Genomic DNA, 57,671 nt, shown 5'->3' on the forward strand with positions numbered 1-57,671 from the left:
GAAGGAGGCCCGGTACATGAGTGCCGGGGGCACAAACCAGGGGGTGGCGACTGTTTATTAAAAACACAGGGCTCTGCGAAGTCGCAAGACGACGTATAGGGTCTGACGCCTGCCCGGTGCCTGAAGGTTAAAAGGAGGGGTGCAAGCTCTGAATTGAAGCCCAGGTAAACGGCGGCCGTAACTATAACGGTCCTAAGGTAGCGAAATTCCTTGTCGGGTAAGTTCCGACCTGCACGAATGGCGTAACGACTTCCCCGCTGTCTCCAACATCGACTCAGCGAAATTGAATTGCCTGTCAAGATGCAGGCTTCCCGCGGTTAGACGGAAAGACCCCGTGCACCTTCACTACAGCTTCGCACTGGCATCAGGCACAACATGTGCAGGATAGGTGGTAGACTTTGAAACCAGGACGCCAGTCCTGGTGGAGTCATCCTTGAGATACCACCCTTGTTCTGCTTGATGTCTAACCGCGACCCGTTATCCGGGTCCGGGACCCTGCGTGGTGGGTAGTTTGACTGGGGCGGTCGCCTCCTAAAGCGTAACGGAGGCGCGCGAAGGTTGGCTCAGAGCGGTCGGAAATCGCTCGTTGAGTGCAATGGCAGAAGCCAGCCTGACTGCAAGACTGACAAGTCGAGCAGAGACGAAAGTCGGCCATAGTGATCCGGTGGTCCCAAGTGGGAGGGCCATCGCTCAACGGATAAAAGGTACGCCGGGGATAACAGGCTGATACTGCCCAAGAGTCCATATCGACGGCAGTGTTTGGCACCTCGATGTCGGCTCATCTCATCCTGGGGCTGGAGCAGGTCCCAAGGGTATGGCTGTTCGCCATTTAAAGAGGTACGTGAGCTGGGTTTAGAACGTCGTGAGACAGTTCGGTCCCTATCTGCCGTGGGTGTAGGATACTTGAGAGGAGTTGCCCCTAGTACGAGAGGACCGGGGTGAACGATCCACTGGTGGACCAGTTGTCGTGCCAACGGCAGTGCTGGGTAGCTATGATCGGAAAGGATAACCGCTGAAGGCATCTAAGCGGGAAGCCCCCCTCAAAACAAGGTATCCCTGAGGGCCGTGGAAGACCACCACGTCGATAGGCCGGAGATGTAAGTGCAGCAATGCATTCAGTTGACCGGTACTAATGGCCCGATAGGCTTGATTTGATCCAGTAACAGCAAGGTTCATTACCCAATGTTACGGACAACAAGCATACACTTCCAAAGTGTAACTTGGACAAACGCCGCAAAAAAAATGCGGGTTGATTGTCACGATGTTTAGACAAACATCGTGGTTGGTTTTTACTCGGTTTGGTGGTCATAGCGTGAGCAAAACACCCGGCTCCATTCCGAACCCGGCCGTTAAGTGCCACCGCGCCAATGGTACTGCGTCTCAAGACGTGGGAGAGTAGGTCACCGCCAAACCTAGCAAAAACCAACAAATCTATATTCGATGATCAGTAACGTAAAAGCCGCCGCAAGGCGGCTTTTGTCGTTTTTGCCCGCAAGTCGGTTCCCGAAAAGGCAGAAATGCTGCCCGCCGGTTAACACACGTCCGGTGTCTCAGTCTGCGGTTTCGTGGAAATGCAGCAGACCGAACAGATGCGTGACACGTTCACCACCTTCGGCCAGAGGCAGGAGCAGGCGCTCGACATTGACCGGCTGATCCGACAGGTTCAGGACGCGGGCGCTGGCGTAGTGCGCGGTGCCGCGCTGGCAGCGCCGATATATCTGGGCCATGGGGCCGATCAGCCGCTCATGCGCATCCGTCATGACGGCACCGGTGGCGTCGTCACTGCCAAGCTGTGCCTCAAGGGCCGAGCCCGCCCAGACGAAACGGAATTGATGTTTCCCTGTCTCTGGATTGAGGTCGCAGGAGATCAGGCAGGCATTCCGGGGCATCTGAATCTGCAGGTCGTTCACCAGCGATCCATCGGGGAGATAGCGCCCGAGCCGTGCCTTTTCATGCCAGATGTCGAAAACCTTGCGGAACTCGGGGGAGGGCAGGCGTTCGCGTATCCGCTGAGACTGGCGCAGTGAATGCTCGGTCAGGGATGCCCCTGGCAGACGGTCGAGCTGGTCTAGCATCGTGGTCGCCAGGCCGTGTTCGGAGATCGGTTTGTTCAGATGTACCGGTGTTTCCGGCGTCGACGCGGCCGAGGAAATCCGGATGCACTTGGCACCGGGTATATATTCGCAGAGCGTTTCCAGCACCGAAGGCGCCACATCTGCCACGTGATCGAGATCGACGACGAGCAGGTCGTAAATCAGTTCGTCGCTCACCAGTTCCCGTGCCTCCACGATGTCGCTGGCAAGGGCTGTTTCGTAGCCAAGGCCGTTCAGCAGGTTCTGCAGGCCGGGCCCCAGATTCTCCGGATTGGCCAGGATAAGTACGCGGGCATCGCCATGCAGCGTCCGGTCCTCGATGCCGCCCTCGGGGCCGATGACCTCGCCCCGCAGTTCGGCGCGGGCCATGTAGATGCGGATTTCCGTGCCCGCGCCGGGCGTGCTGTCGATCTCCAGCTTGCCGCCGCAGCGGCGCGCAAGGTCATACGCGGACCGGATGCCGATGCCGGTGCCCTTGCCCTTCGGTTTGGTGGTGAAGAACGGTTCGCCCATGCGGTTGAGGACCTCCGGCGACATGCCGGCGCCGGTGTCGATGATCGACAGGCAGACGTAGTCGCGGGCAAAGACACCCTCGGGGCATTCCGCACGAGGGACGTTCCGCAGCGCCACGGTCACCGTGCCGGGCCGTCCGCTTTCCGTGATGGCGTCATGCGCGTTCGAGACGATGTTGAAGATGACCGCAGCGAAGCGGCCCGGTTCGCAGAAGATCTGCCAGCGTTCTTCTGGCAGGTCCATGCGCAGGGCAGAGCGGCCGATCAGCTGCTGGATCAGACCCTTGTCGCGGTCCAGCATCGCCGCCGGGTCCGACAGCTCGGCATGCAGATCGTCGGTGCGGGAAAAATCGAGCAACTGCCGCAAGAGCGACTGGCCGCGATCAATGGAGGCGTCCACTTCGGTGAACAGATCGGCTTCCACGCTGTCCTTCAGCTTGCGTGTGACAATGCGCTGCGCCGACTTCATCACCGAAAGGACGTTGTTCATGTCGTGCACCACCGAGGCGACAAAGGCTCCCATGGTCTGCAGCTTGTCGCTCTGGCTGTTGCGCTTTTCGAGGACGCGGATGCGTTCCCGTTTGGTTTCGAGCCGGCGGACAAGCTGCGCGTTGGTGGCCTGCGCACGCTTCAGTTCGTCTTCCAGTTCGGCAATGCGTTCGACTTTCCGGGTGATGTCCACCAGCACGGCCAGAATGCTCGCGGTGCCGCTGTCGGCATGCATGGCGCCAAGCTGAACGCTCCAGGTACGTCCGGACACGATGTCGGGGTTCATCATGGCCTCGAATGTGGCCTTGCCGTCCCTGCGCACCCTGTTGAGCGCGTCGGCCACGCCACGCGCATCCGGTTCCGCCCACCAGGACAGGAAAGATTCTCCGGCAGGATCGGCGGCCGCATCCATGCCGAGATGGTCCCGTACATCCGGACCAACCCAACGGATTGTGCCATCGGTTTCCAGGTAGATTGCGAGTGAAACGGGAAACTCCTCGGAACCTGTCTTCCGGGCGCGTTCGATTTCAAACGTCAGACCGCGCATCTCACCCCCGCGAGCGATAGTCATACCGTCCAACATTAATGAAATGTTAATGAATCCGCAAGCTTCCTGCGTATATCTTGTGGTTCAGGCCGGAAACCGCACACCGCATGGTCAGCTCGGAATCATACACCGGGAAGCTGCTGGCAACGTATGGTGACGCTGGTAGGCTGGGACCGCGCGGTCAAGGGCGCAAGACAAGTGAAATCCTGGCGCCAGACCTATCTGCTGCCCGTCATCGCCCTGACCGCCTTGCTGAGCGTCATCCTGTGGGCCGGGCGGGAGGCCTCGATGATCGAGTCGAGAGCCCGAGATGTTGTTAGCGCCACGTTGCGGCTCCAACGCGCGATCGGCTATGTCGGCTTTATCCATGACTTCAAGAATTACGTGCTGCGTCCACAGGAAACCCGTTATTTCACGGCCGCGCAGGAAGATATGGTGCGTGCCCTGGCGGCGTTGGAAGAGCTGGAACCCTTATCGCCGACAACGGCCTGGATGCCAGCCTGAGAGAGCTGCATGCGACGCTCGACACATACACCGCCATGCTGGAACGCGCCCGCGCGCTGTCGGGGGAGGGGCTGACTGCTCGGGAACTGGATGCTCGCCTACGCGTGCCGGACGATGCCGCTGCACGGGACGTATTCGCGTTCAGCGAACAGATAGATCGCGAGTTCGAGGAGCAGAGGTCCGCCTTCCTCAGGCTTCGTCTCCAGCTTCTGATGTCTGCCGCAATCTTCGTGATCGCCAGCTTTGCAATTGCGCAGTTGTACCGATCACGCGAACGCGCCGAGCAGCAAAGGCTCAGCAGGATGTTCGACATGATCGGATTGCACCTCGGGATCGTCGATCCCGCCGGTCGATTCGTCTTCTTCAATTCTGCCTTCGGGGAGCTGTTCAGACATGTCGGTCAGACCGTATCGACCGGCGACATGCTGGACAAAGTCACCCGGCGCATCACGCCCTTCATCACGCATGAAGATGTGGTGACGCCGCCCGATGCGATTGCCGCCGGCGAACCCGACATCCGCGACGCGACCTTCACGGATGGGTCCGTTATCCGCTGCGCCTTGTACCGGCTGGACGATGGACGCCAGGTGATCCCGCACCGCGACGTGACCGAGCAGCACCGGCGGGAGGCGGAGTTCAACGCGGAGCGCGACCGCCTGATCGCAGATCTGAAGCGGTCGAACGTCGAGTTGGACAACTTCGCCGACATCGCGTCCCACGACCTTCGGGAGCCGTTGCGGGGCATCGCGATCAATGCCGGCTTCCTGCTGCGCAAGGAAGAGCTGCCGGAAACGGCGCGGGCGCGGGTACTGCGCATTGTCGAGATGTGCGAACGCGAGCAGATGCTGATGGATTCGCTTCTGGAGTTTGCGCGGCTTGGCCGGTCCTCAGATCAGCATGACGTGTCCACCGATCCCGCTGCCGTGGTGAAGCAGATCGAGCACGACCTCATTTCGGCAGACACGAACCGGCAGGGCGCCATCGTGCTTGATACCCGGCTGCCGCCGGTCACCGTGGATTTCGGCCGTCTCCGCAGCCTGTTCATGAACCTCATCGCGAACGGGTTGAAGTACAACGATTCCGACCGACCCGAAGTGCACGTCTGTTTTCTCGGCCCGGCGGCCGCCACGGCCGCTTCTACGTCGCGGACAATGGTATCGGCGTGACAGAGAGCGACCGGAACGCCATCTGGACCGCCTTCAGACGGATCAAGACGGGCAGGGACCACGGCCCCGGGTCGGGTGTGGGGCTGACCTTCGTCAAGCGCATCGTAGAAGGATGCAGAGGCGAGATAGACTTCGACAGCGCGGTCGGTCAGGGCACGATGTTTACCTGCACTCTGCCCCTGTCGGACAAAGTGCAGGCCGATGGCACCGTAGCGTCTGCCGGGACGAAAGCGGGGAGATCATGAAACGTACACCGAATGTGATCGTGATCGAGGACAACGACGACGACTTCGAGGCGCTGAAGTTTGCCTTCGAGGAGGACGGCGCCCCGGGGCTGGACATCGAACGCTGCACCACCGGTCCCGAGGCAGAGCACGCACTGGACCGTTTGCGCGACAGGACCGAAATATCGCGCGAGGACAGGGTCCTGATTATCCTCGATCTTCGCCTGCCCGGGTTGTCCGGCTTCGACCTGCTGAAGACCATGCGCCACGATTCCCGTCTGCGCCGTATCCCCGTGGTCATCCTGTCGAGTTCCTCGAACCAGAGCGACTTGATCGAAAGCTACACCGCCGGGGCGAACGCCTACATCCGCAAGCCGCGCAATTTCGACGAATACGTGGATATGGTGGGCAGTTTTCGCACGTTCTGGACAGGCTGCGCAGAGCTTCCGGTGCTCGGCCAGCTCGGTCTCGGCGACCAGCAACCGGGCCTCCATCACCTGCCGTTCGGCGTAGATGTCCTGAAGATCCTTGACCGTCTCGGCCAGCTTGTCGTGCAGCGACGCGATCTCTGCCTTCAGGAGCACATCGTCCATGGTGTCGTGACCGCCCGTTGAAGCATCCGCGTCCAGGCCGGAAAGCGAATGTGCAGGACCGGTGCGAAGGTCGTTGAGCGTGAGGATTTAGGTTGTCTGATCGTCGGAAGAACTCGTGATGTGGCACAGGCCTTCGACCTGCCGGGAGGGCGGGTGTTCGCCCGGGTCCATGGCCGGCATCCTGGCCTTTCCCGCCGCCGCGGCCTTGCGCATCAGAAGCGCCACGTTGACCGAAAGCGGATCGGGCAGCAGGTCGAGCAGGTTCGACGTGAACGTTCGGGAGCGGGGCATCTCGATGAACCGCTCGTAATCGCCGAAGGTCCGCTGGATCTTGCCCTCTTCGATCAGTACAAACACCGCCGCGCCGAGGTGCGCAGGATGTCAGGCATTTCGGCGATGACCATCGACGCGACACTGTCCTGACGCGTCGCGGACAGCCGCGGCCCCTGCATCGGCCCATCCCGCACCGAGGGGGGCAACAGGGGGGCACTTTCGGTTTCGTCCACCCGTTCCTCGCGCGTGTTCTCGAGGAAACGGCTGGTCCCGCGCATGGGACGGAAGGCCGAGGCATGCGCCGTGCTCACTTCTGGCGCACCGAGGAACAGCACGCCGCCGGGACGAAGGGCGCCGGAGAACCGGTCCAGCAGCAGTTTCTGGGTCTCCTGGTTGTAGTAGACCAGCGCGTTGCGGCAGACGATCAGGTCGCATTGCGGGAAGGGCTGATCCTTGACCATGTCATGACGCGAGAACACCAGCTGCCGCCGCAGCAGCGGGTCGATCTCGAAGGTGCTGCCCTTGGCGATCAGGAGTTCGGGGCGCAAGTAGCGCGGCGGAATCTCGGACAGCGCCGCGTTGGGATAGATACCGCGCTTGGCCTCTTCCAGCGAGGCGGTCTTGAGGTCGGTCGCATAAATGCGGAAATCGTGTTCCAGCCCGTGGCGCATGCGGAAGTCGTGACACGCAAGGGCGAGCCTGTAGGCCTCCTCGCCGGTCGAACAGGCCGCGCACCAGATCTTCACCTGGCGCCCGCCGCTGGCACCGTCCCGGAAAAGCTGCGGCAGGACGACCTCCTCCAGCGCCTCCCATGCATCGGGGTCGCGGAAGAAGCTGGTGACGCCGACAAGGAACTCGTTCTGGAGTATGGCGACCTCTTCCCAACTGCGAGAGATGTAGGTGATGTATTCGGGCAGGGTCTCGAACATGCACAGCGCCAAGCGACGCAGGATGCGCCGCTGGAGGGCGGGCCGCTTGAACCGAATGAAATCGATCTGTGACGTGCCCGTCACGAACTGCAGGAGCGTCTCGAACGACTCGCGGTAAGGGTGCAGCAATACGCTGGCCTCGTCGATGAAGGTGCCGCGGAGGGCGATGACCTGCGCCAGTGCGTCGACCATCTTCTCGGGCCGGCCGATCCGGTCGACGAGGCCGCTCAGCATCGACGTCTTCGGGGTGAATTCCGTTGTGCCGCTGTCTTCCTCCAGAATGACGAACCCGTCGCGGCGCTTGATCTCGCGCAGGCCAAGGCCGCCGTCGGTGCCTATGCCGGACAGCAGGATGCCCACGGCGAATTCGCCAAAGGTGGTGGCGACGCTGCTGAGAAGGGTATCGAGCGGACTGTTCGGGTCTGTCGTCTCCTGACCGTCCCGAAGCTCGAACCGGAAATCCGGGCGGCCGCCCGCACGGGCGGTGTCCGTCACGACGCGCACCGCTTTACCCGGCGGACAAACGAAGACACGACCGCTTTCCACCATCATCCCGGTCTTGATCGGCAGGACAGGCAGCTTGCAGTGAGCGCCCAGCGTATCCGTCAGCTTGGCCGCGTCTGGGGCGACACCACTTGTCGCGATGACGAAGCTGTGGCCGAAACCGGCGGGCGCGGAGTCGAGCAGGCGGATGAGGGCGTCGGTCTGCCGGCCAGAGGCGCCAACGGCGATCAGGAAGATTGGCGCGTTCTTCCCCGGATCGACGGCGCTGGCGACAGGGGCATCTTCGCCCGCGTCGGTCCGGCCTGCCGTCATGTCCCAAGTCCCTGTCCGGTGTGCGCGCCGCATCCTGCCTGCCCGAGCCGTCAGGACGACGGGTGCGCTTTGAAGTGTCGTGCCCACCGCATCGCGTTATCGACGGCGGACTTCGGGGCACCCGCATCCATGCCGCGCTTTGGCATGTAGCGCAGAGCACCGCCCCTGAGCGCCGCCGCCGCGACCTGTTGCCCTGTCCAGACAGAACGATGATCGGCAGGGTGGGCCAGTGCTTATGGATCTCGTCCACGAGGTCGAGGCCGTCCTCGCCGTCCAGCCGGTGATCGACCATCACGCAGTCGACCGCGGCCTTGCGGATCTCCTCGAGTGCGCCCTCTGACCCGTCCGCCTCCAGCACGGTTTCGATGCCGATGGTCCGGGCGAGATCGGCGATCAGTTCGCGATCCTCTGGAAAGTCATCCACGACCAAGAGGCGCACGGATCCGAATGCATTGGTCATCTCTCAAAGCACCTCCTTAATGCTGTCGCGCGTCCTGCCCACCGCGATTCAGAAAGCCTGATCCGCGTTCAGAGAAACCGTCACAACCATATCCGCCGGGCCCGGGTAGCTGACCGACAGCACCCCGCCGTGCAGGCAGCCACGCGCTTGCAGAACTCCAGCCCGAAGTCGGTGGCGGAGGTTCTGGCAGAGGCGCCGCTGGCCCGTCCGGATGCCCCGACGCTTTCGGGCATGACATCGTGGGCGGGGCAGCGCATCTGGATCGCCACCGCCCCGTCGCCATCTGAGGCTTTCGCCTCGGACAGCCGGATCTTCGCCGGCTTGGACGTCGCGCCTGCGTCCAAGGCAATGCGCAGCAGGGTTTCGAACATCTCCGTCAGCAGCGCGCGGCTGCCTTCGGCGGCGGGCAGTGTGCCGATGTCGAATGTCAGTTCCGTACCCTCGATCTCGGTTTCCAACGCGGCTGCTGCCGTATGGGCGAAGGCGGTGAGGTCCTGCCTTTCGATGGTCAGGTCGCCGGGTTCCACGTTCCAGAACTCGAGCGTCGCCTGCGTGTGGCGTTCCATGAGGCCGGACAGGCGTTTCAGGCGCTCGAGCGCGGCGCTGTCCTTCGTCTCGTCCAGTGTGTCTATGACCTGTCCCAGCGCATCGAGCAGGGCGTTCCATTCCAGAGTCGCCACGCGGACGAACCGGCGGATGCCCTCGTCCTGGCGCTTGACGCTGTCCTCGCGCGCGCGCAGTTCGGAAATGCCGGCAATCGCCCCCATGACACGCGCGGGACGGGCGCGGTCCGACCAGTCCATCACGCGGCCCCTGACCTGGAGAAAGGCGTAGGAGCCGTCCTTGCGGCGGCAGCGCATGTCGATGTTCAACGGCGCTTCGCGGGTGCGGGACATCAGGTGGGTTTCAATCGTTGCGCGGGCCGCGGCCAGGTCATCCGGGTGGACGAGGTCGAGCCAGGCATCCAGCCGGTCGGGCACCTCGGTCTCGCCGTCGCCCAGCATCGCCCGGGATGCCGTTGGCCGTCCGGTCGTCTTCCAGCATCATCGCGGCGGAATAGGCTTCTTCTCCGGTCGAGAACCCGACGGACCAGATCCGAAGCGGCTGCTCGGTGTTGCCGCTGGCGAACAGGTCTTCGAGGATCTTCTCTTGGAAGGCATGCCAGACCGGCAGGTCGCGGAAGAAGTTCGTGACCCCGACAAAGAATTCCCGAGACAGGACATTCACCTCGGCGGTGTCGTCCCTGAGTTCTGCCAGGTAGGCCTCCGGGCTTTCGTGTCCCTTCAGCGCCAACCGCCGGGCAATGCGGCGTTTCAGGGTCGGCTCCTTGTAGCGGGAGAAGTCGATCTCGGCCTGGTCGCTGACCAGCTTGACGATCTTGTGGTAGGTCGCCGTGTCCTTCGAGAACATTTCTCCGACGCTGATGATCCCCTTGTCGCGCATCTCGATGTTGCGCGACATCTCCTCGATCATGTCGTCGGGCGACAGCACCATGTCGACCAGCCCGGTGGCGATGGCGGTGCGGGGCATGCCGTCGAACCCGGCGGTCTTCGGTTCCTGCACGAGGACGAAGCCGTCGTTGTCCTTGACCGCGCGGATCCCCCGGCTGCCATCGAACCCCGTGCCCGACAGCACGATGGCGATGCCGCGCCCGCGCACCGCCTCTGCCAGCGAGGTAAAGAAGATGTCGATGGGCAGGTTCAGCGCCGGGCGCGGCGAGGGTTCGACGAGCGAGAATCGCAGGCCCTTGTTGCCCTGCGATTCCTCGATCGCGTCGTCGAGCCGGGGGCTACTGTCACCCCGAGTGCCCTGGATGACGATGTTGGACCGTGGCGGGATCAGATAGATGCAGCCGCGTTCGACGGGCATGTTGTCGGTGACTTCGCGCACGGGCAGCACCGTTGTGCGTCCGAGTATCTCGGTCATGAGCGACTTGTAGTCCGGCGATATGTGCTGGACGATGACGAAGCTGTGCGGAAAGTTTTCCGGGACCTGCGAAATCACCTGCTTGATGGCGTCGAGGCCACCGGCGGACGCGCCCACGCCGATCAGGTAGAATGAGTCGTCCACCTGGCCGAGATTGCGCGCCGGTTCTGGCCATCGTCAGTCTTTGTGTCGTTCATCTATGCTCCACGGTGCCACGGCAAGCCCGAGTGGCATATCCACGCCAGAACGCTTTGCTTACCGCCTAAGGTAAGGTCGGCCTTGACTTAATTGCGTGTGGCTTAAGCCGTCCCGCGGGGCGTGGCGGGGCGGGTGTGGCGGTCGGACCAGAGCGCATCGACCGCGTCATCGACACCCAGCGTCCGGAGTGCCAGCGCGGCGGTGCCCAGCACCATCTGCCGCGCAAAATCCGGCCCCTCGTCGTTGTCCCAAAGATCCAGAAGTGCGCTTGCCGGAAGGTCCAGATCCGCGAGGCGGCGGCTGTCGTCGACCAGCGCGGGCAGGTCTTCCTCCCAGCGGTGGCCGTCGCGCAGGCCAAAGCCTTCGATGACCTTGCCGGGGTGGCGCTCGAATTCTCCGCCACCGCCCTTGATGACCGTCATCTGCCGCCAGCCCATGAGGGCCGCCGCATCCTGCTGGAGCAGGCGGTAGGGCGGATGGAAGACACCCTGAACGCTGGCACCGGCCCGGCCCGGGTTGAGCATCCGGCAGACCGTGTTCACGCAGGACCGCAACCCGAACACGCGGCGCAGGTCGAGAAGCGCGAAAAGGGCAGGGTGCAGATCCTCGAGCGGCAGGTAGACGATGCAGTCCTCATCCAGTGCAACGGCGGCCTCCTGCGGTGTGCGGGCCACGGCGATCCCGAGTGTCTCCAGCCCGTCGCGCACCGCGCCGTCCGCTCCGTTCCAGCCATGCAGCATCACCCGGCGGCCCGAGGCGGCCAGAAGTTTCGCCGACAGCAGGAACCACGGCAGCCCACGCGTCCGGCCCGCGGCGTAGGATGGCCAGTCGAGATCGGTGTGGGGCAGGGGCGGCAGCGCCTCCTGCGCGGCGCGGGCAAAGCCTGCGATCTCCTCCGCCGTCTCGCCCTTCATCCGCATCAGCATCAGGCAGGCGCCCACGGCCTGCGGTTCCGCGCCCTGCAGCATCAGGGACATGGCGTCGAACGCCTCGTCCTCGGTCAGGGACCGGGACCGTCCGGGGCCGCGCCCCAATGTCCTGACGTGTTCGGACAAGCTCACTCGGCGGCTTCCTTCGACCTTGCGGCCGCCAGGAGGGTGGCCAGTTCCGGACGACAGGAGCCACAGTTCGTGCCCGCCTGCAAGGCCGCGCCGATGGCGTCGACGCTCATCAGGCCCTGTTCCTCGATCCCGCGCAGGATCGTGTTCACGCCCACGTCGAAGCAGGAACAAAGGATCGGCCCGGGGTCGGGTCGGTCCGCCGGGGCGCGCCCGCTGAGCAGGCTCAGGTCGGGCACCTCGGGCAGGGTGGCCACGTAGTCGCGCATCACGGCGACCGGCTCCGGCGAGACGAAGATCGCCGCCACCAGCCGGCCGCCTTCGCGGAAAGCCAGCCGCGCGGTGCCGCGGCCCGGATCGGCCATGACGGCGACCTCTGCATCGGGCAGACCGAAGAGGCGGCGCGCCTCCGCTTCCCAGTCGTCGGGCGCGGTGTGGCCTGCCAGTTCCGCCCGGTGCCCGGCCCGCGTGACGGACCGCGCCCAGTAGGCCGATGTGGGGCTGAAGGGCCGGGTGGAGACGGCGAAGGCGTACCAGGCGGCCTTCATCCGCGTGACCTTCACCACCGATGCCTTGCTTTCCGGCTGGCCGGAGACCGGGTCCACGACCGGGGCGACCACCGCGTCGATGCGTGCTGCCGGCGCCGTTTCACCGGTCCAGTGCATCGGGGCGAAGACCTGGCCGGGAAGGACCGCGTCGGTGAGCCGGGCGCGCAGGATGGCCCGACCGTGCGGGCTCTGGACCTCCACCAGATCGGCGCTACCGAGACCGAGGTCGCCCGCATCGTCAGGATGGATTTCGAGGAACGGCTCCGCCAGGTGGGCGGCGAGGCGAGGCGAAAGGGCCGTGCGCGTCATGGTGTGCCACTGGTCCCGCACGCGCCCGGTGTTCAGCCGGAAGGGATAGCGCGGTTCCGTCCGTGCGCCGGGCGCGCGCCATGTGACCGGCACCAGCCGCGCGCGGCCATCGGCGTGGAAGAAGCGGCCATCCGCAAAAAAGCGTCCGCCCTCGCGGCTGGCATTGACCGGCCAGCGCACCGGGGTCATCTGGTCATAGCCCTCTGCGTCCATCTCGGACAGTCCGGAGATGTCGAAGTCCTTGCCGAACCTGCCCGCGATCCCGGAGAGCGTGGCGTATTCGCGGAAGATCTCGAGCGGGCTGTCGTAGTCGAACGCGGCATGCCAGCCCATACGCTGCCCGACCTCGGCAAGGATGGCCCAGTCCGGGCGCGCCTCGCCCGGGGCAGGCAGAACCGCCCGCTGACGAGAGATCGTGCGATCGGAATTGGTGACGGTGCCGTCCTTCTCTGCCCAGGCGGTGGCGGGCAGGATCACGTCGGCGAGCCGCGCGGTGTCCGTCTCGGCGGTTATGTCGCTGACCACGGTGATGGGGCAATCGCGGATGGCGTCGCGGACCCGGTCGGCGTCCGGCATGGAGACGGCGGGGTTGGTGTGAATGATCCACAATGCCTTGATCCGTCCGTCGCCCACGGCGCGGAACATGTCGACGGCCTTCAGGCCGGGCGTGTCGGGCGCTTGCGGGGCCTCCCAGAAATCACGGACGGCGGCGCGGTGGTCGCAGTTTTCCAGGTCGAGGTGGCACGCCAGCATGTTGGCAAGCCCGCCGACCTCGCGGCCGCCCATGGCGTTGGGCTGGCCCGTCACCGACAGCGGACCGCAGCCCAGCTTGCCGATCCGCCCGGTGGCCAGGTGGCAGTTGAGGATCGCGTTGACCTTGTCGGTGCCCGAAGACGACTGGTTCACGCCCTGGCTGAAGATGGTGACGACCTTCTCGGTCCCCATCCACATGCGGCAGAAGCGGTCGATGTCACGTGGGTCCAGCCCGGTCACTGACACGTCGTCCGACGCGGCAGAGGCAAGGGTGGCGTTGAAGCCGGACGTGTTGGGCAGGTAGGCCGCGTCCAGCATGCCGTTTTCGTAGAGCGCGGCGAAGAGGTGGTTGAACAGCGCCACGTCGCTGCCCGGCGCCAGCTTGAGGTGCAGGTCGGCGCCGTCGCAGCTTGCCGTGCGGCGCGGGTCGATGACGATCAGCCGGGTGCCCTTGGCCTTCCGCGCCGCGATCAGGCGCTGGTAGAGCACCGGGTGACACCACGCGAGGTTGGAGCCGACCAGAACGACGAGGTCTGCCTCCTCGATGTCCTCGTAGGTCTGAGGAACCGTGTCGGTGCCGAAGGCGCGCTTGTGCCCGGCCACGGTCGACGCCATGCAGAGCCTTGAATTCGTGTCGATATTCGCCGAGCCGATGAAACCTTTCATCAGCTTGTTGGCGACGTAATAGTCCTCGGACAGCAACTGGCCGGAGACATAGAAGGCCACGCTGTCTGGGCCGTGCGCCTCAACCGTCTCGCGGAACCTGTCAGCGACGAGTTGCAGCGCCTCGTCCCACCCGGCATCCGCACCGTTCACCCGGGGCCTCATCAGCCGGTGGCCGAGGCCCACGGTCTCGCCCAGTGCCGATCCCTTGGAGCACAAGCGCCCCAGGTTGGCGGGGTGGTCCGGGTCGCCCTTGACCGTGACGCCGCCCGCGCCGTCCGGCGACAGCAGGACGCCGCAGCCCACACCGCAATAAGGGCAGGTGGACCGCACCTGACCCGCGGCAACGCCTTCGGCCTCCGGGAAAGGCGCGGCAGCCGTCATGCGGCAGTCCTCCGGGCGAGGGCGGTGGTGTCCATCAGGATGCGGCCGTCCTCGACGCGCAGCGGGTAGGTTGCCACCTGCTCGCTGTCGGCCCCCTGTGCCGCACCTGTGTTCAGGTCGAAGACCCGGTTGTGCAGCGGGCAGGTCACCTTCTGGCCGTGCACGATGCCCTCCGACAGCGGGCCGCCCTTGTGCGGGCAGGCATCCGCCGTCGCGAAGACGGTCGTTTCGTCGGTGCGGAAGACCGCGATGCAGCCTTCCGCCGTCCTGACCAGCCGCGCGCCGCGCACCGGCACGTCCGCGAGCGCTCCGATATCGATCCAGCTCATGTTCAGACCCCTTTCGATCAGCGTGCCCTCGGGCACATCACGCCCGGCCAAGCCGGGTCATCCCAGTCCGGCGCCCCGGCTCGACGGCCGGAGCGCACACCTCATTCGGCCGCCTTCAGCGACAGGTCTGCCAGCGGCTGGAAGGTCCGGGCCGCCTCCGGGTCCGCGCGTTCCGCCCAGGGATCGGTCTGGTAGACCGACTGGGATAGATCGAAGCGCTCGACCAGCGCCCTGCGCTCCGCCGCGTCGGAGAGAACCTCCTTCACCCAGTCCAGCCCGACCTTCGCGACCCACTTGTAGGGCCGGTCGAGGTACTTGGCGTTTTCCCGGTAAAGCTGGACAAAGGCCACGGTCCACTCGATCGCCGCCTCTTCGGAGGTCACGTCGACCAGGCGTTCGGTCTCTTTCACGTCCATGCCGGCCGCACCCGCGACGCCGACCTGGTAGCCGCTGTCCACGCAGATGATGCCCACGTCCTTGCAGGTGGCCTCCGCGCAGTTGCGCGGGCAGCCGGAGACACCCAGCTTGACCTTGTGCGGCGTCCACGACCCCCAGAGCCGCTTTTCCAGCTTGATGCCCAGCCCGGTGGAATCCTGCGTGCCGAACCGGCACCAGTCCGAGCCGACGCAGGTCTTCACCGTCCTGAGGCCCTTCGTGTAGGCGTGACCCGAGACCATGCCGGCGCCGTTCAGATCGGCCCAGATCGCGGGCAGGTCCTCCTTCTTGACGCCCAGCAAGTCGATCCGCTGGCCGCCCGTGACCTTGACCACCGCGTCGTATTTCTTGGCGGCCTCGGCGATGGCGATCAGTTCTTCCGGCGTGGTCATCCCGCCCCACATCCGCGGCATGACGGAATAGGTGCCGTCCTTCTGGATGTTGGCGTGGTTGCGCTCGTTGACGAAGCGCGACTGCGGATCGTCGCGGTAGTCCAGCGGCCAGTCCGCCAGCAGGTAGAAGTTCACCGCCGGACGGCACACGTGGCAGCCGTTGACCGTCTTCCAGCCCAGCTCCTGCCAGACCGCTTCCTGCGATTTCAGTTCCTGGCTCTTGATAAGCCGCCGCACGTCCTCGTGGCTGAGGTCGCAGCAGGTGCAGATCGGCTGCGCAGCGGGCTTCTCGAAGGCGTCGCCCAGCGAGACTTCCAGCAGTTGTTCCACCAGTCCGGTGCATGTCCCGCAGGAGGCCGACGCCTTCGTCACCGCGCGCAGGGCGCCCAGATCGGTTGCGCCGCCTTCGATGGCGTCGACGATGGTGCCCTTGCAAACGCCGTTGCAGCCACAGATTTCCGCATCAAGCGGCAAGGCTGCAACGGCTGAGAGAGGGTCCGAGGAGCCGCCTCCCTGGTAGGCCGGGCCGAAGATCAACGTGTCGCGCATGTCCGACACGTCGGTGCCGTCCCTGATCAGGCCGAAGAACCAGTTTGCGTCGCCCGTGTCGCCGTACATCACCGCGCCGATCAGGCGGTCGCCCTCGATCACCAGACGCTTGTAGATGCCCCGGGCCGGGTCGCGGTAGACGATGTCTTCGCGGCCCTCGCCCTCGGCGAAGTCGCCCGCGCTGAAGAGGTCGCAGCCGGTCACCTTGAGCTTGGTGGACAGCTCCTTCATGGCGAAGGTGGCGTCGTTACCGGTCAGCGTTGCGGCCAGCACCTTCGCCTGGTCGTAAAGCGGTGCGACGAGGCCGAAGAGGTTGCCTTCGAACTCCACGCATTCGCCCACGGCGTAGACGTCCGGGTCGGAGGTGCGCATCTGCGCGTCGACCTTGATCGCCCGTCCGCAGTCGAGGCCGGAGTCCTTGGCCAGCGTCACCGCCGGGCGGATGCCCACCGCCATGACGACGATATCGGCCTCCAGCACGGTGCCATCGGCGAGGTTCACCCGCTCCACCTTGCCGTCGCCCTCGATCTCTTGCGTGGAGGCTTCGAGGATCACGTTGATGCCACGCTTTTCCAGGTCCTTTTTCAGCAGGTAGCCCGCAGAGGCGTCGAGCTGACGTTCCATCAGGTGGGAGGCGATGTGCAGGACTGTCACCTCCATCCCGCGCAGGCGCAGGCCCGCCGCCGCTTCAAGCCCCAGCAGACCGCCACCGATGACCACGGCCTTTGCGCCGGGTCTGGCGGAAGCCTCGATCATTGCGTTGGTGTCTTCGAGATCGCGGTAGGCGACCACGCCGGGCAGGTCGTGCCCGGGCAAGGGGATGATGAACGGCGAGGACCCGGTGCCGAAGATCAGCGTGTCATAGGGCACTTCGCCCTTCTCACCGACGACGACCTTGCGGTCGCGATCCACCTTCAGGACCTTCTCGCCGAACCGGCAGCGCACCTTGTTGGTGGCGTACCAGTCGTCGTCATGGGTGACGATTTCCTCGAAGCTCTTCTCGCCCGACAGCACGGGCGACAGCATGATGCGGTTGTAGTTGCCACGCGGTTCGGCGTTGAACAGCGTGATCTCGAATGCGCCGGGGGCTGCGTCCAGCAGGTGCTCCAGCGCCCGGCCCGAGGCCATGCCGGCCCCGATGACGACCAGTTTCCGTGTCATCTCGCTTACCTCTCTTACACGTACCAGGCGACGACGTGGCTGACCTTGCCGTCCTTGTGGATCGGCAGGGCAACCATGGTGTCATAGCCCGCAGTCAGGGCGGGGGTGCCGCTTTCGACGACCGGCACGCCGGTCCCCAGTGCACGCCCGATCAGCCCGTGCCACGCCTTGACCCGCTTCTCGGGCTCGGCCTCGCCGGTCCAGAGCGCGCCTTCCCGGGCGCAGATGCCGTCCGCCAGAACCGCGGAGGGTTCGGCCCCCACACGTTCGGCGCGGGCGTCCCACATCTCGAATCGGTGGGCGATGGGCGTGCCGCGGGCGGACAGCAGCGTCAGCACGTAGGTCACGCCGCCGGGAACCGAGATCGGCAGCCCGAGGCCCGTGGTCAGGCCCGCCTTGCCCGCGCTGTCTGCACGGATGAAGCGGTAGCCCGAGCCCAGGTCGCGCAACAGCATCGGCGCCTGTGCCGACCACACCCCCCCCGGCAGGCCCTGGCCCTTGGGGAAATGCGTGTGCTGCGACACCCACTCGAAGTGCTTGGCGGCTCCGTAGTAGCCGTCGTCGAGCATCAGCAGGCCGTCCTGCTCTGCCCATATCTCGATGGCGCCGGTGCGGTTCTCATCGTCCCCGCACAGCACGACCAGAACGGCCTTCAGCTCTGTCCCGGCGAAGACCGGGATCGCCACGGCGGTGGTTAGGCCAGCTTCGGCCGCCGGTTCGATGCGCTTGAAATACGACCCGTCGAAGCCTTTCAGCACGACCGGGCGTTTCTCGGCCCATGCCTTGCCGGGCAGGCCTTCGCCCTCGGCAAAGCTGGTCCGGCGGGAGGCCTCCTCGAAGGCCGCGAGGTCGCCGTAGCTGCCCGCCGCCAGTTCGAGGGTGCCGTCCTTCGGCACCCAGACCTCGGTGACCTGTATGAACGGTTTGACGTCTGCTTCCACGATGGTGTCCATGTGACCGGCTCCTTTCCGGTTCCGGCCCGCGCGGGGCCGTGCTGTTCTGTCGGTTCAGGATCTCCCCGGGCCGTCACGTCCGGCCCGGGGCGGGCGGCCCTTTCAGGCGGCCTCCCGGTTCTTTTCCGGCTTTTCCTCGGATTTCGCTTCGGACTTGCCCTGCTTGCCGTGCTCGTATTCCTCGAGGAAATTCAGCACCTGCTCGCGGTAGAGGTAGTAGTCCGGGTGCTCCAGCAGCGCCTTGCGGGTGCGCGGCCGCGGCAGGTCCACGTCCACGATCTTGCCGATGGTCGCCTGCGGCCCGTTGGTCATCATGACCACGCGGTCGGCCAGCAGGATTGCCTCGTCAACGTCGTGCGTGACGCAGACGGCGGTGACCTTCGTGCGGTCCCAGACCTCCATCAGCACTTCCTGCAGTTCCCAGCGGGTGAGACTGTCGAGCATCCCGAAGGGCTCATCCAGCAGCAGCAGCTTGGGCGAGAGGGCAAAGGCCCGCGCGATGCCGACCCGCTGCTTCATGCCGTTCGACATGTCGGCGGTGGAGCGGTCCATGGCGTCGCCCAGCCCCACGCGTTCGAGGTAGTATTCCACCACGTCCTGCCGTTCGGCCTGCGACGCCTTGGGATAGACCTTGTCGACGCCGATGGCGCAGTTTTCGCGCGCGGTCAGCCAGGGGAAGAGGTTGGGCGACTGGAAGACCACGGCGCGTTCCGGATCGGCGCCGCGCACCTCGTAGCCGTCCAGCTTGATGACCCCCTTCGAGATGGAGTTGAGGCCGGCCGCCATGGTCAGCACCGTGGACTTGCCACAGCCCGAGTGCCCGATGAGCGAGACGAACTCACCCTTGTTGAGCTTCAGATTGAAGTCCTCCACCACGGTCAGCGGTCCCTTGGGCGTGGGGTAGATCTTGTGAAGCTGCGAGAAGTCCAGGTAACGCTCCTCGATGCCCGAAGCCGCCGCTTCCTTGACCGCCGCCGGGACCGAGTGGATCGGCGTGACGTTCGGCAGGATGCGGGTGCCTTCGGTCTTCGCCTCGATGCCCACGTCCATCAGGTAGTTGGTGACGGCAAGGCGCAGCGCCTTGAAGCCGTCGTGGTGGTTCATCTCGCCCCGGTCGCGCGGACGCGGGATGTCGACCTTGAACTCCTCGCCCAAGGTGCCGTCGGGGTTCAGCGCGATGATCCGGTCGGCCAGCAGGATCGCTTCGTCCACATCGTTGGTGATCAGGACGCAGGTCTGCTTTTCCTGCTGCCAGATCGCCTCGATCTCGTCGGCGAGGTTGGCGCGGGTCAGGGCGTCCAAAGCCGAGAGCGGTTCGTCCAGCAGCAGCACTTCGGGGTTCATCGCCAGCGCACGCGCCACGTTCACCCGCTGCCGCATCCCGCCTGACAGTTCCGCCGGGCGGCGGCTGACGGCGTGCGACAGGCCCACCATCTTGATGTAATGCGCGGCCTTCTGCGCCTTCTCGGCCTTGGGCATCGACGGGAAGACGCTGTCGAGCGCCAGCCGCACGTTGCCCTCCACCGTAAGCCACGGCATCAGCGAATAGCTCTGGAAGATAACGCCGCGCTCGGGGCCGGGGCCATCGACCGGCTTGCCCTTGAAGGTGACCTCGCCCTTCGTGGGCTTTTGCAGGCCGGCCATCAGGTTGATCAGCGTTGTCTTGCCGGAGCCGGAGAAGCCCAGCAGGACCAGGAATTCGCCTTCTTCCACCTTCAGGTCGATGCCGTTCAGGACATGCGTTGCGGCGGTGCCCTGGCCGTAGCTCTTGGAGACGTTCTTGAACTCTAGGATACCCATGTCGATCACCGCTGGTTCGTGAAGGTGAAGAGGGACTGCAGGGCGTACATCACGCGATCCAGCAGGAAGCCGATGATGCCGATCGTGAAGACCGCGACCATGATCTTGGCGAGCGAGGACGAAGACCCGTTCTGGAACTCATCCCAAACGAACTTTCCAAGGCCGGGGTTCTGGGCCAGCATTTCGGCGGCGATCAGAACCATCCAGCCCACACCGAGCGACAGGCGCAGACCGGTGAAGATCAGCGGCAGGGCAGAGGGCAGGACCAGCTTGGTGATCTTGGTCCAGGTGTTCATCTTCAGGACCTTGGAGACGTTCACCAGGTCCTTGTCGATCGACGCCACGCCCAGGCTCGTGTTGATCAGCGTCGGCCAGAGCGAACAGAGCGTCACGGTCACGGCGGAGATGATGAAGGACTTGGCGAACAGCCCGCCATCGGTCGCGGCGGCGGCGGAGACGATCATCGTCACGATGGGCAGCCAGGCCAGCGGCGAGACCGGCTTGAAGATCTGCACCAGCGGGTTGATCGCGGCATTGGCCGTGGGCGACAGACCGGCAAGGATGCCCAGCGGCACGGCGACCAGCGTCGCCAGCACGAAGCCGAAGAACACCGTCTGGATGGAGGTCCAGATCTGCTGGTAATAGGACGGCGCGCCGGTGTAGGCGACATCTTTGACCTTCTCGGGCTCGCCCGCCTCGATGAACTTCTGGTTGCGCTTCTCCACCATCGTCTCGAACTTCGCCTGCTTCTCGGCCTTGGCGATGGCGTCCTCGTGCAGGTTGACGGCCTCTTCCCAGACCTGTCCGGGTCCCGGCACGGCACCCAGAGAGGTCTGCACCTGCGGCGCCAGCATTGCCCACAGCGCGAGGAAGGCGACGATGGCGAGGATCGGCACGATCAGCAGCCGCCAGATCTCTTTCATCTGCGCCTGCGGGTTGTCGCCGGCTGCGGCCTTCAGGACGGGTGTGACCCACGACAGGCCAAGCACCTGGAACCACTTGTCGGCCTTGTTGATGCGGGTGAACAGACGGGCGCGCCGGGCTTCCCGGGCGGCGTCATCGGTGAAATTCGGATCGACGGTCGTCATGTTTTCGGGTCCTCGTTGCGCGCAGGCAAATCGGCCGCGCGGTGCTTTGGTTGGCTGCGGAAAAGGGCGGGAAGGCCGTTTCCGCGTATCCGGAGAAAGTCGGCATTCAGGGAGGGCGCACCGGGGAGGCCATGGTTTGGCTCATCCAATGCGGGAGGTGTTCTGCGCCCGTACATCGCACGGGCGCAGGGGCGTCAGATCAACCCTTGACCTCGGTCCCGACGACGGTCTGCTCGCCCTTCAGCCCAATCGGCAGGCTTTCGAGGTAGGCGTTGGGCGCTTTGCCGTCATAGGTGATACCGTCGATGATATCCTCGGCCGGGGTCGGCGCCTTGTAGCCGTCGGTGTCCCAGGGGAAGTCTTCCTCGTTGGCGAGACCCTCGTCGACCAGCAGGCGCGCCGCTTCGAGGTAGATCTCCGGCTTGTAGACCGACTTCGCCACCTCGTCGTACCAGCTGTCGGGCTTCGCCTCGGCGATCTGGCCCCAGCGGCGCATCTGGGTCAGGTACCAGACCGCGTCCGAGTAGAAGGGGTAGGTGGCGTTGTAGCGGAAGAACACGTTGAAGTCGGGGACCTCGCGCTTGTCGCCCTTCTCGTACTCGAAGGTGCCGGTCATGGAGTTCGCGATCACCTCGGCGTCGGCGCCGACGTATTCCGGCTTCGACAGCATCTCGACCGCTTCCATGCGGTTGGCGTTGTCGTTCTCGTCCAGCCAAATGGCGGCGCGGATCAGTGCCTTGACCACTGCAAGCGTGGTGTTCGGGTTTTCCTCGGCGAACTCGGCGGTGATGCCGAAGACCTTCTCGGGGTTGTTCTTCCACAGTTCGTAGTCGGTGATGACCGGCACGCCGATGCCCTTGAAGACGGCGGCCTGGTTCCACGGCTCACCCACGCTGTAGCCGTAGATGGTGCCGGCCTCGAGCGTCGCGGGCATCTGTGGCGGAGGCGTCACGGACAGCAGCACGTCGGCGCCGATCTGGCCGGTGATGTTCTCGGGCGAGTAGAAACCCGGGTGCAGGCCGCCGGCAGCCAGCCAGTAGCGCAGTTCGTAGTTGTGGGTGGAGACCGGGAACACCATGCCCATGTTGAAGGGCTTGCCCTCGGACTTGTACTTCTCGACCACGGGGGCCAGCGCCTCCGCCGAGATCGGGTGCTGCGGCAGGCCGTCGGCGTTGGTCGGGATGTTGGGCTTCATCTCGTCCCAGACGGCGTTCGACACGGTGATGCCGTTGCCGTTCAGGTCCATCGAGAAGGGGGTGATGATGTGCGCCTCGGTGCCGTAGCCGATGGTCGCCGCCAGCGGCTGACCGGCCAGCATGTGCGCGCCGTCCAGTTGCCCGCCGATGACGCCGTCCAGCAGGACCTTCCAGTTGGCCTGCGCTTCGAGCGTCACGAACAGGCCCTCGTCGAGGAAGTACCCCTGTTCATAGGCGACAGCGAGCGGCGCCATGTCGGTCAGCTTGATGAAGCCAAAGGTCAGTTCGTCTTTTTCGAGGTCCAGTTCGGCGAAGGCCGGGCTGACCAGCGCGGTCGAGGCGGCGAGAGCTGTGAGGAATGTCTTCATTGTGCTTCGTCCCTTTTGTGTTGGGTCATCCGCGCCAGGGCACGGGGCAGAAACAAAAAAACACCGCAGACACATCCGGCCTCGGGAGGAGGAGAGGCCGAAGGTGAGCTGCGGTGCTCGGTGGTTTCCCGATCATCGGGAGAGAATTTCGTGCAAGCCCGCGCCATTGCGGCCTTGCCCTTTCAGTTGTCAGATCTGCCGTGCTGCGATCAAGAGATTTTGCTGCGACGCGGCGCCCACGCTTTTATTATTCACTTCCGGCGCATGTTTGTGCCGATTTTCGCGGCACTACTCGGCCAGAGGATCAAAAATGCGTCCGTCGAAGAACGCGTCCGGCAGCAGGGTCAGGCGTCCCGACTGCGCCGCGACGGCGGTTTCGTGGCGAATCGATCCCTCCAGCTTCTCGGACGCTCCCGGCAGGTCCGCGCCGCTGTCCTTGAGCTGCGCGCGGTAGATGTCGCTGCGGAACACACGGGCAGAAGCCGCCGCCGCCGTCGCCAGGTCGAGGCCGCTGCGCAGGGCGAGGCCGCGACCGATCCACTTTGCCTGGCTGCGCCACGGGAAGGTGGCGGCGCCTTCGTGGAACTCGATGAAATGGGGCACTTCGCGCTGTTCGCCGTGGCCGGAGATCGTCAGCCGACCGGACAGCGCGCGGTCGATCAGTTCGGACGGCAGGTCAAGGTAGGCCGGGCGCGACAGAATCTCGGACGCGGACATGCGGTGTTCCGGGTCCTTAAGCCAGCGGCCCGCCTGCCACACGGCCCGCATGAGCCGCCCCAGCAGGTGCGGCTCTGTCTCTGCCCAGTCGGTCCGGACTGCCAGCACCTTCTCCGGCGCGAAGGCCCAGATGGCACTACCCGGCAGCAGGAGCGCGCCTGTGCCTTCCTCCACCGCGAGCGACCCCCAGGGTTCGCCCACGCAGAAGGCATCCACGTCGCCGTCGGCCAGGGCCTGCGCCATGAGGGGCGGCGGGACAGTGCGCACTTCGTAGTCGATGGGCGCCAGCGCGGTCGCCTCGATCCAGTAGTCCAGCAGCGAGCGGTGCATGGAGAAGGGGAAGGGCACGCCGAAGACCAGCTTGCCTTCGACGGCCCCCGCCAAAGCCTCCGCCGCGGCGGCGGGATCACGGAAGTCGAAGACATAGCCCTGCGCCCGCATCCGGTCTTCGAGCGCACGGCTGACGCCGATCACGTTGCCGTTGACCGACAGGACCGAAACCGCCGAGATATCCTGACGGACCCCGCCCAGCCCCAGCGCCATGGCTACCGGCACCGGCGACAGAAGCTGCGCCGCGTCCACCCGGCCAAAGGCCAGCATGTCCCGGACCGACGACCACGAGGGCGCGCGCACGAGGTCGAGTGCTATGCCCTCGGCATCGGCAAAGCCCATCTCGTTGGCGAGGATCAGCGGCGCCGCATCCACGAGCGGCACGTAGGCGACCGGCACGTTCACGATCTTCATCCCAGAAGCCCCGCCGTTGTCACGATGGCCTCTGCCACCTCCGCCACCCGGCGCCCCTGGTCCATCGCTGCCTTGCGCAGAAGGGCGTAGGCCTCTTCCTCGCCCAGGCCGCGCGCCTTCATCAGCAGGCCCTTGGCGCGGTCGATGACCTTGCGTTCCTCCAGTGCGCGGCGCGTCTCGACCAGTTCACGGCGCATCCGGTGCATCATCTGGAAGCGGGCGATGGCGGCGTCGAGCACCGGCTTCAGCCGTTCGGGCTGCAATCCGTCCACCACGTAGGCCGAAAGGCCCGCCTCGATGGCGGTGCGGGCCAGACCGCCCGCAGCCCCCGACACGAACATCGCCACGGGGCGCTCCAGCGGGCCGGAGGCCAGCGTCAGTTCCTCGAGCATGTCGCGCGTGGGATTGTCGACGTCGATCAGAACCACGTCCGGTGCCAGTGCCGCGATGCGGCGGGCCAGCGATGACGGGTTGCCGATCACATGCACATCGAAGTCGCCGGAGCCCTGCAGCGCATCGACGATGGCGATTGCGCGGTCCCGGTCGGCCTCGACGACGACGATGGTCAGACGATCACTCATGCGTCCTTTGTGCCCAACGCACGGCGCTGCACAAGGTACATGCCACGGCTATCTGCCGCGTCGCGCGGCAGATGCCTGCAAAATGGGCGTCAGACGGCGCGGGAGGGTCCGACGGGAACGATGTGGTTGTCCCAGGCGACCTTGTGCATGCGCAAAACCGTCGCGTCGGTTCCGACCGCGTGGAATCCGCCGGTGCCGGTCGATGCAACAAAGCCGTCGCCCAGCGGCGCCAGACCGCAGACATCCGTCAGGGCGACCTCCGTCCGGAAGGCGCCGCTGTCCGCGTCGAAGACCTGCACAAGACCGCCCCGGGGCGAGGTGATCGCAACGGAGGAGCCGTCCCCGCTGAACGACACGCTGCCCGCGTAGCCCTGCATCGCGCCATGCGACGGCTCGGGGGCCTGCGCCCAGACCGGTGCCTCGCTGCGCCGGTGGAGCATCAGCAGGGCCGGGGCGTCAGACAGTTCGCCCTGCCATTGCAAGGCCAGCGCAACCTGTCCGCCGGCATGGACTGCGAGGTGACGCATGGAGTTCTTGTTCTCGGTGGCGGGCGGCTCGACCACGTCCTGCACCGTGCCGTCGAGCGTGGTGTAGGTCAGGTTCGGCGCCATGAAGGGGATATTCAGCTTGGCGCGCCCGGCGTCCGGGTGGGTCTCGATCCCGCCATTGGCGATGACCAGCGACTTGCCATCGGGCATCAGGCGAAGCTCATGCGGCCCGGTGCCGCCGGACGGGAACTCTCCGAGGCGGCGGTAACCGCCCGCGACGTCCCAGATGCCGATGATGCCTTCCGCGTGCTCGAAATCGTTCTCGGTGGTGAACAGCAGCCCGCCGTCCGCCGAAAACGCGCCGTGGCCGTAGAAGTGCCGCCCGGCAGGGGCCGTCAGCTCGGCCTTCACCTCGCCGGTGAGGCAGTCCAGAACCACGGCGTAAGTGCCGGGGCGGCGGGCGAAAGCCACGGCCTCTGCGCGTTCGGGGTGGGCGGCGGCGGCATGGCCCCGCGCGGGAAGGGGCACATCGAACAGGCTGTCACCGCCGGCTGAGACCCCGTGCAGCGCGTAGGACCCGCCGGGCGTCTGGGCGGCAGCCAGGTAGGCGGGACCGCCCACATCGGCCCAGCTGCGCATCGGCCATAAGCCCGCGGCGGCCAGACCTCCCAACATGCCCCGGCGTGAAAGCATGGATCAGTCTCCGTCCTGGGAATTGAAGCCGGCGGCAAGGCCCAGTTCAGGGCCCAGCTCCGACGCGATGACATAGCGGATCGTGTCGATCTTCTGCTGCAGGACTTCCACCTTGAACCGGCCCATGGGCGTGTCGACGCCAGCGAAGACCGGGCTTTCCTGTGCCTCGACCTCGGCAAAGGCCGCATCGTAGGCGTCGGTGATCCCGGCGCGGACCTTTTCGGGCGCGTCCTGCGCCAGTGCCAGCGCCAGATCTTCTGTCGCCTCCAGCGACAGGCGGACATGGCGCAGCGAGCGTTCGGAGCGGTAGGCCTCTGCCCGCGTGGGGCGGGGACGCTCGAAAGTACCGAGCGGGCGGCCCAGCCGCGTGTCGGAGGTGAACTGCAACCCGCTGGTCAGCGTGGTGTAAAGCGCCTGCAAGGCCTCGTCGTTCGTGCGGTACCGCCCGTCCGGACCGATCTCTGCCTCCGTGAAGGCGTCGGAGAAATCGGTTCGCCAATCCTCGAGGATGGCGTCGGAGATGTCGGAGATGTCGCGCGTCACCGCCTGTATCAGGGCGCAGCCGTAGTCGCCCGCGTCGGTGAACTGCGGATCGAACAGCAGGAACTCCATCGCGTAGAAGCCCCGCGCGGCGATCGACACATGTGTGAAGGTCTCCGCCGTCTCCACGGCGGGGTCCTCATCCGCGATGAGCGTGGCAAGCGTTTTCGGGGTGAAGCCGCGGGTGTCGGGCCAGAACGCCAGCGCGAAGGCCCGGTCGCCGGTTTCGGTCGGGCCGAGGCGCAGGTGGCTGACCCGGACCCATGCGTCGAAGGTGTCTGCCCAAGCGTCGCGCAGCGCGGTGCTGTCCGGGGCGCAGTCCGTCCGGGCAACGGTTTCGAGCGCGTCGGCTTTTTCCGCCAATTGTTCGAAGCCGGGGATGACCTCGGTCGCGACTATCTCGGACGGGGCGGGGTTGGCCAGCGCCGCACCCGCGCAGAGGCAGAACAGGGCAGACAGGGCGGGACGAAGGGGCATCACAGGCTCTCCAGGTATGTCAGCAGGGCGGCGCGGTCCGGCGGCGGCATGTTCGCGACCGAGTCGCGCTGCGCCTGCGCCTCTCCGCCATGCCACAGCACCGCTTCGAGAAGGGAGCGCGCCCGCCCGTCATGCAGGAAGTAGGTATGCCCGGAGACCTGTTCGGTCAAACCGATCCCCCAGAGCGGCGCGGTGCGCCATTCCTGTCCGCTGGCGCGTGCTTCTGGCCGGTTGTCGGCGAGCCCCGGTCCCATGTCGTGCAGCAGCATGTCGGTGAACGGCCAGATGAGTTGGAACGACTGTTCGGGCCGGTCCTCCAGGCGGTGCGTCACGAAAGTGGGCGTGTGGCACTTGTTGCAGCCGGTTTCGAAGAACACCTGCTTGCCGCGCAGCACCTCCGGTTCGCCTTCGCCACGCCGGGCGGGCACGCCAAGGTTGCGGCTGTAGAAGGCCACGAGGTCCAGGCCTTCGGCGTCGATCTCGAACCCGCGTTCGTCCGTGTCGCCGTGGGCGGCGGCCAGGCAATCGACCTGCGCTTCGGTGCATTCGCCGGCACCCGCATCGAACAGCGGGTTGGAAATGCCGATGTCCCCCGCGAAGGCGGCGGCCGACTGTTCCCGGATCGTGGGCGCGCCCGCCTTCAGCCCGAAACGGCCAAGCATGGGCTGGTTGTATTCCGCCGACCAGACGATCTGCGCCCGGCCGGAAATGCCGTCGCCGTCGCTGTCATCGGGATCGGCGTTGGCAAGGATGTCCTCCGCCGGGATCGCTTCCAGCAGGCCAAGGCCGATCATCTGCGGCGCCACGCGCGGCGAGAGCATCGCGCCCTTTGCCAGCGGGCCGTAGCCCAGATCGGCGGCGCGGTAGGTCGGTACCCGCAGCGACGCGACTTCGCCCCCGGAGAGCTGGACCTCTTCCTCTTCGTAGGTGATGTCGAGCCGGTATTCCGCGGCGTGGCCGGGCAGGGCAAAGTCCTGAAGTTGCAGGCCGTAAACCGGGTCGGCCTTGGTCGGCAGGTATTCGGCAATCTCTTCAAAGACGTCTTCGTCGGTGCCCGGCACCGAGACGCGCAGGAACATCGACACGGCTGTGTCCTCGGGTCCTTCGGGCGGATGCCCGCGGCCGTCTTTCAGGTGACAGCGCTGGCAGGACCGGGCGTTGTAAAGCGGGCCAAGCCCGTCGGAGGCGAGGGTGGAGGAAGGGGCGGATACCCAGACCTTCTTGAACAACCCGTTGCCGACCTTGAAATCCAGTTCGCGCTCGAAGGAGATGTTGCCGGATGGCTGCGAGAAGGCGTCCGCCGTGGTCATGGCGCGGACCGTCGCCGCGCCGCCGGGGTTGGCTTCGAAGGTCTGCGGAGTCTGGAACTGCTGGGGTGCGGCCGTGGCGCCTGCAATGCGGTCACGCTCGGCTTCGGTGCGCGGCACCACATGAAGGTGAACGTCCGAAAGGTCCTGTGCCGCTGCTGCGCTTGTCAGTCCGACCAACGCGACCGTGGCCATCCACCCTGACATCGACCCGCTTCTTTTCATGCCCGTCTTCTCCGCTGGCTGGGCCGCGCAGTCGGGCCCTGGCTCTGGTCCCCGGCCCGCAGCAAGGGCGGGCCGGGGGGTATCCCGTACCGATCCGGCACCCATTCCGGACCGGCACAAGCTTCGGCGTCTTACTGGAAGACGGCCGAAGGATTGTCGAGGCTGTCGGAGCCTTCGAACTCGATGCCGTCCACCGACAGGGCAGAGACGACGCGTTCGATGCTGCGGGTCTGGTCGACCAGGGCCTCGACGCCGCCCATGATCAGCGCCTCGCCCTCGGTATTGCCGCGTTCCAGCATCATGTCGTAGGAGAAGCCGTCCTCGGCCGCCGCGACGATGGCGCCCAGCTTGTCCATGGTTGTGTCCAGCTTGGCCTTCATTTCCTCGTCGAGGGCGGGGTCTGCCTCGGCCACCATGTCGCTCAGCGAGGGGCCGGTCACCTCGGTGCCGTCGACCCGCGTGTAGCTGCCGAGATAGACGTTCTGCACGCCCTTGCCGTCGTAGAAGTGCGAGTTGTGCGTGTTGTCGGAGAAGCAGTCGTGCTCTTCCTCCGGGTCGTTCAGCATCAGGCCGAGACGCATCCGTTCGCCCGCCTGTTCGCCGTAGGACAGCGACCCCATGCCGGTCAGCATCGCCACGATCCCGGCGTCCTCGTCTTCCATCAGCGCATCGCGGGCGGCGCCGCCGTCCTGCCATTGTGCGGCCATCCATTCGAGGTCGCTGACCAGAAGCTCGGTCGCGGCCTGGAGGTACTCGGCGCGGCGGTCGCAGTTGCCGTTGGTGCACTCGTCGCCCGAGGCGTAGTCGGTATAGAGCCGGTCACCGGCACCGGCCTCGGTCCCGTTGAGGTCCTGACCCCAGAGCAGGAACTCGATTGCATGATAGCCGGAGGCCACGTTCGCCTCCACCCCGTCGGCCTCGTGCAGCGTGCCGGAGATCAGGTCGGGCGTGATCTCGGAAGCATCGACCTCTTCGCCGGAAAGCGTGAAGGTCGGGGTCGCGATGACGTTCAGACCGGCGAACTGGTTCTCGTCGGACGGCCCGCCATAGGTGGCGTCGACATAATCAATCAGCCCTTCGTCCAGCGGCCAGGCATTTACCTTGCCTTCCCAGTCGTCCACGATGGCGTTGCCGAAGCGGAAGACCTCGGTCTGCTGGTAGGGAACACGCGCGGCGAGCCATGCCTCGCGGGCGGCGTCGAGCGTTTCCTGCGAGGGATCGGCGATCAGCGCATCGACGGCCTCCTGCAGGGCCTTCGCGGTGGTCAGGCTGTCCTCGTATCCCGCCTGCGCGATGTCGGCATAGGTGTCCAGCACCTCGGCGCTATCGGCGGCAAAGAGCGGTGCAGCGCAAAGCGACATCGCGGCGGCGGTGGTCATCAAGGTCTTCATGGGTGTCCCTCCATCTGTCGTGTCTTGGACTCTTCCTGAGCGTTTGAGTCGGAAATGTCAATCCTGACGAAATGACTCGGCATATGGATTGCTAAGGGCGTGTTTGCCGTGAGGGGTGTCTGCCCGTCGGTCCGTGGGGGGCTAACCCGCACCCAAGGAGGTATTTGCACCAAGGTGAAGGGGAGGCCCTTCGCGGATCAGTGGGTGGTCCAGGTAATGCGGAAACGGGCGCCGGTGGCAGACGGCACGAGGGCGATGTCGCCGCGGTGCGCGGCGAGGATGTTGGCTGCGACGGCGAGGCCCATGCCCGTTCCGCCGGCATCGCGGCGGGTCGTGAAAAAGGGGTCGAAGATGCGCGCGGCGTTGCCGCCGGAGATGCCGGTGCCATTGTCGTGCACCTCGAGCGTGGGCTGGTCGTCGGATTGGCTGGCGACGACGGCGACCCTCGTCGCGCCGTGCTCCGCGGCGTTGTTCAGCATCTGTGCGAGGACCACCAACACACCTTCGCGGCCCATCGGCAGGGCAACGCGCTGCCCGTCGAGGTCGATCTGCAGGCCGGGGTGTGCGGCGGTCAGATCGGGCGCCAGCCGTTCCAGCGTGGTGCTGCCGAGATAGCGGACCTCGCGCGCCCGCGCCGCGCGGCGCAGGGCCGACAGCCGGGTCTCGATCTGCTGGCGGGCGGTGTCGATCCTTGTCAGAAGTTGCTGTTCCTCGTCGGAGAGGGCCGCGGTGTCCTGCATCAGTTCCACCGCCGCGCGGATCGCGGAGACCGGTGTCTTCATCTCGTGCGTGACGTGGTCGGTGTAGGCGCGGACCGTGGCTTCGCGGTCGCGCAGCGCCTCTGTCATTGCGATGACCCGCTGGGCGGTGGCGTGGAGTTCGCGGGTGCCGTAGTGGCGCGGGACCTCTGCCGTGCCTTCCGCCATGGCGTAGGCTTCGAGCGCATGGATCGGGCGCAGCAGCAGGCGGACGAGCAGCCAGCCCACGACCGCCGTCACCGCCGCGATCAGCGATCCGAGCAGCACGGCTGCCTCGCGGTAGCCGATCGCCGGGCCGAGGTAGCGGAAGACCACCAGCCCACTCAGCGAGAGCGCGAGGGTCCCGGCCAGTGCGCCACCCAGCACCAGCCCCAGCGAGGGGCGCCAGCGGCGGGTCACGCGGCGTCTGCCGTGCAGGGGCCGAGGCGCATCCCCTGGGCGTGCACCGTCTCGATGGCGTCAGGGACGCCGGCGTCGGCCAGCTTGCGGCGCAGGTTGCGCAGGTGGCTGTCCATCGTACGGTCCGATTGCTGCGCGCCCGCGCCCCAGACGGCGGAGGCCAACTCGGCACGGGTGAAGAGCCGTCCGGGCGCGGCGATCAGCGTGTCGAGCATCTGGAACTCCGTCCCCGTAAGTGCCACCGGCTGCCCGGCGGCGCGGCAGAGGCGGGCTTCCCGGTCGAGCGTGATGGCGCCGTGGCTGCGGGTGTCGTCGCGGGCGGGCGTGCCGTAGCGCCTGAGGATCGCGGCGACGCGGGCCACGACCTCGCGCGGGCTGAAGGGCTTCGTGACGTAGTCGTCGGCGCCCATCTCCAGCCCGACGATGCGGTCGACCTCGTCGTCGCGCGCGGTGAGGAACAGCACCGGCACGTCGGAACGGGCGCGCAGGCGGCGGCAGACCTCGAAGCCGTCCATTTCCGGCAGGCCGATGTCCAGCACGATCAGGTCGGGTGTCTCGCGCCCGGCATGGGTCAGGGCGAGCGCGCCGTCGGCGGCGCAGATCACCGTGTGCCCGGCGCGTTCGAGTGCAAGGCGCAGGAGGTCGCGCAGGCTGGGGTCGTCGTCGACAATCAGGATCTTCATCGGGTCGTGGGCTCCGCTTCGGCGGGACCATATCCGCCGACGCGCGCCTTGCGGAACCCCCATTCCTGCCAGTGCGCGATCCGTGGCTCGGTCAGGGCGCAGCCGTGTCGGACGAGCACGCCTTCGAGATAGGGCCTTTGGGCGACGGCCCGGGCATAGGCGTCCTGCGCCATCGGGCCGAGGCTGCAGACGTAGGCGAAATCGGTCTGACGGGTGGCCGGGGCGGACAAGTTTCCGTCGGCGATTTTCTCGGCGACGTTCACAAAGGCGGTGGCGTAGAGCGTGGCGAGACCCAGCAGCGCGCCGCGCATCAGGAGCCAGCGGTTGCGGTGAGCCCGCAGGACCTGCCAAACGGCGAGGGCCAGCATCAGCGCGACGAGTCCCATCCAGATCATCGCATGCACGCGCAGGTAGGTCAGCCCGTAGGCCGCGATGTAAAGCTCCAGCCGCAGCATGGCGGCGCCACAGAGCACCACGTTCTGCACCAGCCACAAGAGGAGGAGCGGCCGGATCGCCCGATGCTCGCCGAGGAAAGGACGCGCGGCCAGCGCGAAGGCCCCGGCAAGCAGGGCTGTGGCCAAGAGCGGGTAGGCGCCGCGATGGGCGTATTCGGCGTAGTTCATGCCTTCGGGCAAGGCCGCGCCGCCCAGCAGGATCGCCGCGTCCATCACGGTCTGAACCGCGATCAGAGCGTTGAACATGACCAGTGCCCGCAGCACAGATGTGCGGGTCAGGCCGAAGCGCGGGCCGGCCGTGGGCAGTGTTTGCGGAAGGGCGACCGGGCGCGGCAGGCTCCGGTCGAGCAGGGGCCAGACCAGCAGGGCGATGCCCGCCCAGAACAGGCCGCGTTGCAAAAGCGTGAAGACGTCGGGGCGCAGGTCGAGGGCCTGGCCGAGCACGGGGTTCGCCCCGACGAGCAGCCCGGCGAAGACCAATGCGCCGCCGACCGGAAAGGCCCAACCGGCGGCCAGGCGCCTCAACGCGCCGGTTTCGGGTGCGCGGCGAAGCGCCCGGAAGGCGTGGCCCCAGCGGTCCGGGTTGAGGGGGGCCGCCCATGCGCCTGGCAGGCGTGCCAGCCAGGCGAGGCCCGTGGCCAGCCAGGGGTCTTCTGGCCGGACGCACGCCCAGACGAGGCTTGCGGCGAGGCCGGCAAGGAGGAAGCCCACCGACAGGGCTTGCACGTATTCGACCACAGGCAGGGCGCCCAAGACCAGCAGCAGGGCCGGGCGCACCAGCCGCGCCGTCGGCCTCCCGTCCCATGTGGCGACGGCGAAGATCGCTACGGCGAAAAGCGCGAGGGATATGCCCGGGGTGCGGTGCCAGAACAAGAGGTCCGCGAGCAGCACGAGGAACGCCAGACCTCCGAAGCGTATCGCCGCACCCCGGCGCGTGTCCGAGGGGGTTGCTTCGCCATCACCGCCGTCGCCATCCAGCCACCATCCGTCCATCGCCAGTACCTGCGGCACGCCGCGCGCGAACTCCTGTCCCATGTGTGTCTCCTTCGTTGAGCCTTTGGCGCAGGCTGGCGTGCCGCGCGTGCAAGGGCGCGTCAGGAGATGTGCAGGGGTCGTGCAGGCGGGCCTAGCGGAACCAGTGGTCCCAGCCGCTCAGGTAATAATCGACCAGCCGGTGGGTTTGCAGGGTGTTGGGCTCCACCTCAACCCGGTCGGTGTCGGCGGCGAAGACCTGGGCGCCCTGCCAGACCTCGGGCGTGAGGAACCTCAGCCCCTCGGGCAGGTCGAGCGGGCGGGCGCGCCGTGCGAGCGGTTCCACGATGACGAAACCCCATTCGCCGAAGCTCGGGACGTAGGCGTGGTAGGGCAGGATGGTCAGCCCGGTGTCCGGGGCGACCGGGTTGCGCACATCCTCCCACGTCCGGACGACGGACCAGAAGGCCTCTCGTGCGTAGACAGGCGATCCGGCCTGCGTGACCAGCACGCCGGTGGTCGAGACGCGCTCCATCAGCAGGCTGTAGAACTCCCGGCTGTAGAGCTTGGAGAGGGCGATGTTCTTCGGGTCGGGCAGGTCCAGCACGATCACGTCGAAGATTGCATTGGTGTCCTCGGCAAAGCGCCATGCGTCGGCGTTGACCACATGCACGCGCGGGTCGCGCAGGGCACCGCCGTTCAGGGCGGCCAGTTCGTCGGTGTCGCGGAACAGCTCGGTCATGCGCGGGTCGAGGTCGACCAGCGTGACGCTTTCGACTCCCTCGTGGCGCAGCACCTCGCGCGCCGCCATGCCGTCGCCGCCGCCGAGGATCAGCACGTCCTTCACCCGTTCGGCCCGGGCCATAGCCGGATGGATCAGGCTTTCGTGGTAGCGGTACTCGTCGAGGCTGTCGAACTGGATGGAATGGTCGAGGTAGAGCCGCACCCGGTCGCGGAACCGCGTGACGGAGATCTGCTGGTAGGGCGTCGTCTCCGATATGATGACGTCATCCTCGAACAGCGCCGCATCGGCGACGGAGACCATCCGCTCCGACTGTATGAGGGCCGCAACCGAGGCCAGCAGCGCCACGCCGCAGCCGATCCATTGCGCCCGGCTGGCGATATCCCGGAAGATCACCAGCGACAGCGCCGCCACGGCCAGGTTCAGCGTGCCGAAGGCGAGGGAGGCGGACATCAGCCCGAGGTTGGGGATGACCAGCAGCGGGAACGCGAGGGAGGCCGCCAGCGCACCGACGTAATCGGCGGAGAGCACGTTCTCGAACCGGAAGGAGGTCGCGCCGATCGATTCCAGAACGCGGGCGATCAGCGGGATTTCCATGCCGGAGAGCACGCCGATTGCGATCAGTGCACCGTAGAGCGCCAGCCCCACCTCGCCGGTGGCGGCGTAGGTGAAGAACAGGAGCGGCGCGAGGAAGCCGCCGATGACCCCCAGCGCGATCTGCGCCCAGATGAATCCGCGCACCGCTTCTCCGACAAAGCGGGAGGCCCACGCCCCCAGACCCATGGCACTGAGGAAGACGCCGATGACAAAGCTGAACTGCCGGATCGAGTCGCCCAGCAGGTAACTCGACACCGTGCCGGCGATCAGCTCGTAGATCAGGCCCGCGACCGCGACGAGGAAGGTGGCCAGAAGCAGCCAGACCTCCTTCAGCCGCCGGTCGTCCGGGGCGGCGGCGGGCGTGTTCAAGACAGGATGACTGCCGAGATGATGATCGCCAGCGCAAGGAAGACCGATCCGATCAGCACCGCCAGCGCGGTGTTCTGGTCTTCCTCGATCTCCTTGATGACGGAGAAATGGGTGAAGCGGTTGATCGCCCACCAGCAGGCCCCCATCAGCGCCACCCCGAGAAAGGTGTAGAAGATGGTGCTGATGACTTCCGACAGCTGAATGGTGATGACCGGTTCCATGTGAGACTCCCTCAAATCCTGTTCTGCGCGCTATTTCACCCGGCCCGCAAGGCCGCCGGGTCCGGCAGAGCCCTGCCGGATCGATTTCGAGACATCCGAGCTGGCCCCGCCGTATCCGTACCACGACACGTAGGTCGTGCCCGCGACCGCCGCGAGCGAGACCATGACGAAGACGATGCGAAACAGGTTCATGTCAGTCCTCGTCCGTCCAGTCTGAGCCCGAGAAGCGGACGGTGCGGTGCCAGAGCCGGCGGCCCAGCGGGATCACGGCGACGAGGCCGAAGAGGATGCCCAGCACCCCCAGCCAGCCCGCCGACCGCACGCCTTCGCGGGCGGAGACGGTGAAGCTCGTGGGTTCCGACCCGGAGATCCAGAGCTCCGTTTCCTTCTCGTTGAAGATGATCTGGTAGGTGCCGGCGGCGGGCGGGCGGAAGCGCAGGTTGGCGGTGCGGTTGCCCTCCGTCCACGTGCCATCGGAGTCGCGGCCGGAATAGAACTCCATCGCGCGGCCGGATTCGAAGAGCGTCTCGCCCTCCGGGTCCAGGACCTCCATCCCGACCCAGAGCCAGGCGTTCGACGGGTGCGCCCCGAGGTCGATCTGCACCAGCCGGTCGGTCTGCGTGACCGGGAATTCCACGGTCTGGGGCAGGGCGGCCAGAGAGATCGCCGTCTCGCCCAGCACGTCGCGCTTGTTGGCGGTCACCGCGACAAAGAGCGACAGCACGATGCAGGCCACCGCGAAGATGGCAGCGGCGCGCGTCATGAAGCGGTCGTTGGTGCCGCCCTTGAACGGCATCAACGGGTGGCGGGACAGTGGTGGGCCCAGCGGGTCTGTCAGTTTGAAGGCGGCCGCCAGCTCTGCAGGGTCCAGCCAGATCGTGCGGTGCATTTCCCGCTCCACCCCGCTTTGGGAGAAGTCGAGCATCGCCTCGTCGGATAGCGCAGAGATCGTCTGCGTGGTGTCGTCGATCTGCGGCGCCCAGGTGAATTCGCCTTCGAGGAAGGTGATGCGCGCGTCTGACGTCTCATAGTAGCGGAAGCGTTCGCCGTTCAGCAGGACCTGCGGGCGGCTTTCTGCGGATTCGACCCAGCGGCTGTCCATCCACGAGGGGTGGCTGACCTTCCGCACGCGGCGCGAGAAGGTGTAGTTGCCCTCTTCGACGTTCAGCCAGGCATAGCCGTGGGTGGGCGAATAAAGCTGGTGCTCCACCCATCTCCACGGGCCGTCCTTCATGCCGATGGTGCCGACGATGATCCAGTCGACCCCGAACAGGGTGCCTTCCATGCCCAGCCGGAAGGGTGTGTCGGGGCGCTGCAGGTCGTCGAACTTGCGCAGGACCTTGTAGTTTTCCTGCGCGTCGAGCTCTGCCCCGCAGTAGGAGCAGACGTGCACCACCACGCGCCCGCCACCCAGCACGTTCAGTCCCGCGCCGCAGGACGTGCAGTTGATGGAAGCAAGGCCCGCGCGCGTCACGACAGCACCTTCAGCGTGCCGGAGACCTCGAAGGGATCGTGCCATTCGCCGGTGAACCACGCGGTGCCGGTGCCGTCGGTCTCGGCAGAGAGCAGCGTGCCCTCATCCCCCTGCGCGTTCGCGTAGCTGAAGGTGTCGCCCACCACGACCCGTTCGCCGAACACGCCGCGGACCGCCACGCATTCGCCGTTCCCGGTCTCCACGACGCGGAAATGCTCCCTGTGCCATTCGAACGGCATGCCGATGCGGCTGTTTGTGCGCAGTGCCGGTTGTTCGGCGCTCTCGTCCACCGGCACCTGTATGACGATGTCGCCCTCGTCGACGGAGATCCAGGCGCCTGCGCCCTTCGGGTCCTCGCACCAGTATTCGTCCCACCAGCCGCGCCCGTAGGAAAAGCGTGCGTGGCCCAGCACTTCCCACGCCTTGCGGCCCAGCTTCACGATGTCGCCGATGGAGAAGAGCTGCGGCCCGTCGTGCATCTCGCCGGAAGTTCCCGCGTTCAGCAGCTTGTCGGACTGGACATAAAGCGTGGTGTCGCAGGACGGGCAGGTCAGCATGACCGCCGTCTTCACCTTGTCCGGAATCGGATGTCCACAATTCGGGCAGTTGAAATCCATGCGATTGTCTAACCGGACCCGGGGTTTCAGATCAACGCCGAAGACGCCGCCGCAGGAGGAGGCATTCCGTACCCCGACTTGCGGCTTGGTCGGAACGCAGGCCGCGGGGTTCTGCGGGGCGCTGCAAGCCACGTGTCCGGCCCGGCAGCATGGTCCCCGCGCCGTGAGAGATTATCGTCATTCGCCGCCCTCCCGTATGATGCGATATGAGGCGAAGGCGGATGGGCGGCTTGCATCGACCCTCATCTCGGGAGAGAGCTTTGCAGCAGGAGGAGCGATATCCGGACAGGACTGCCGATGCGTCGACGCCTTGCATGACAGGGGCCGCCGATCCGCGCGCCTGTCGCAAGAGGCCGCAGCACCGAAGCCGTGCCTTGCCCGTGCCGTCACCGGCCGCCGATCCTGACCGCATGGCCGTGCCCGCCTCGGCCACCCCTGATACCGTTCCTTGCAAGGAGCCTCTCGAATGACCCTTCGCTTTGCCATTCTCGGCGCCGGCCGCATCGGGCAGGCCCATGCCCGCGCGATTTCCGCCACACCCGGCGCCTCTTTCGTCGCGCTTTACGAACCGCTGGAAGAGGCGGCGTCCTCCATGGCGCAGCGGTATGGCTGCGACTTGCGCAGCACCGACGAAATCGCCGCGTCAGAAGACATCGACGCCGTGGCGATCTGCACCCCCACGGACACCCACGCCGACCTGATCGAGAAGTTCGCCAGGGCGGGCAAGGCGATCTTCTGCGAGAAGCCCGTCGACCTGTCGGCCACCCGCGTGCGCGAGGCGCTGAAGACCGTGAACGAGACCGGCGCGACCCTGATGGTCGGCTTCAACCGCCGCTTCGATCCCGACTTCATGGCGGTGAAGCGGGCGATCGACGCGGGCACGATTGGCGACGTGGAGATGGTGAACATCATCTCCCGCGATCCGGGCGCGCCGCCGGTCTCCTACATCAAGGTCTCTGGCGGCATCTTCCGCGACATGACCATCCACGACTTCGACATGGCCCGCTGGCTCCTGGGTGAAGAGCCGGTGACCGTGATGGCGCAGGGCTCCAACCTCGTCGATCCGGAGATCGGTGCGGCGGGCGACTGGGACAGCGTCAACGTCATCCTCAAGACCGCGAGCGGCCGGCAGGCCGTCATCAGCAATTCGCGCCGCGCCACCTATGGCTACGACCAGCGGATCGAGGTGCACGGATCGAAGGGCATGGCCTCGGCCGCCAACCGCCACGAATCCACCGTGGAGGTCGCGGGCGAGGGCGGTTATGCCCGGCCGCCGCTCCTGAACTTCTTCATGGACCGCTACGCCGTGGCCTACGCCAACGAGATCGCCGCCTTCGTGAAGGCCGTGGTCGAGGGCGCACCGACGCCGACGACCGGCGAGGATGGCCTCAAGGCCCTGGAATTGGCCGACGCCGCCTTCGAATCCGCGAAGACCGGCAAGGCCGTTTCGCTGACCTGATCCGCCTTGGCGCAGCAGGGCGGACGCTGCCCTGGCGCGTATCGAATGCAAGGCCGAACCGCCGCGTGCTTGGTCGCGCGGCGGTTTTTTGTTTGACGGATCAACCCGCTTGACGCCCCATGCGACACTGGTGTCTCGTCGGCACATGGTCCGAGCGCCGGATCAAAATTTTGTTTCCTAGTGGAAGATACTGGACAAACGAGACCGACTCTGGTCCCATGCCGGTAAGATGCTTCGGTGTTGCATTATAGTGCGATGTCTGCAAGATTTTGCACACTGGTCGGGATGTAGGGGAGGACATCATGGCAGTCTCACGTTCATCGCTATTGCGGGGAAGAGCGGCGCGTCGCGTGACGTGCCGTCTGATCGCCGTGCATGGCGGTGTGCGGCACCTGTGCGGGGTGCAGGAGCCTGCGCGGATGGGCTGCGGTGCGGATCATGCAATGCGTATCGCCGCCGGAGCACAGACCCGAAACCACATGCACAGACCGACCAAGGCCTTGCCGCGGCAGACAGGCACCGCCATTGTCGCGCGGCCGGGCGCCAGGAACTAGAACGCAGCCCGCAAAAGGGCTTCCGGTCATTCAGGGAGGAACATGATGACCACTCGCAGAACTTTCATTGGTGCTGCCGCGGCCTTGACCACGGCACTGCTGACCACGACCTCGGCCATGGCGCAGGAGGTCACGCTGACCCTGCACCAATTCCTGCCCGCACAGGCGAACGTGCCGAAGGACGTCCTGGACGTCTGGGCCGACAACGTCGAGGAGGCGTCCGACGGCCGCATCGAGATCGAGCGCTACCCCTCCATGCAGCTGGGCGGCACCCCGCCGGAGCTGATGGACCAGGCCATCGACGGCATCGCCGACATCGTCTGGACCGTGGTGGGCTACACGCCGGGCCGCTACCCCTCGACCGAGGTGTTCGAGCTGCCGTTCATGGTGTCCGACGCCCGCGCGGCCTCCTACGCCTACTGGAAGATGTTCGAGGAGCACATGCAGGACGGTGAGTTCGCCGACCTCAAGATCCTCGGCACCTGGGTGCATGGTCCGGGCATGTTCCACACCAACAAGCCGGTCACCGTACCCTCCGACCTCGAGGGCATGAAGATCCGCGGCGGCTCGCGCCTCGTGAACGACCTGCTGACCCGCGTCGGCGCGGAGCCCATCGGCATGCCGGTCCCGGCCGTGTCCGAGGCGCTGTCCAAGGGTGTGATCGACGGCACCACCATCCCGTGGGAGGTGACCTCGGCCCTGAAGGTCCCGGAACTGGTGAAGAACCACACCGAGTTCGACGGCCCCGCGCTCTACAACCTGACCTTCGTCCTGGCGATGAACAAGGACGCCTACGAGGGCCTGCCGGAAGACCTGCAGCAGGTGATCGACGACAACTCCGGCTTGGCCTTCTCGATCTACGCGGGCGGCACGCAGGCCGACGCGGACGGCCCGGCCCGCCAGATCGCCGTGGACCTCGGCAACAACATCATCACCGTGTCCGAGGAGGACGCGGCGAAGTGGGATGAGCTGGTCAACCCGATCTACGAGAGCTGGGTGGCGGAGATGAAGGACAAGGGCATCGACGGTCAGGCGCTGATCGACGAGGCCAAAGCCCTGATGGAGGAATACGACCCCTCCATGGACACCTACGGCAAGTGAGCCGTGCCCGGGGCCGCGCAGACCCGCGCGGCCCCGGATTCACCCTTTGTAATCCGAAAGTTGGGGGATAGCTGCGATGGCCGGTCTGCACCGCATCGTCCTGGGCCTTGCACGCCTGATGGCGCTTCTTGGCGGGGCGCTGCTGACGCTACTGATCCTGATCACCTGCCTGTCGATCATCGGCCGGGCGGGGAACTCCCTGCTGCATGCGATGGCAAGCGCGGGCGTCCTGCCGGGGCTGGCACAGGGGCTGATCGACTGGGGCATCGGCGCGATCCCCGGCGACTTCGAACTGGTCGAGGCGGGCATGGCGTTCTGCATCTTTGCCTTCCTGCCGTTCTGCACGGTGACGGGCGGGCATGCCTCCGTCGACGTGTTCACCAACTTCCTGCCGCGCACCGCCAACCGGGTGCTTGAGGTCCTGATCTCCATCATCTTCGCCGTGGTGCTGGTGGTGATCGCCGTGCAGCTCGAACAGGGCATGGCGCGCAAGATCTCCTCCGGGCAGACCACGCTGCTGCTGCAGTTCCCGGTCTGGTGGGCCTATGCCATCAGCCTCGCCGGGGCCGTCGTGACAGCCGTGATCGGCGTCTACATGGCGTTTGTGCGCATCTACGAACTTATGACCGGGCGCGTGATCGCCCCGAACGCTGTAGGAGCGGACCATTGAGCAATCTCGAGATCGGCATCTGGTCCTTCCCGGCGCTGCTGCTTCTGATCTTCCTGCGCGTGCCGATCGGGCTGGCCATGTTCTCGGCGGGCTTCGCGGGCATGTGGCTGGTGATGGGCAACACCCGGCTGCCGATGGCGCAGCTGAAGGACCTGGCCTATTCGACCTTCTCCAACTACTCGCTGTCCATCGTGCCGATGTTCCTGCTGATGGGTTACTTCGCGACCCTCGGCGGCATGAGCCAGGCGCTGTTCAAGGCGGCGGAATCCTGGCTGGGGCACCGGCGCGGCGGGGTGGCCATGGCGGCCATCGGCGCCTGCGCGGGGTTCGGCGCGATCTGCGGATCGTCGCTGGCCACCGCCGCCACCATGAGCCGCGTCGCCCTGCCGGAGCTGAAGCGTTACGGCTACGACGGCGGCTTTTCGACCGCGACGCTGGCCGCGGGCGGCACGCTGGGCATCCTGATCCCGCCCTCGGTCGTGCTGGTGATCTACGCGATCCTGACCGAGCAGAACATCGCCAAGCTGTTCCTCGCGGCCTTCGTGCCGGGCGTGCTGGCCGCCATCGGCTACATGATCGCCGTCTCCGTCTACGTGCGCGTGAACCCCAAGAGTGCCGGCGTCCGCGAACCGCAGCCCATGTCCGATCGCATCCGCGCGATGATCGACGTCTGGCCGGTGCTGCTGGTCTTCGTCGCGGTGGTCGGCGGCATCTACGGCGGCATCTTCACCCCGACCGAAGGCGCGGCCGTCGGTGCACTTGGAACGGGTATCATTGCGCTGGTTAACAGGGGCCTGACGTGGCGCACGCTGCTGGAGAGCTTCACCGACACGGCGCGGTCCTCGGCGATGATCTTCTTCATCGTGCTGGGGGCGGCCTTCTACAACGCCTTCCTCGCCCGGACGCGCCTGCCGCAGGAGCTGTCGTCCTGGGTGGTGGAGCTGGGCCTCTCGCCCATCGCGGTGCTGGCGGTGATCCTGATCGTCTACCTGATCCTCGGCTGCTTCATGGACAGCCTGTCGATGATCCTGCTGACGATCCCGATCTTCTTCCCGGTGATCTCGGCGCTGGATTTCGGCCTGTCGCCGGAGAACACGGCGATCTGGTTCGGCATCCTCGTGCTGATCGTGGTGGAGGTCGGTCTGATCACGCCACCGGTGGGGATGAACCTCTTCGTCATCAACGCGATGAGCCCGGAAACCCCCATGGTGAAGACCTATTCGGCGGTGCTTTACTACGTGGTTTCCGACCTGGTGCGGGTGGTGCTGCTGGTGGCCTTCCCGGCAATCACGCTGTTCCTGCTGCCAGGCTGAGGAAAGGACAGGCGGAGTGAAACTCCGCCCTACGTCCTGTCGGCCCGTGCGGCTGGCGGGGCGATACGACAAAACGGTTTCGCGCGCGTCCGGCAGGCCGGGCACGCGGATGGCCATCGGGGAAGGGGCTCTGCCCCGCTCGGCCCTTGAAGCGCCTTTGCGGCGCTTCACCGCTGCGCGGGCGGTCCTCGCCCCCCGAGGTATTTGGACAAGGTGAAGCAGCGGGGCTGCGAAGGAGGATCATCCTATGAAGATTTCGGGACAGGTTGCGATCGTGACCGGCGGGGCAAGCGGGCTGGGCGCCGCCACGGCGCGGCGGCTGGCGGCAGAAGGCGCTAAGGTCGGTATCCTCGATTTCGACGGCGACGGCGCCGCGGCCATGGCGCGCGAGATCGGTGGCATGGCGGTCAAGACGGATGTCGGGCTCGAGGCGTCGGTCGCGGATGCGGTGGCGGAGGTCAAGCAGCGGCTGGGCGCGCCGCGGATCGCCGTGTCCTGCGCCGGGATCGGGCTGGCGGGCCGGGTCGTGGGCCGTGACGGCGCGCTGTCGACGGACCTGTTCGAGAAGACGATCCGGGTGAACCTGATGGGCACCTACTACGTGATGAGCCACGCGGCGCGCGAGATGATGGCGCTGGAGCCGCTGGAGAGCGGCGAGCGCGGGGTTGTGGTCAACACCGCCTCCGTCGCCTACGAGGACGGGCAGATCGGGCAGGTGGCCTATTCAGCATCGAAGGGGGCCATCGCGTCGATGTGCCTGCCGGCGGCGCGCGAGATGGCGAAGCAGGGCGTGCGCGTCATGGCCATCGCGCCGGGCCTGTTCAACACGCCGATGATGGAGGGGCTGCCGCAGGAGACGGTGGACGGGATCGTGGCGAACGTGCCCTTCCCGCACCGTCTGGGCGATCCGGCGGAATATGCGCAGCTTGTCTGTCAGATCCTCGAAAGCCCCTACCTGAACGGCTCCGTCATCCGGCTGGACGGCGCTGTGCGTTTGCCGCAGCGCTGATCTTTCCAAGGGGATAGGCCATGGACTTGACGTATCGCGCGCACAAGGTCGTGCGGGAGGACCGGGCCGACGGGTCGATCCTGCTGACCTCGGGCTACGAGATGAGCCCGGTTGCCGCAAGGACCGGCGATTGGGTGGACCGCTGGGCCCGCGAGGCCCCTGAGCGGGTGTTCATCGCGGAGCGGTCCGGCGCGGGCTGGCGCGAGGTGAGCTATGCCGAGACGCGGGAGCGGGTGCGCGCGCTGGCGGCGGCGCTTCTGGCGCGCGGCATGGGGCCTGAGACGCCGATCGTGGTGATCTCGGGCAACGGCGTGGACCACGGGTTGCTGACACTTGCAGCGCAATACGTGGGGGTGCCGACGGTGCCGCTGGCCGAGCAATACGCGCTGATCCCGGAGGCGCGGGGCCAGTTGCGCCATTGCGTCGAGGTGGTCCGGCCCGCGATGGTCTTTGCCGACGACGGGGAACGCTACGGCGATGCGCTGGCGCTGGAGATTTTCGAGGGACTCGAGAAGGTTGTGTCGCGCAATGCACGTGCCGGCATGACCGCGCTGGAGACAATGACGGGCGGTTCGGACGTGGGCGTGGACGCGGCGGCGCAGGAGGTGGGCCCGGATACCGTGGCCAAGTTCCTGATGACCTCCGGTTCGACGTCGCATCCCAAGGCGGTGGTGACGACGCAGCGGATGATGTGTGCCAACCAGGCGCAGTTGCTCGACGCCCTGCCGTTCCTTGGCGAGAAGCCGCCGCGGATCGTCGACTGGCTGCCGTGGAACCATGTCTTCGGCGGGTCGCACAACTTCAACATGATGCTGGCGAATGGCGGGGCGCTTTACGTCGATGGTGGCAAGCCGACGCCTGCGCTGATCGGAAAGAGCATCGAAAACAACCGCTTGATCGGCGGAACGCTGGCCTTCAACGTGCCGGTGGGCTTTGCGCAGATGTGCGAGGCGATGAAGGCGGACGCGGAGCTGCGGCAGAGGTATTTCGAGGAGCTGGACATGGTGTTCTATGCGGGGGCGTCGCTGCCGCAGGACGTCTGGGACGACCTCGAGACCATGGCGCGCCAGGTGCGGGGGGAAGTGCCGCTGATGATCTCCTCCTGGGGGCTGACGGAGACCGGACCGGCCTGCCTGATCCAGCATGAACCGACCGAACGCTCCGGCATTGTCGGCGTGCCTATGACCGGGGTCGAGGTGAAGCTCTTGCCGGACGCCGAGCTGCGCTGCGAGATCCGCGTGCGCGGGCCGAACATCATGCCGGGCTACCTGAACGATCCGCAGAAGACCGCGGAGGCCTTTGACGAAGAAGGGTTTTTCCTGACGGGCGACGCGATGAAGTTCGTCGATCCGGACGACCTGGACAAGGGCATGAAGTTCGACGGGCGGATCTCGGAGGACTTCAAGCTGCTGACCGGGACATGGGTGCGCGCCGCCAACCTGCGGCTGGAATTGTTGAAGGATCTCAGCCCCCTGGTGCAGGATCTTGTGGTGTGCGGTGCGGACCGCAACGAGATCGGCGTGCTGATCTTCCCGTCGCGCGCCGCGCTCGACATGGGCGTGCCCGAAGGACCGCTCGTCTGGTCTGAGCGGTTGGCGGGGGCGGTGGCGGAAAAGCTGCGGGCGCGGGGGGAGCACGGGTCGGCGACGCGGGTGACGCGGGCGCTGGTGATGAGCGAACCGCCGTCCATGGGCGACGGCGAGATCACGGCCAAGGGGAATCTCAACTTCCGCAAGGTGCAGAAGCGGAGAGAGGCTTTGGTTTCAAGGCTTTACGACAATGCCGACCGGCACGTGGTGCGGATCTGAGGCGTTAACCTGCGTTGACGAAACCTGCGGGGTTCCGGGACCGCGCGGAGCGGTTAATCCGCCGTGCGCCCGGAGGGCCACCGCATGTTGTGGGGCCACGAGCCCACGTCCACACCGGATGAACGGATCTTAACCATTGGCCCCGACGCGTTATGGGACGAACCGGCCGTTTCGACCCCCCGAAACGGCCGGTTGGTAACCTTTGGCGCCCGGCGGGCCATTTCCGGTGTTGCGCGGGACGGGCCCGTTTTAACTTCTGTGCCGAACCGCTGGCGCCGGGCAGGTGGCGGGGGGCGGGCGTCGTGAAACCTCGCCCTGCGCGGCGGCGCATATGCCCCGGCCGGACCGCGACGACAAATCCCGAAATCATGACCCTTATTGGCATTATATTGCTAAAACGTATCTGCGCGACCCATATTTGTTTGCCCACGGATAATATCTTGGCAATATAGCGCACAAGCGACTCTGGGAGGAGGACCCCGGAGGCCATCTGAGGGGAGAACCCGGGGGCATCCCCGGGCGCTGGGAGGACAACATGACAGAAAATCAGAATGCGGCGCTGCATTTCGTGGACCGCCACCTGAGCGAAGGCCGTGCCGACAAGGTCGCCTTTCGCGAGGCAGCCGGGAAGACACGCAGCCTGACCTACGGAAAACTGGCGGAACGCTCGGACCTTGTGGCCGGGGCGCTGGGCGCGGCGGGCATCCAGCCGGAGCAGCGGGTGGCCTGCCTCGTGCTGGACCAGATCGAGTACCCGGAAATCTTCTGGGGCGCGCTCAAGGCGCATGTGATCCCCATCGCGCTGAACACGCTGCTGACGCCGGAGACCTATGACTTCATCCTGCGCGACAGCCGCGCGGTCTGCCTGTTCGTCTCGCGTGAGCTTTACGACGCGGTGAAGCCGGTGCTGGCAGAAAACCCCTACCTGCGGCACGTGGTGGTGATCGGCGACGACACGCCCGAGGGGTGCCTGAACTACGAACGCTGTCTTGAGGGCGCGGAGGCCGCGCCGGTGGCGCAGGTGAGCGAGGACGAATGTGCCTTCTGGCTCTATTCCTCAGGCTCCACCGGGCAGCCGAAGGGGGTGCGCCACGTCCATGGCGCGCTGAAGGCCACGGCGGACACATATGGCGCGCAGGTGCTGGGCATCCGCGAGGACGACGTGGTGTTTTCCGTTGCGAAGATCTTCTTCGCCTACGGGCTGGGCAACGCCATGACCTTCCCGATGTCGGTGGGCGCGACGACGATCCTGTTCAACGGGCGGCCGGTGCCGGACGTGGCGGCGCAGATCATCCGCGACGAGAAGCCCACGATCTTCTGCGGGGTGCCGACGCTTTATGCCGCGACGGTGCACTGGCTGGAAAAGCACGGCGTGCCGGAGCACCGGCTGCGCGCCTGCATCTCGGCGGGCGAGGCGCTGCCGACGGAAGTGGGCAACGCCTGGCTGCGGCTGTGGGGGGTGGATATCCTCGACGGTGTGGGGTCGACCGAGATGCTGCACATCTTCCTGTCGAACCGGCCCGGCGACGTGGTCTACGGCACCTCCGGCATGGCGGTTCCGGGGTACGAATTGCGCTGCGTCGACGAGGACGGCAACCAGATCCTGCCCGGCGGCGTGGGCGAGCTGCTGGTGCGCGGCGCCTCTGCGGCGGAGGGCTACTGGAACAAGCGGTCGAAAAGCCGCGCGACCTTCGAGGGCGAGTGGACGCGCACCGGCGACAAGTACGAGATCACCGAGGAGGGGCGCTTTGTCTACTGCGGGCGCACCGACGACATGTTCAAGGTCTCGGGCATCTGGGTCTCGCCCTTCGAGGTGGAGCAGGCGCTGGTGGCGCACCCCGGCGTGCTGGAGGCGGCGGTCGTGCCGTGGCGGGACGAGGACGACCTGGAAAAGCCCAAGGCCTTCGTGGTGCTGAAGGAGGGCGCGGATGCGGCCGAGGTCACCGGCGCGCTGAAGGAGTTCGTCAAGGCGCGGGTCGGCGCGTGGAAGTATCCGCGCTGGGTGGAGGTGGTGGAGGATCTGCCGAAGACCGCCACCGGCAAGATCCAGCGCTTCAAACTCAGGGCGCAGGCGGCGCCAAAGAAGGACATGGAGGGCGTGGCATGACTTGGCCGGTTGAGATCAGGGCAGGCGGCAAGCGGCTGGAATGTGCGGGCTTCGGGCCGGGGCCGGATGAGGCGCCGACGCTGGTGCTGCTGCACGAGGGGCTGGGTTCGCTGGCGCTGTGGCGGGATTTCCCGGAGCGGCTGGCCAAGGCCACCGGCTGGGGCGTCTTCGCCTGGTCGCGCGCGGGCTATGGCCGTTCCGATGCGGCGGAGCTGCCGCGCCCGCTCGATTACATGACGCGCGAGGCGGTGGACGTGCTGCCGGAGGTGCTGGAGGCCATCGGTTTCCGGCGCGGCGTGCTGATGGGCCATTCCGACGGCGCGACGATCGCAGCGGAATACGCGGGCTCGGTCGAGGATTTCCGGGTGCGCGGGCTGGTGCTTTTGGCGCCGCATTTCTTCACCGAACCCGGGGGGCTGGCGTCCATCGCGGAGGCGAGGGAGGCGTTCGCCTCGGGCGGGTTGCGCGAGAAGATGGCGAAGTACCACGACGATCCGGAGGCCACCTTCCGCGGCTGGAACGACGCCTGGCTGGCGCCGGGGTTCCGCGCCTGGCACGTGGGCGAGGTGATCGACTACTGGCGGGTGCCCTGCCTGGCGATCCAGGGGGCAGATGACCAGTACGGCACGCTGGCGCAGATCCGCGAGATCGAGAGCCGGTCCTATGCGCCGGTGGACACGGTGATCCTGCCGGGGGTGAAGCACGCCCCGCAGGCGGAGGCGCCGGAGGCGGTGCTGGAGGCTGTGGCCGAGTTCTGCGCGCGGCTTGCGCGGATCGAGGCGGCGGAGCCGGAGCTGGCGTGAGCTTCACGCCCTATGTGCCGGGCCTTACGCCTCGGCCTCCGGACGGTGCCTATGACGCCTTTAAGGAGGTCTCGGTCCCCCTGGCGGACTGCCGGGCCTGGCGTGAGGGGCTGCGGTTCTACCGGGAGGGGGCCTTCTGGGAGGCGCATGAGGTCTGGGAGGCGGTCTGGATGGCCGCGCCCGAGAAGTCGGCGGAGAAGCTGATGGTGCAGGGGGTCATCCAGCTGGCCAACGCGCGGCTGAAGCGCCGGATGGGGCGCGACGCGGCGGCAGAGCGGCTGGAGGGCATGGCGCGGGACCTGATGCGCGAAGCCTGGGCGCGGGCCGGCGGGGTGGTGATGGGCTTGGCGCCGGGTGACGGCGGGATTTGTGAACTATAGTGCATCAATTGCGTGAAGACCGTCATATTTTTGGTACTATAGTGCGAAAACAGCATTGAGGGCACAGGTTTTTGCGGTATAGTGCCAGCAAGCGCGGGAGGAGAATGCGGCGATGACGAAGCGAATCGATTTCCAGGTCGATCCCACGGCCTACAAGCACTGGAAGGTGCATTACGACGGTCCGGTGGCGCACCTGCACATGGATGTCGACGAGAACGGCGGGCTGTTCGACGGCTACCAGCTTAAGATGAACTCCTACGACCTGGGCGTCGACATCGAGCTCGCGGACATCGTGCAGCGGATGCGGTTCGAGCACCCGGAGGTCAAGGTCGTGGTGATGAAGTCCGACAAGGACCGGATCTTCTGCGCGGGCGCCAATATCCGCATGTTGGGCGGGGCCAAGCATTCGCACAAGGTGAACTTCTGCAAGTTCACGAACGAGACGCGCAACACCTTCGAGGCGGCGGAAGAGGACAGCGGCCAGAAGTACATCGCGGCGGTCAAGGGCGCCTGCGCGGGCGGCGGCTACGAGCTGGCGCTGGCCTGCAACCACATCATGCTGACCGACGATTCCTCGTCTTCCGTGTCGCTGCCGGAGGTGCCGCTGCTGGCGGTGCTGCCGGGGACGGGCGGGCTGACCCGGGTGACCGACAAGCGCAAGGTGCGCCGCGACCGGGCGGACGTGTTCTGCTCGACCGAGGAGGGGGTGCGCGGCAAGCGGGCGCAGGAATGGAAGCTGGTCGACGAGGTGATCCCCAACTCGAAGTTCGACGCGACGGTGGAGGTGCGGGCGAAGGAATTCGCGGTGGCCTCGAAGAAGGCGGATGTCGGGAAGGGCATCGTGCTGACGCCGCTGGACCGGACCTTCCACGAGGACGGCTCCGTCACCTATTCGACCGTGGAAGTGCAGACCAACCGTGCGGGCCGCACGGTGACGATCACGGTGAAGGGGCCGGAGGGCGAGGCGCCCGCCGACATGGCGGCGTTCGAGGCCGAGGGCGACCAGTCCTGGATGCTGCGGGCGGCGCGCGAACTCGACGACGCGATCCTGCACCTGCGGCTGAACGAGCCGGAGCTGGGCCTGATGGTCTTCAAGACGCAGGGCGATCCGGAGAAGCTCTTGGCGCATGAGGCGCTGCTGATGTCCGACAAGGCGCACTGGCTGGCCAACGAGGTGCTGCAGTACTGGAAGCGGGTGCTGAAGCGGGTCGACGTGACCTCGCGCTCGATGGTGGCGCTGGTGGAGCACGGGTCGTGCTTTGCGGGTGTGCTGGCCGAACTGCTCTGGGCCGTGGACCGCAGCTACATGATGGAAGACGAGTTCGAGGGCGACAACCGGCCCATCGCGACCATCACGCTGTCGGACGCGAACTTCGGCCCGATGCCGATGGCGAACGGGCTGACGCGGCTGCAGACCCGGTTCCTCGACGACGATGATGCGCTGGGCGTCTGCGCTGAAGCGAAGGGCGAGGCGCTGGAGGCCGAGGCGGCGGAGGAAGCCGGCCTTGTCACCATGATCCTCGACGACATCGACTGGGAGGACGAGATCCGCATCTTCCTCGAGGAGCGGGCGTCCTTCAGCCCCGACGCGATGACGGGGATGGAGGCGAACCTGCGCTTCGCAGGACCGGAGACCATGGAGACCCGGATCTTCGGCCGCCTGACCGCCTGGCAGAACTGGATCTTCATCCGCCCGAACGCCGTGGGCGAAAACGGGGCGCTGCAGCGCTACGGCACCGGCGTGCGGGGCGAATACAACATGGAGCGCGTGTAACGGCGCGAGGCAGAAGACTTTTCGGACGAAAAGTCTTTGAGGGGCAGAGTTTTCGACGAAAACTCTGCATCACCGAGGAGGACTTGGAATGCTTGACCTGATCAACGTGAGCTACGACACCCAGATTCCGAACAACGTCGGGCTCTCCGGTGACAAGAAGGTGCTGAAAGCGCTGGAGCGCTGGCACCCGGGTTACATCAACTGGTGGAACGACCTGATCCCGCAGAATTTCCAGGAATCGATGGTCTACCTGCGGACCGCCGTTTCGGTCGATCCCAAGGGCTGGGCGAAGTTCGATTACGTGAAGATGCCGGAGTACCGCTGGGGCGTCCTTCTGGCGCCGCAGGTCGAGGACCGGCGCATTCCCTGCGGCGAGCATGCGGGCCAGCCCGCGTGGCAGGAGGTGCCGGGCGAGTACCGCAACATGCTCAAGCGCCTGATCGTGATCCAGGGCGACACGGAGCCGGGCTCGGTCGAGCAGCAGCGCTTCCTCGGGCTCACCGCGCCGTCGCTTTACGACATGCGCAACCTCTTCCAGGTGAACGTGGAGGAGGGCCGTCACCTCTGGGCGATGGTCTACCTGCTGTTCAAGTATTTCGGCAAGGACGGCCGCGAGGAGGCGGACGACCTGCTGCGCCGCTCTTCGGGGTCGGACGAGGCGCCGCGGATGCTGGGCGCCTTCAACGAGGAGACGCCGGACTGGCTGTCGTTCTTCATGTTCACCTACTTCACCGACCGCGACGGCAAGATGCAGCTTGAATCGCTGGCGCAGTCGGGCTTCGACCCGCTGTCGCGCACCTGCCGCTTCATGCTGACCGAGGAAGCGCACCACATGTTCGTGGGCGAGACCGGCGTGGGCCGCACGATCCAGGCGACCTGCGAGGCGATGAACAAGGCGGGGATCACGGATCCCTACGACATCCACAAGATCCGCGAGATGGGCGTGATCGACCTGCCGACGATCCAGAAGAAGCTGAACCTGCATTACACGCTGTCGCTGGACCTCTTCGGGCAGGAGGTGTCGACCAACGCCGCCAATGCCTTCAACGCAGGGATCAAGGGCCGCTACATGGAGACCCGGATCGACGACGACCACCAGCTGAAGGGCGACACCTACGTGGTGCGCACCGTCAAGGACGGTCTGATCGTCGCGGAGGAGGTGCCGGCGCTGACGGCGATCAACATGCGCCTGCGCGACGATTACGTGCGCGATGCGGCGGGCGGCGTGGGCCGCTGGAACAAGGCGATGGAGAAGGCCGGGATCGATTTCCAACTGACCCTGCCGCACGAGGCGTTCCACCGCCAGATCGGCATCTTCTCGGCGATCAAGGCCGATCCGGAGGGCAACATCCTGTCCGAGGACGACTGGGCGAAGCGCCGCGACGAATGGCTGCCGTCGAAGGCCGACGGCGATTTCATCCAGTCGCTGATGAAGCCGTGTTACGAGCCGGGGCAGTTCGCCTCGTGGATCGCGCCGCCGAAGGTCGGGATCGACAACAAGCCGGGCGACTTCGAGTACGTCAAGCTGCACATGGCCTGAGGCCGCGGGCCGGGTCCGGGGGCGCGCGCGGCGTGGTCCCGGACCTTCGGAAGGACAGGAGAGGGCTGCGATGAGCGACCCGGCGACCAACACGGCCAGCGCCAAGGCCTTCTACGACATGATGTTCAACCAGTGTCGTCCGAGGGAGGCCGTCGCGGCCTACGTGGGCGCCGAGTACATCCAGCACAACCCGCATGTCGCCTCCGGCAAGGAGGGGTTCATCGCCTACTTCGAGCGGATGGCCCGGGAGTATCCCGGCAAGCGGGTGGAATTCGTGCGCACGGTGGCGGAGGGGGACCTGGTGGTCCTGCACTGTCACCAGGTCTGGCCCGACGAAGAATACGCGGGCATCGACATCTTCCGTTTCGACGCGGCGGGCCGGATCGTGGAGCACTGGGATGTGCTGCAGGTGCTGCCCGAGACATCCGCGCACGGCAACGGGATGTTCTGAGAGACAATGAAACGGGTCGGGAGGGCCTTGGGATGCAGATGGAACGCAAGATCGGCCACGCACCGCGCGTGGCGGCACTGGGCGAGGAGTTCCTTGCCGGACAGGGGGGATGCCCGGGGTGCATCGGCTGCACGGGCTGCCGCGGGCTTTGCGCGCAGCTGATCGAGATGCTCTCGGTCCCCGAGGCGGTGCTGCGCCGCGACTGAGCGCGGCCCTGGCCCCTTGCCCACCCAGACAGTCACAGAGGTGTCCCCGGCGCGGGACCCCGTGGGAGGATTGATGAACAAGCCGCTGAAACAGCACCTGATCGACCCGGAGATCTGCATCCGCTGCTACACCTGCGAGATGACCTGTCCGGTCGAGGCGATTACCCACAACGACGAGAACGTCGTGGTGGACCCGGACAAGTGCAACTTCTGCATGGACTGCATCCCGGTTTGCCCCACGGGGTCCATCGACGAGTGGCGCGTGGTGCGCGAGCCCTATTCGCTGGACGCGCAGTTCGGCTGGATGGAACTGCCGGAGCAGGAGGACCTGGGCGCCGACGAGGCGGAAACCGGCCTCGAGGCGCTGGACGAGGCGATGGCGGCGCTTCTGGCGGAGGCGCATTCGGGGGCGGGCGGCAAGGCGAAGGCGCCGGCCTCGGCGGCGAAGGCGACGGTGAACCTCTATACGCTGGGCAAGCCCGCGACCGCGAAGGTGACGGGCATCGTGCCGCTGACCAAGGACCCGGAGCACGACGTGCGCCACATCATCCTCGACTTCGGCGGCCAGCCCATGCCGGTGCTGGAAGGCCAGTCCATCGGGATCGTCCCGCCGGGCGCGGATGCGGAGGGCAAGCCCTTCCTGCCGCGGCTTTACTCGGTGTCGAGCCCGCGCGACGGCGAGCGGCCGAACTACAACAACGTCTCGCTGACGGTGAAGCGGGAGAAGGGCGGGCTCTGCTCGAACTACCTGTGCGACCTGAAGGTCGGCGACGAGGTGCGGGTCACCGGCCCCTTCGGCGCGACCTTCCTGATGCCCGACGACCCGGAGGCGCGGCTTCTGATGATCTGCACCGGCACCGGCTCGGCGCCGATGCGGGCCTTCACCATGCGGCGCCAGCGCACGGTGGGCGGCAGGTCGGGGGGCATGGTGATGTTCTTCGGCGCGCGCACGCCCGACGCGCTGCCCTACTTCGGCCCGCTGAAGAAGGTGCCGGAGGCGCTGCTGGAGCAGCACCTCGTCTATTCGCGCCAGGGGGAGGCGAAGGAATACGTGCAGGACCGGATGCGGGCCGAGGAGGACCGGGTGGCGGAGCTGCTGGGCGATCCGAAGACCCACGTCTACATCTGCGGCCTGCGCGGCATGGAGGAAGGGGTCGAGAAGGCGCTGACCAACATCGCCGAAAGCATCGGTCAGCAATGGACGGCGCTGCGCGACGGGATGCGCGACGAGGGGCGCTATCACGTGGAGACGTACTGAGCGGGCGGGGGCCGTGCGTGGGGGCCAGCCCCCACACCCCCGGAGTATTTCGGAAGCAAAGAAGCAGGGGCGGGGTCGCGGTTTTTCCGGCCTTTGGCCGATGATCGCAGGAGTGGTGTATGGGGCAGCCGTTCGAGCATGAGATCCGGGTGACATGGGGGGACTGCGATCCGGCGCGTATCGCCTATACCGCGCGCATCCCCTGGTTCGCGCTGGATGCGATCAATGCCTGGTGGGAGGAGAAGCTGGGGGACGGCTGGTTCCAGATGGAACTGGACCGCGGCGTCGGCACGCCGTTCGTCAACATGACCATCGATTTCCGCAGCCCGGTCACGCCGCGCCACCGGCTGATCTGTGCCGTGCGCCCGGTGCGGCTGGGCGAGACCTCGGTGAGTTTCGAGGTGCTGGGGCGGCAGGACGGGGTCCTGTGTTTCGAGGGGCGCTTTACCTGCGTGTTCATCGATGCGCCCACTTTCCGCAAGGCGCCGCCGCCGGAGGATATCCGAGCGGTGGTGGAGGCGCATCTGGACTGAGGGGCGTGTGTGATGTGGGGGCCGGTTTGGCGTTGCCACCGCGGGCGAAGCAGCTAGTGTGTGCACTATAATTCATAACGGTGCGAACGGGATGAGCAAGGCTGGGCCGCTGACACAGGACATGGCGACGCGCGGGGCGGAGGCGGACCGGGCCGTGGAGGCCCTGCTGGCGCGCGTGGGCGAGCGCGTGCGCCGCGCCCGCGAGGCCCGTCACATCCCGCGCCGCGTGTTGTCGGAGATGTCGGGTGTCTCGCCGCGCTACCTCGCGCAGCTGGAGACCGGCGAGGGCAACATCTCCATCGGGCTTCTGACCAAGGTGGCCTGCGCGCTCGACCTGTCGGTGGAGCGGCTGGTGGGCGAGGACGATCCGTGGTCGTCCGAGGTGCTGCGCATGTCCGAGATGTTCCGCCGCGCCGACCGGGGGATGCAGGCCCGCGTGCTGGCGATGCTGGAGGCGCAGGCGCCGGAGGGTGCGCGGGCGCAGCGGGTGTGCCTTGTGGGCCTGCGCGGCGCGGGCAAGTCGACGCTGGGGCGGCTGGCAGGTGAGGCGCTGGGCGTGCCGTTCCTGGAACTGAACGCGGAGATCGCGCGGATCGGCGGGATGCCGGTGGCGGAGATCATGGCGCTTTATGGGGCCGAAGGCTACCGGGAGATGGAGGCGGAGGCGCTGGAAGGCGTGATCTCGGCCCACGAGCGGATCATCCTGGCGGTCGGCGGCGGGCTGGTGGCGGAAAGCGTCACCTACGAGCGGGTGCTGGAGCGGTTCCACACGGTCTGGGTCAAGGCCTCGCCGGAGGAGCACATGGCGCGGGTGCGCGCGCAGGGCGACCTGCGGCCGATGGCCGGCCAGCCCGAGGCGATGCAGCAGCTGCGCACCATCCTGCGGGCGCGCGAGGTGCTGTACGAGCGGGCGCATGCGCAGCTCGACACCAGCGGCGCCGGCCTTGACGAGAGCCTGGAGGCGATGAAGACGCTGCTGGCGGACGAGGGATTTCTGGACTGACAGGCGGCAGGGGCTGCCGCGGAAGGAGTGACGGATGGCTGTGAGCTGCCGCAGAGAGGGCACGGCCCTGATCGTGACATTGGACAACCCGCCGGTGAACGCCATCGGCCTCGCGGTGCGCGAGGGGCTGGCCGCGGCGCTGGAGCGGGCCGGGACGGAAGAGGCGCTGAGCCGCGTGGTGCTGACCGGCGCGGGCCGGGCCTTTGCCGCGGGCGGCGACGCGCGGGAGTTCGACGCGCCCGCCGTGGCGCCGCACCTCAACGACATCGTGGCGGGCATCGAGGCCTGCGATGTGCCCTGGGTGGCGGCGATCAACGGCGTGGCGCTGGGGGGCGGCTGCGAGCTGGCGCTGGCCTGCCGCTACCGGATCGCGGCGCCGGGGGTGCAGATCGGCCTGCCGGAGGTCACGCTCGGCGTGGTGCCGGGGTCGGGCGGGACGCAGCGGCTGCCGCGGTTGATCGGCATGGCGGCGGCGCTGGACATGATCCCCACGGGCAAGCCGGTCAGCGCGGAGAAGGCGGAGGCGCTTGGGCTGGTCGACGGGCTGGCGGAGGACCCGCTGGCGGTGGCCCTGGGGCTGGACGTGGGGACGCTGGCGCTGGCCACGCCGGTCTGCGACCTGCCCGCGCCTGAGATGGACGCAGAGGCGGTGGAGGCGGCGCAGGCGCTGGCGGCGCGGAAGATGCCGCAGCAGGTGGCGCCGCTGACGGCCATCGCGCTGATCGCCTCGACCCCGGCGGTGACGCTGGCGGCGGGGCTGGCGGAGGAGCGCACCGCCTTCCTTACGCTCCGCGCGGACAGCCAGGCGCGGGCGCTGCGGCATGTCTTCTTTGCCGAACGGGGGGCGAAGGCGCCGGCGGGGCTGGAGGCCGCGCCGGGCGACACCGGCCACGTGGCGGTTGTCGGCGGCGGCACGATGGGGGCGGGGATCGCCTACGCCTGTATGAACGCCGGGCTGCGGGTCACCCTGCTGGAGACCGACGCCGACGGGGTGGCGCGGGCGGAGGCGAACGTCGGGAAAATCGTCGAGGCCTCGCTGAAGCGCGGCCTGATCTCGGCGGCGGGCGGGGAGGAGCGCCGCGCGCGGCTGGCGGTGACATCGGATTACGCTGCGGCGGCGGGCGCGGGGCTGGCGATCGAGGCGGCCTTCGAGTCGATGGAGGTGAAACGCGAGGTCTTCGGCCGGTTGCAGGCGGCGCTGGCGACTGACGCGGTGCTGGCGAGCAACACCTCCTACCTCGACCTGAACGAGATCGCGCGGTCGGTGGACGATCCGTCGCGGGTGGTGGGGCTGCACTTCTTCGCGCCCGCGCACATCATGAAGCTGCTGGAGATCGTGAAGGGGGAGGCGACATCGGACCGGGCGCTGGCGACGGGCTTTGCGCTGGCGAAGACGCTGAGGAAGGTGCCGGTGCTGGCCGGGGTCTGCGACGGGTTCATCGGCAACCGCATCCTCGCACGCTACCGCGAGGCGGCGGACACGGTGTTGATGGACGGCTCCACGCCCTGGGAGATCGACGAGGCGATGGTGGATTTCGGTTACGCCATGGGCCCTTACGAGGCGCAGGACCTGTCGGGGCTGGACATCGCCCACGCCAACCGGCGACGGCAGGACGCGACGCGCGACCCGGCGCGGCGCTACATTCCCATCGCCGACCGGATGGTGGAACTGGGCAAGCTGGGGCGCAAGACCGGGGCGGGCTGGTATCGCTACCCGGGCGGCGGCGGCAAGGTGGAGGACCCGATCGTGGCGGACCTCGCGCTGGAAGAGGCGCATTTCGCCGGGATCGCGCGCGTCGACTACGCACCGGACGAGATCCGCGAGCGGCTGCTGCTGGCGATGATCAACGAGGCGGCGGACATCCTGGGCGAGGGGATCGCGGCCTCGGCGCGCGACATCGACCTGGTGACGGTCTTCGGCTACGGCTTCCCGCGCTGGCGCGGCGGGCTGATGTGGTACGCGGACGAATGGGGCGTGCCGGAGATCGTGGCGAAGCTGAAGGCGCTGGCGGAGGAAGACCCGGTCGTCTGGAAGATTTCGCCGGTGCTGCAGGACTGCGCGGCCACCGGAACGCCGCTGGCGGAGTGGCGGCGCGCCTGAGGGGTTTCGCCTCGCTGGCGCGAGGCGACCGGCGCGCCCTTCGGGCGCGATGGGGGCTTTGGCTCTGAAGCGTTGGCTTGCCGGAGGGGGCGCGAGGGCGTGGAGGCCCCGCCTTTTCAGGTATTTATGACCAAGATGAAGGGGAGCGCGTGCCTTGTCCTTCATCTTGGCAAAAATACCTGACTTCGCCGAGATTGTCAGTCCGCGTGCCGTTCGGGCAAGGGGGCGGCGGTGGCCACTCAGTTCATGTCTTCGATCAGGCGGCCGTGGCGTTTCGTTTCCGCGAGGACGTCCGAGAGCGTCGCCATGCCGCGCGCCTCCAGCATGGGGAGCATGCGGCTGAAGACCTCTGCCGTGGCGTGGGCGTCGCCCAGTGCGGTGTGGCGCAGGTCCGGCGGGATGGTCACGGCCAGGCGGTCGCAGAGCGCGTCGAGC

49 protein-coding genes, 2 rRNA genes and 1 pseudogene (2 of these 52 running past the window's edge) are annotated in these 57,671 nt (G+C 66.6%); 23 read left to right on the forward strand and 29 right to left on the reverse strand.

Annotated features, from left to right (window positions below; genetic code table 11):
- Positions 1–1,154 (forward strand): 23S ribosomal RNA (locus CDO87_RS17530); it begins 2,293 nt to the left of the window's first position.
- A gap of 143 nt (positions 1,155–1,297) precedes the next feature.
- Positions 1,298–1,412, forward strand: a 5S ribosomal RNA gene (gene rrf / locus CDO87_RS17535).
- A 138-nt stretch (positions 1,413–1,550) separates the two neighbouring features.
- On the opposite strand, the gene CDO87_RS17540 is transcribed toward rrf, so the two are convergent.
- Positions 1,551–3,677: an ATP-binding protein gene (locus CDO87_RS17540; protein WP_100929974.1), complete on the reverse strand. Its 2,127-nt coding sequence runs from the start codon at positions 3,675–3,677 to the stop codon at positions 1,551–1,553.
- A 114-nt stretch (positions 3,678–3,791) separates the two neighbouring features.
- On the opposite strand from CDO87_RS17540, the gene CDO87_RS17545 reads away from it, so the two are divergent.
- Genes CDO87_RS17545 through CDO87_RS17560 form a run of 4 tightly spaced genes read left to right on the forward strand, consistent with a single transcriptional unit; the run spans position 3,792 to position 6,149 of the window.
- Positions 3,792–4,145, forward strand: coding sequence for a hypothetical protein (locus tag CDO87_RS17545; RefSeq protein WP_100929975.1), 354 nt, complete (start codon positions 3,792–3,794; stop codon positions 4,143–4,145).
- Between the two features lie 35 nt (positions 4,146–4,180).
- On the forward strand, positions 4,181–5,311 hold the full coding sequence (locus tag CDO87_RS17550) for a histidine kinase dimerization/phospho-acceptor domain-containing protein (RefSeq protein WP_100929976.1): 1,131 nt from the start codon (positions 4,181–4,183) through the stop codon (positions 5,309–5,311).
- On the forward strand, positions 5,308–5,556 hold the full coding sequence (locus CDO87_RS27600; protein ID WP_404944737.1) for an ATP-binding protein: 249 nt from the start codon (positions 5,308–5,310) through the stop codon (positions 5,554–5,556). Before CDO87_RS17550 ends, CDO87_RS27600 begins: the two co-directional genes overlap by 4 nt.
- Entirely contained in the window at positions 5,553–6,149 is a 597-nt protein-coding gene (locus CDO87_RS17560) for a response regulator (RefSeq protein WP_157815028.1), read from the forward strand. Before CDO87_RS27600 ends, CDO87_RS17560 begins: the two co-directional genes overlap by 4 nt.
- Positions 6,150–6,215: 66 nt before the next feature.
- Here CDO87_RS17560 and CDO87_RS17565 read toward each other — a convergent pair whose 3' ends face one another.
- From CDO87_RS17565 to CDO87_RS17690, 27 genes and pseudogenes are all read right to left on the reverse strand, one after another.
- Positions 6,216–6,485: a hypothetical protein gene (locus CDO87_RS17565; RefSeq protein ID WP_100929979.1), complete on the reverse strand. Its 270-nt coding sequence runs from the start codon at positions 6,483–6,485 to the stop codon at positions 6,216–6,218.
- Positions 6,473–8,146, reverse strand: a complete 1,674-nt coding sequence (locus tag CDO87_RS17570) for a CheR family methyltransferase (RefSeq protein ID WP_198521743.1) — start codon at positions 8,144–8,146, stop codon at positions 6,473–6,475. Before CDO87_RS17570 ends, CDO87_RS17565 begins: the two co-directional genes overlap by 13 nt.
- 238 nt (positions 8,147–8,384) lie before the next feature.
- Positions 8,385–8,606, reverse strand: a pseudogene (locus tag CDO87_RS27605) (response regulator); the annotation flags it as partial.
- A gap of 80 nt (positions 8,607–8,686) precedes the next feature.
- The gene (locus CDO87_RS17580) at positions 8,687–9,610 is read right to left on the reverse strand and encodes a PAS domain-containing protein (RefSeq protein ID WP_100929981.1); all 924 of its coding nucleotides are present in this window, start codon (positions 9,608–9,610) and stop codon (positions 8,687–8,689) included.
- Positions 9,540–10,676 carry a chemotaxis protein CheB gene (locus CDO87_RS17585; RefSeq protein ID WP_100929982.1) on the reverse strand — a complete coding sequence of 379 codons (1,137 nt, stop codon included), beginning with the start codon at positions 10,674–10,676 and terminating at the stop codon, positions 9,540–9,542. The genes CDO87_RS17580 and CDO87_RS17585 overlap by 71 nt, the downstream gene beginning before the upstream one ends.
- A gap of 155 nt (positions 10,677–10,831) precedes the next feature.
- Positions 10,832–11,791 (reverse strand): glycosyl transferase family protein, encoded by a 960-nt coding sequence (locus CDO87_RS17590; protein ID WP_100929983.1) that lies wholly within the window; start codon positions 11,789–11,791, stop codon positions 10,832–10,834.
- A complete protein-coding gene (locus CDO87_RS17595; RefSeq protein WP_100929984.1) occupies positions 11,788–14,445 on the reverse strand; it encodes a nitrate reductase in 2,658 nt (885 codons plus the stop codon). The genes CDO87_RS17590 and CDO87_RS17595 overlap by 4 nt, the downstream gene beginning before the upstream one ends.
- On the reverse strand, positions 14,442–14,774 hold the full coding sequence (nirD, locus tag CDO87_RS17600; RefSeq protein WP_100931018.1) for a nitrite reductase small subunit NirD: 333 nt from the start codon (positions 14,772–14,774) through the stop codon (positions 14,442–14,444). Before nirD ends, CDO87_RS17595 begins: the two co-directional genes overlap by 4 nt.
- A 101-nt stretch (positions 14,775–14,875) precedes the next feature.
- On the reverse strand, positions 14,876–17,311 hold the full coding sequence (nirB, locus tag CDO87_RS17605) for a nitrite reductase large subunit NirB (protein ID WP_100929985.1): 2,436 nt from the start codon (positions 17,309–17,311) through the stop codon (positions 14,876–14,878).
- Positions 17,312–17,325: 14 nt separating this feature from the next.
- Positions 17,326–18,264 (reverse strand): GAF domain-containing protein, encoded by a 939-nt coding sequence (locus tag CDO87_RS17610; protein WP_100929986.1) that lies wholly within the window; start codon positions 18,262–18,264, stop codon positions 17,326–17,328.
- Positions 18,265–18,366: 102 nt separating this feature from the next.
- Positions 18,367–20,064 carry an ABC transporter ATP-binding protein gene (locus CDO87_RS17615; protein ID WP_100931019.1) on the reverse strand — a complete coding sequence of 566 codons (1,698 nt, stop codon included), beginning with the start codon at positions 20,062–20,064 and terminating at the stop codon, positions 18,367–18,369.
- 5 nt (positions 20,065–20,069) lie between these two features.
- Positions 20,070–21,152: an ABC transporter permease gene (locus tag CDO87_RS17620; RefSeq protein WP_100929987.1), complete on the reverse strand. Its 1,083-nt coding sequence runs from the start codon at positions 21,150–21,152 to the stop codon at positions 20,070–20,072.
- Positions 21,153–21,351: 199 nt separating this feature from the next.
- Complete coding sequence (locus CDO87_RS17625) at positions 21,352–22,716, reverse strand: CmpA/NrtA family ABC transporter substrate-binding protein (RefSeq protein WP_100929988.1); 1,365 nt, start codon at positions 22,714–22,716, stop codon at positions 21,352–21,354.
- 288 nt (positions 22,717–23,004) lie between these two features.
- Positions 23,005–24,177, reverse strand: a complete 1,173-nt coding sequence (locus tag CDO87_RS17630; protein WP_100929989.1) for an ABC transporter substrate-binding protein — start codon at positions 24,175–24,177, stop codon at positions 23,005–23,007.
- Positions 24,174–24,758: an ANTAR domain-containing response regulator gene (locus tag CDO87_RS17635; protein ID WP_100929990.1), complete on the reverse strand. Its 585-nt coding sequence runs from the start codon at positions 24,756–24,758 to the stop codon at positions 24,174–24,176. Before CDO87_RS17635 ends, CDO87_RS17630 begins: the two co-directional genes overlap by 4 nt.
- A gap of 89 nt (positions 24,759–24,847) precedes the next feature.
- Complete coding sequence (locus CDO87_RS17640; RefSeq protein ID WP_100929991.1) at positions 24,848–25,939, reverse strand: DUF1513 domain-containing protein; 1,092 nt, start codon at positions 25,937–25,939, stop codon at positions 24,848–24,850.
- A 3-nt stretch (positions 25,940–25,942) separates the two neighbouring features.
- On the reverse strand, positions 25,943–26,956 hold the full coding sequence (locus tag CDO87_RS17645) for an imelysin family protein (protein WP_100929992.1): 1,014 nt from the start codon (positions 26,954–26,956) through the stop codon (positions 25,943–25,945).
- Positions 26,956–28,458 (reverse strand): di-heme oxidoredictase family protein, encoded by a 1,503-nt coding sequence (locus CDO87_RS17650; protein WP_100929993.1) that lies wholly within the window; start codon positions 28,456–28,458, stop codon positions 26,956–26,958. Before CDO87_RS17650 ends, CDO87_RS17645 begins: the two co-directional genes overlap by 1 nt.
- 161 nt (positions 28,459–28,619) lie before the next feature.
- Entirely contained in the window at positions 28,620–29,879 is a 1,260-nt protein-coding gene (locus CDO87_RS17655) for an imelysin family protein (protein ID WP_100929994.1), read from the reverse strand.
- Between the two features lie 197 nt (positions 29,880–30,076).
- Positions 30,077–31,036 (reverse strand): sensor histidine kinase KdpD, encoded by a 960-nt coding sequence (locus CDO87_RS17660; RefSeq protein WP_100929995.1) that lies wholly within the window; start codon positions 31,034–31,036, stop codon positions 30,077–30,079.
- Positions 31,033–31,719 (reverse strand): response regulator transcription factor, encoded by a 687-nt coding sequence (locus CDO87_RS17665; protein ID WP_100929996.1) that lies wholly within the window; start codon positions 31,717–31,719, stop codon positions 31,033–31,035. The genes CDO87_RS17660 and CDO87_RS17665 overlap by 4 nt, the downstream gene beginning before the upstream one ends.
- A complete protein-coding gene (locus tag CDO87_RS17670; RefSeq protein WP_100929997.1) occupies positions 31,716–33,209 on the reverse strand; it encodes a DUF4153 domain-containing protein in 1,494 nt (497 codons plus the stop codon). Before CDO87_RS17670 ends, CDO87_RS17665 begins: the two co-directional genes overlap by 4 nt.
- Positions 33,210–33,300: 91 nt before the next feature.
- Entirely contained in the window at positions 33,301–34,854 is a 1,554-nt protein-coding gene (locus tag CDO87_RS17675; protein WP_100929998.1) for a polyamine aminopropyltransferase, read from the reverse strand.
- Complete coding sequence (locus tag CDO87_RS17680; protein WP_100929999.1) at positions 34,851–35,075, reverse strand: DUF350 domain-containing protein; 225 nt, start codon at positions 35,073–35,075, stop codon at positions 34,851–34,853. The genes CDO87_RS17675 and CDO87_RS17680 overlap by 4 nt, the downstream gene beginning before the upstream one ends.
- 30 nt (positions 35,076–35,105) lie before the next feature.
- A complete protein-coding gene (locus CDO87_RS27050) occupies positions 35,106–35,267 on the reverse strand; it encodes a hypothetical protein (protein ID WP_198521744.1) in 162 nt (53 codons plus the stop codon).
- A 1-nt stretch (position 35,268) separates the two neighbouring features.
- Positions 35,269–36,549: a DUF4178 domain-containing protein gene (locus CDO87_RS17685; RefSeq protein ID WP_157815029.1), complete on the reverse strand. Its 1,281-nt coding sequence runs from the start codon at positions 36,547–36,549 to the stop codon at positions 35,269–35,271.
- Positions 36,546–37,106: a DUF4178 domain-containing protein gene (locus CDO87_RS17690; RefSeq protein ID WP_157815030.1), complete on the reverse strand. Its 561-nt coding sequence runs from the start codon at positions 37,104–37,106 to the stop codon at positions 36,546–36,548. The genes CDO87_RS17685 and CDO87_RS17690 overlap by 4 nt, the downstream gene beginning before the upstream one ends.
- A gap of 526 nt (positions 37,107–37,632) precedes the next feature.
- Here CDO87_RS17690 and iolG point away from each other — a divergent pair.
- The 17 genes from iolG to CDO87_RS17770 all read left to right on the forward strand — a co-directional run bounded on the left by iolG (position 37,633) and on the right by CDO87_RS17770 (position 57,236).
- Complete coding sequence (iolG, locus tag CDO87_RS17695; RefSeq protein WP_100930002.1) at positions 37,633–38,625, forward strand: inositol 2-dehydrogenase; 993 nt, start codon at positions 37,633–37,635, stop codon at positions 38,623–38,625.
- Between the two features lie 599 nt (positions 38,626–39,224).
- Entirely contained in the window at positions 39,225–40,280 is a 1,056-nt protein-coding gene (locus tag CDO87_RS17700; RefSeq protein ID WP_100931020.1) for a TRAP transporter substrate-binding protein, read from the forward strand.
- Between the two features lie 76 nt (positions 40,281–40,356).
- A complete protein-coding gene (locus CDO87_RS17705; RefSeq protein ID WP_198521745.1) occupies positions 40,357–40,950 on the forward strand; it encodes a TRAP transporter small permease in 594 nt (197 codons plus the stop codon).
- Positions 40,947–42,263, forward strand: coding sequence for a TRAP transporter large permease (locus tag CDO87_RS17710; RefSeq protein ID WP_100930003.1), 1,317 nt, complete (start codon positions 40,947–40,949; stop codon positions 42,261–42,263). The genes CDO87_RS17705 and CDO87_RS17710 overlap by 4 nt, the downstream gene beginning before the upstream one ends.
- Before the next feature lie 247 nt (positions 42,264–42,510).
- Complete coding sequence (locus CDO87_RS17715; RefSeq protein WP_100930004.1) at positions 42,511–43,272, forward strand: SDR family NAD(P)-dependent oxidoreductase; 762 nt, start codon at positions 42,511–42,513, stop codon at positions 43,270–43,272.
- 20 nt (positions 43,273–43,292) lie between these two features.
- Positions 43,293–45,080, forward strand: coding sequence for a feruloyl-CoA synthase (locus CDO87_RS17720; protein ID WP_100930005.1), 1,788 nt, complete (start codon positions 43,293–43,295; stop codon positions 45,078–45,080).
- Positions 45,081–45,615: 535 nt separating this feature from the next.
- Positions 45,616–47,187 carry a benzoate-CoA ligase family protein gene (locus CDO87_RS17725; protein WP_100930006.1) on the forward strand — a complete coding sequence of 524 codons (1,572 nt, stop codon included), beginning with the start codon at positions 45,616–45,618 and terminating at the stop codon, positions 47,185–47,187.
- Entirely contained in the window at positions 47,184–47,990 is an 807-nt protein-coding gene (locus tag CDO87_RS17730) for an alpha/beta fold hydrolase (RefSeq protein ID WP_100930007.1), read from the forward strand. Before CDO87_RS17725 ends, CDO87_RS17730 begins: the two co-directional genes overlap by 4 nt.
- A complete protein-coding gene (locus tag CDO87_RS17735) occupies positions 47,987–48,370 on the forward strand; it encodes a DUF309 domain-containing protein (protein ID WP_100930008.1) in 384 nt (127 codons plus the stop codon). Before CDO87_RS17730 ends, CDO87_RS17735 begins: the two co-directional genes overlap by 4 nt.
- Before the next feature lie 112 nt (positions 48,371–48,482).
- On the forward strand, positions 48,483–50,144 hold the full coding sequence (boxC, locus tag CDO87_RS17740) for a 2,3-epoxybenzoyl-CoA dihydrolase (RefSeq protein WP_100930009.1): 1,662 nt from the start codon (positions 48,483–48,485) through the stop codon (positions 50,142–50,144).
- A gap of 88 nt (positions 50,145–50,232) precedes the next feature.
- Positions 50,233–51,684: a benzoyl-CoA 2,3-epoxidase subunit BoxB gene (gene boxB, locus CDO87_RS17745; protein ID WP_100930010.1), complete on the forward strand. Its 1,452-nt coding sequence runs from the start codon at positions 50,233–50,235 to the stop codon at positions 51,682–51,684.
- Between the two features lie 70 nt (positions 51,685–51,754).
- Positions 51,755–52,135 carry a nuclear transport factor 2 family protein gene (locus tag CDO87_RS17750; protein ID WP_100930011.1) on the forward strand — a complete coding sequence of 127 codons (381 nt, stop codon included), beginning with the start codon at positions 51,755–51,757 and terminating at the stop codon, positions 52,133–52,135.
- 32 nt (positions 52,136–52,167) lie between these two features.
- Entirely contained in the window at positions 52,168–52,341 is a 174-nt protein-coding gene (locus tag CDO87_RS26835; protein WP_157815031.1) for a hypothetical protein, read from the forward strand.
- A gap of 73 nt (positions 52,342–52,414) precedes the next feature.
- Positions 52,415–53,599 carry a benzoyl-CoA 2,3-epoxidase subunit BoxA gene (boxA, locus tag CDO87_RS17755; protein WP_100930012.1) on the forward strand — a complete coding sequence of 395 codons (1,185 nt, stop codon included), beginning with the start codon at positions 52,415–52,417 and terminating at the stop codon, positions 53,597–53,599.
- Positions 53,600–53,718: 119 nt separating this feature from the next.
- A complete protein-coding gene (locus CDO87_RS17760) occupies positions 53,719–54,132 on the forward strand; it encodes a thioesterase family protein (RefSeq protein ID WP_100930013.1) in 414 nt (137 codons plus the stop codon).
- A 91-nt stretch (positions 54,133–54,223) separates the two neighbouring features.
- The gene (locus tag CDO87_RS17765; RefSeq protein ID WP_100930014.1) at positions 54,224–55,135 is read left to right on the forward strand and encodes a helix-turn-helix transcriptional regulator; all 912 of its coding nucleotides are present in this window, start codon (positions 54,224–54,226) and stop codon (positions 55,133–55,135) included.
- Between the two features lie 34 nt (positions 55,136–55,169).
- On the forward strand, positions 55,170–57,236 hold the full coding sequence (locus CDO87_RS17770) for a 3-hydroxyacyl-CoA dehydrogenase NAD-binding domain-containing protein (RefSeq protein WP_100930015.1): 2,067 nt from the start codon (positions 55,170–55,172) through the stop codon (positions 57,234–57,236).
- 239 nt (positions 57,237–57,475) lie between these two features.
- On the opposite strand, the gene CDO87_RS17775 is transcribed toward CDO87_RS17770, so the two are convergent.
- On the reverse strand, positions 57,476–57,671 hold the 3' end of the coding sequence (locus CDO87_RS17775) for a 3'-5' exonuclease (RefSeq protein ID WP_100930016.1). The gene runs 1,211 nt beyond the window's last position; 196 of the gene's 1,407 nt are visible here — the last part of the coding sequence; its start codon lies off the right edge, out of view — the gene reads right to left on this strand; it ends in the stop codon at positions 57,476–57,478.

The sequence above is a fragment of the Sagittula sp. P11 genome (genome assembly GCF_002814095.1).
Lineage (GTDB): Bacteria > Pseudomonadota > Alphaproteobacteria > Rhodobacterales > Rhodobacteraceae > Sagittula.

Coding starts and splice junctions, on each gene's coding strand:
- CDO87_RS17665 (WP_100929996.1), bottom strand. CDS start 31,719: ATGAAGATCCTGATTGTCGACGACGACCCCAGCCTGCGCGACCTCCTG.
- CDO87_RS17765 (WP_100930014.1), top strand. CDS start 54,224: ATGAGCAAGGCTGGGCCGCTGACACAGGACATGGCGACGCGCGGGGCG.
- CDO87_RS17700 (WP_100931020.1), top strand. CDS start 39,225: ATGACCACTCGCAGAACTTTCATTGGTGCTGCCGCGGCCTTGACCACG.
- CDO87_RS17720 (WP_100930005.1), top strand. CDS start 43,293: ATGGACTTGACGTATCGCGCGCACAAGGTCGTGCGGGAGGACCGGGCC.
- CDO87_RS17540 (WP_100929974.1), bottom strand. CDS start 3,677: ATGTTGGACGGTATGACTATCGCTCGCGGGGGTGAGATGCGCGGTCTG.
- nirD (WP_100931018.1), bottom strand. CDS start 14,774: ATGAGCTGGATCGATATCGGAGCGCTCGCGGACGTGCCGGTGCGCGGC.
- CDO87_RS17620 (WP_100929987.1), bottom strand. CDS start 21,152: ATGACGACCGTCGATCCGAATTTCACCGATGACGCCGCCCGGGAAGCC.
- CDO87_RS17570 (WP_198521743.1), bottom strand. CDS start 8,146: ATGACGGCAGGCCGGACCGACGCGGGCGAAGATGCCCCTGTCGCCAGC.
- CDO87_RS17750 (WP_100930011.1), top strand. CDS start 51,755: ATGAGCGACCCGGCGACCAACACGGCCAGCGCCAAGGCCTTCTACGAC.
- CDO87_RS17770 (WP_100930015.1), top strand. CDS start 55,170: ATGGCTGTGAGCTGCCGCAGAGAGGGCACGGCCCTGATCGTGACATTG.
- CDO87_RS17550 (WP_100929976.1), top strand. CDS start 4,181: ATGCTGGAACGCGCCCGCGCGCTGTCGGGGGAGGGGCTGACTGCTCGG.
- CDO87_RS17645 (WP_100929992.1), bottom strand. CDS start 26,956: ATGCCCCTTCGTCCCGCCCTGTCTGCCCTGTTCTGCCTCTGCGCGGGT.
- CDO87_RS17640 (WP_100929991.1), bottom strand. CDS start 25,939: ATGCTTTCACGCCGGGGCATGTTGGGAGGTCTGGCCGCCGCGGGCTTA.
- CDO87_RS17580 (WP_100929981.1), bottom strand. CDS start 9,610: ATGCTGGGCGACGGCGAGACCGAGGTGCCCGACCGGCTGGATGCCTGG.
- CDO87_RS17650 (WP_100929993.1), bottom strand. CDS start 28,458: ATGGCCACGGTCGCGTTGGTCGGACTGACAAGCGCAGCAGCGGCACAG.
- CDO87_RS17625 (WP_100929988.1), bottom strand. CDS start 22,716: ATGAAGACATTCCTCACAGCTCTCGCCGCCTCGACCGCGCTGGTCAGC.
- iolG (WP_100930002.1), top strand. CDS start 37,633: ATGACCCTTCGCTTTGCCATTCTCGGCGCCGGCCGCATCGGGCAGGCC.
- CDO87_RS17560 (WP_157815028.1), top strand. CDS start 5,553: ATGAAACGTACACCGAATGTGATCGTGATCGAGGACAACGACGACGAC.
- CDO87_RS17690 (WP_157815030.1), bottom strand. CDS start 37,106: ATGCTGACCTGCCCGTCCTGCGACACCACGCTTTATGTCCAGTCCGAC.
- CDO87_RS17610 (WP_100929986.1), bottom strand. CDS start 18,264: ATGGACACCATCGTGGAAGCAGACGTCAAACCGTTCATACAGGTCACC.
- CDO87_RS17725 (WP_100930006.1), top strand. CDS start 45,616: ATGACAGAAAATCAGAATGCGGCGCTGCATTTCGTGGACCGCCACCTG.
- CDO87_RS17545 (WP_100929975.1), top strand. CDS start 3,792: ATGGTGACGCTGGTAGGCTGGGACCGCGCGGTCAAGGGCGCAAGACAA.
- CDO87_RS17760 (WP_100930013.1), top strand. CDS start 53,719: ATGGGGCAGCCGTTCGAGCATGAGATCCGGGTGACATGGGGGGACTGC.
- nirB (WP_100929985.1), bottom strand. CDS start 17,311: ATGACACGGAAACTGGTCGTCATCGGGGCCGGCATGGCCTCGGGCCGG.
- CDO87_RS17705 (WP_198521745.1), top strand. CDS start 40,357: ATGGCCGGTCTGCACCGCATCGTCCTGGGCCTTGCACGCCTGATGGCG.
- boxC (WP_100930009.1), top strand. CDS start 48,483: ATGACGAAGCGAATCGATTTCCAGGTCGATCCCACGGCCTACAAGCAC.
- CDO87_RS17595 (WP_100929984.1), bottom strand. CDS start 14,445: ATGACGGCTGCCGCGCCTTTCCCGGAGGCCGAAGGCGTTGCCGCGGGT.
- CDO87_RS17615 (WP_100931019.1), bottom strand. CDS start 20,064: ATGGGTATCCTAGAGTTCAAGAACGTCTCCAAGAGCTACGGCCAGGGC.
- CDO87_RS17630 (WP_100929989.1), bottom strand. CDS start 24,177: ATGAAGATCGTGAACGTGCCGGTCGCCTACGTGCCGCTCGTGGATGCG.
- CDO87_RS17635 (WP_100929990.1), bottom strand. CDS start 24,758: ATGAGTGATCGTCTGACCATCGTCGTCGTCGAGGCCGACCGGGACCGC.
- CDO87_RS17730 (WP_100930007.1), top strand. CDS start 47,184: ATGACTTGGCCGGTTGAGATCAGGGCAGGCGGCAAGCGGCTGGAATGT.
- CDO87_RS17670 (WP_100929997.1), bottom strand. CDS start 33,209: ATGGGACAGGAGTTCGCGCGCGGCGTGCCGCAGGTACTGGCGATGGAC.
- CDO87_RS27050 (WP_198521744.1), bottom strand. CDS start 35,267: ATGAACCTGTTTCGCATCGTCTTCGTCATGGTCTCGCTCGCGGCGGTC.
- boxA (WP_100930012.1), top strand. CDS start 52,415: ATGAACAAGCCGCTGAAACAGCACCTGATCGACCCGGAGATCTGCATC.
- CDO87_RS26835 (WP_157815031.1), top strand. CDS start 52,168: ATGCAGATGGAACGCAAGATCGGCCACGCACCGCGCGTGGCGGCACTG.
- boxB (WP_100930010.1), top strand. CDS start 50,233: ATGCTTGACCTGATCAACGTGAGCTACGACACCCAGATTCCGAACAAC.
- CDO87_RS17715 (WP_100930004.1), top strand. CDS start 42,511: ATGAAGATTTCGGGACAGGTTGCGATCGTGACCGGCGGGGCAAGCGGG.
- CDO87_RS17655 (WP_100929994.1), bottom strand. CDS start 29,879: ATGAAGACCTTGATGACCACCGCCGCCGCGATGTCGCTTTGCGCTGCA.
- CDO87_RS17680 (WP_100929999.1), bottom strand. CDS start 35,075: ATGGAACCGGTCATCACCATTCAGCTGTCGGAAGTCATCAGCACCATC.